The sequence below is a fragment of the Ciceribacter ferrooxidans genome (assembly GCF_004137355.1).
GTDB lineage: Bacteria > Pseudomonadota > Alphaproteobacteria > Rhizobiales > Rhizobiaceae > Allorhizobium > Allorhizobium ferrooxidans.
Genome location: NZ_SDVB01000311.1, coordinates 396561 through 438430, shown reverse-complemented (window position 1 = coordinate 438430; position 41870 = coordinate 396561). Strand labels below are relative to the sequence as shown.

Annotated in this window: 34 protein-coding genes (1 of these 34 only partly in view); 23 read left to right on the top strand and 11 right to left on the bottom strand. The window is 61.0% G+C overall.

Annotated features, from left to right (window positions below):
* The first annotated feature begins 301 nt into the window (after positions 1-301).
* From lhpI to EUU22_RS22145, 4 genes are all read left to right on the top strand, one after another.
* A complete protein-coding gene (lhpI, locus tag EUU22_RS22160; RefSeq protein ID WP_129334124.1) occupies positions 302-1252 on the top strand; it encodes a bifunctional Delta(1)-pyrroline-2-carboxylate/Delta(1)-piperideine-2-carboxylate reductase in 951 nt (316 codons plus the stop codon).
* Positions 1253-1376: 124 nt separating this feature from the next.
* Positions 1377-3836 (top strand): ATP-dependent helicase HrpB, encoded by a 2460-nt coding sequence (gene hrpB, locus EUU22_RS22155; RefSeq protein ID WP_129334123.1) that lies wholly within the window; start codon positions 1377-1379, stop codon positions 3834-3836.
* Between the two features lie 39 nt (positions 3837-3875).
* A complete protein-coding gene (locus EUU22_RS22150) occupies positions 3876-5177 on the top strand; it encodes an ActS/PrrB/RegB family redox-sensitive histidine kinase (protein WP_129334163.1) in 1302 nt (433 codons plus the stop codon).
* Positions 5178-5253: 76 nt separating this feature from the next.
* Complete coding sequence (locus tag EUU22_RS22145) at positions 5254-5844, top strand: ActR/PrrA/RegA family redox response regulator transcription factor (RefSeq protein WP_129334122.1); 591 nt, start codon at positions 5254-5256, stop codon at positions 5842-5844.
* Between the two features lie 7 nt (positions 5845-5851).
* On the opposite strand, the gene EUU22_RS22140 is transcribed toward EUU22_RS22145, so the two are convergent.
* Positions 5852-6340 carry an MmcB family DNA repair protein gene (locus EUU22_RS22140; RefSeq protein WP_129334121.1) on the bottom strand — a complete coding sequence of 163 codons (489 nt, stop codon included), beginning with the start codon at positions 6338-6340 and terminating at the stop codon, positions 5852-5854.
* Between the two features lie 174 nt (positions 6341-6514).
* Between EUU22_RS22140 and EUU22_RS22135 the strand changes: the two genes are divergently transcribed.
* Positions 6515-7180, top strand: a complete 666-nt coding sequence (locus tag EUU22_RS22135) for a L,D-transpeptidase (protein ID WP_129334162.1) — start codon at positions 6515-6517, stop codon at positions 7178-7180.
* Positions 7181-7261: 81 nt separating this feature from the next.
* Here EUU22_RS22135 and EUU22_RS22130 read toward each other — a convergent pair whose 3' ends face one another.
* The 5 genes from EUU22_RS22130 to hslV form a co-directional block, all read right to left on the bottom strand.
* Positions 7262-9433 (bottom strand): malate synthase G, encoded by a 2172-nt coding sequence (locus tag EUU22_RS22130; protein WP_129334120.1) that lies wholly within the window; start codon positions 9431-9433, stop codon positions 7262-7264.
* A 110-nt stretch (positions 9434-9543) separates the two neighbouring features.
* A complete protein-coding gene (locus EUU22_RS22125) occupies positions 9544-11547 on the bottom strand; it encodes a hydantoinase/oxoprolinase N-terminal domain-containing protein (protein WP_129334119.1) in 2004 nt (667 codons plus the stop codon).
* Positions 11548-11674: 127 nt separating this feature from the next.
* Positions 11675-12589 carry a DUF1402 family protein gene (locus tag EUU22_RS22120; protein ID WP_129334161.1) on the bottom strand — a complete coding sequence of 305 codons (915 nt, stop codon included), beginning with the start codon at positions 12587-12589 and terminating at the stop codon, positions 11675-11677.
* 180 nt (positions 12590-12769) lie between these two features.
* A complete protein-coding gene (gene hslU, locus EUU22_RS22115) occupies positions 12770-14068 on the bottom strand; it encodes an ATP-dependent protease ATPase subunit HslU (RefSeq protein WP_129334118.1) in 1299 nt (432 codons plus the stop codon).
* Positions 14069-14106: 38 nt separating this feature from the next.
* A complete protein-coding gene (gene hslV, locus EUU22_RS22110; RefSeq protein WP_129334117.1) occupies positions 14107-14667 on the bottom strand; it encodes an ATP-dependent protease subunit HslV in 561 nt (186 codons plus the stop codon).
* 204 nt (positions 14668-14871) lie between these two features.
* On the opposite strand from hslV, the gene hisB reads away from it, so the two are divergent.
* The 6 genes from hisB (at position 14872) to coaA (ending at position 19106) form a co-directional block, all read left to right on the top strand.
* On the top strand, positions 14872-15480 hold the full coding sequence (gene hisB, locus EUU22_RS22105; protein WP_129334116.1) for an imidazoleglycerol-phosphate dehydratase HisB: 609 nt from the start codon (positions 14872-14874) through the stop codon (positions 15478-15480).
* Between the two features lie 101 nt (positions 15481-15581).
* Positions 15582-16232: an imidazole glycerol phosphate synthase subunit HisH gene (gene hisH / locus EUU22_RS22100; RefSeq protein WP_129334115.1), complete on the top strand. Its 651-nt coding sequence runs from the start codon at positions 15582-15584 to the stop codon at positions 16230-16232.
* 17 nt (positions 16233-16249) lie between these two features.
* The gene (gene hisA, locus EUU22_RS22095) at positions 16250-16999 is read left to right on the top strand and encodes a 1-(5-phosphoribosyl)-5-[(5-phosphoribosylamino)methylideneamino]imidazole-4-carboxamide isomerase (protein ID WP_129334114.1); all 750 of its coding nucleotides are present in this window, start codon (positions 16250-16252) and stop codon (positions 16997-16999) included.
* Positions 16996-17772 carry an imidazole glycerol phosphate synthase subunit HisF gene (gene hisF / locus EUU22_RS22090; protein ID WP_129334113.1) on the top strand — a complete coding sequence of 259 codons (777 nt, stop codon included), beginning with the start codon at positions 16996-16998 and terminating at the stop codon, positions 17770-17772. The genes hisA and hisF overlap by 4 nt, the downstream gene beginning before the upstream one ends.
* An 18-nt stretch (positions 17773-17790) precedes the next feature.
* A complete protein-coding gene (locus tag EUU22_RS22085) occupies positions 17791-18114 on the top strand; it encodes a phosphoribosyl-ATP diphosphatase (protein ID WP_112690543.1) in 324 nt (107 codons plus the stop codon).
* Positions 18111-19106, top strand: a complete 996-nt coding sequence (coaA, locus tag EUU22_RS22080; protein WP_129334112.1) for a type I pantothenate kinase — start codon at positions 18111-18113, stop codon at positions 19104-19106. The genes EUU22_RS22085 and coaA overlap by 4 nt, the downstream gene beginning before the upstream one ends.
* Positions 19107-19123: 17 nt before the next feature.
* Here coaA and EUU22_RS22075 read toward each other — a convergent pair whose 3' ends face one another.
* The 3 genes from EUU22_RS22075 to EUU22_RS22065 form a co-directional block, all read right to left on the bottom strand.
* Positions 19124-19756, bottom strand: coding sequence for an alpha-ketoglutarate-dependent dioxygenase AlkB family protein (locus EUU22_RS22075; protein ID WP_129334111.1), 633 nt, complete (start codon positions 19754-19756; stop codon positions 19124-19126).
* A gap of 45 nt (positions 19757-19801) precedes the next feature.
* Positions 19802-20236: an alternative ribosome rescue aminoacyl-tRNA hydrolase ArfB gene (gene arfB / locus EUU22_RS22070; protein WP_129334110.1), complete on the bottom strand. Its 435-nt coding sequence runs from the start codon at positions 20234-20236 to the stop codon at positions 19802-19804.
* Positions 20237-20350: 114 nt separating this feature from the next.
* Positions 20351-21961 carry a phosphoenolpyruvate carboxykinase gene (locus EUU22_RS22065; protein ID WP_129334109.1) on the bottom strand — a complete coding sequence of 537 codons (1611 nt, stop codon included), beginning with the start codon at positions 21959-21961 and terminating at the stop codon, positions 20351-20353.
* Positions 21962-22299: 338 nt separating this feature from the next.
* On the opposite strand from EUU22_RS22065, the gene EUU22_RS22060 reads away from it, so the two are divergent.
* From EUU22_RS22060 to trxA, 12 genes are all read left to right on the top strand, one after another.
* Positions 22300-23022: a response regulator transcription factor gene (locus tag EUU22_RS22060; protein WP_205687951.1), complete on the top strand. Its 723-nt coding sequence runs from the start codon at positions 22300-22302 to the stop codon at positions 23020-23022.
* 92 nt (positions 23023-23114) lie between these two features.
* Complete coding sequence (locus EUU22_RS22055; protein ID WP_129334107.1) at positions 23115-24860, top strand: sensor histidine kinase; 1746 nt, start codon at positions 23115-23117, stop codon at positions 24858-24860.
* Entirely contained in the window at positions 24857-25318 is a 462-nt protein-coding gene (locus tag EUU22_RS22050) for an HPr kinase/phosphorylase (protein ID WP_129334106.1), read from the top strand. Before EUU22_RS22055 ends, EUU22_RS22050 begins: the two co-directional genes overlap by 4 nt.
* Before the next feature lie 127 nt (positions 25319-25445).
* Positions 25446-25847 carry a PTS sugar transporter subunit IIA gene (locus EUU22_RS22045; RefSeq protein WP_112690550.1) on the top strand — a complete coding sequence of 134 codons (402 nt, stop codon included), beginning with the start codon at positions 25446-25448 and terminating at the stop codon, positions 25845-25847.
* Positions 25848-25866: 19 nt separating this feature from the next.
* Positions 25867-26142, top strand: coding sequence for an HPr family phosphocarrier protein (locus EUU22_RS22040; protein WP_129334105.1), 276 nt, complete (start codon positions 25867-25869; stop codon positions 26140-26142).
* A gap of 168 nt (positions 26143-26310) precedes the next feature.
* The gene (ahcY, locus tag EUU22_RS22035) at positions 26311-27711 is read left to right on the top strand and encodes an adenosylhomocysteinase (RefSeq protein WP_129334104.1); all 1401 of its coding nucleotides are present in this window, start codon (positions 26311-26313) and stop codon (positions 27709-27711) included.
* 252 nt (positions 27712-27963) lie between these two features.
* Positions 27964-30486 carry a PAS domain-containing sensor histidine kinase gene (locus EUU22_RS22030; protein ID WP_245485241.1) on the top strand — a complete coding sequence of 841 codons (2523 nt, stop codon included), beginning with the start codon at positions 27964-27966 and terminating at the stop codon, positions 30484-30486.
* Positions 30483-32000, top strand: a complete 1518-nt coding sequence (gene tsaE / locus EUU22_RS22025) for a tRNA (adenosine(37)-N6)-threonylcarbamoyltransferase complex ATPase subunit type 1 TsaE (protein WP_129334102.1) — start codon at positions 30483-30485, stop codon at positions 31998-32000. Before EUU22_RS22030 ends, tsaE begins: the two co-directional genes overlap by 4 nt.
* 5 nt (positions 32001-32005) lie before the next feature.
* On the top strand, positions 32006-32731 hold the full coding sequence (locus tag EUU22_RS22020; protein ID WP_129334101.1) for a nucleotidyltransferase family protein: 726 nt from the start codon (positions 32006-32008) through the stop codon (positions 32729-32731).
* Positions 32732-32741: 10 nt separating this feature from the next.
* The gene (gene addB / locus EUU22_RS22015) at positions 32742-35930 is read left to right on the top strand and encodes a double-strand break repair protein AddB (protein ID WP_129334100.1); all 3189 of its coding nucleotides are present in this window, start codon (positions 32742-32744) and stop codon (positions 35928-35930) included.
* A complete protein-coding gene (gene addA / locus EUU22_RS22010) occupies positions 35920-39471 on the top strand; it encodes a double-strand break repair helicase AddA (RefSeq protein ID WP_245485226.1) in 3552 nt (1183 codons plus the stop codon). Before addB ends, addA begins: the two co-directional genes overlap by 11 nt.
* 72 nt (positions 39472-39543) lie before the next feature.
* The gene (gene trxA / locus EUU22_RS22005) at positions 39544-39864 is read left to right on the top strand and encodes a thioredoxin (RefSeq protein ID WP_112690558.1); all 321 of its coding nucleotides are present in this window, start codon (positions 39544-39546) and stop codon (positions 39862-39864) included.
* Between the two features lie 54 nt (positions 39865-39918).
* Here trxA and EUU22_RS22000 read toward each other — a convergent pair whose 3' ends face one another.
* A complete protein-coding gene (locus EUU22_RS22000; RefSeq protein WP_129334098.1) occupies positions 39919-41214 on the bottom strand; it encodes a bifunctional folylpolyglutamate synthase/dihydrofolate synthase in 1296 nt (431 codons plus the stop codon).
* Between the two features lie 122 nt (positions 41215-41336).
* A protein-coding gene (gene accD / locus EUU22_RS21995) for an acetyl-CoA carboxylase, carboxyltransferase subunit beta (RefSeq protein ID WP_129334097.1) crosses the window boundary here: on the bottom strand, positions 41337-41870 show its 3' portion. Its footprint extends 327 nt past the window's final position; 534 of the gene's 861 nt are visible here — the last part of the coding sequence; its start codon lies off the right edge, out of view; the stop codon is at positions 41337-41339.

Sequence of the window (41870 nt, the reverse complement as noted above, 5' to 3'; positions counted from 1 at the left end):
AGTGATTTCTACAGAACGAAGGACATCGTCGCCAGCAGCGCCGCCGCCCTCGTCAGTGAGCGGATGTATAATCCTACCCCCTCAAACAAGTCAACAACCCCCTTCCCATTTTTTTGAAGAATTTTCCAAGCGCTTGAAAAACAACAGAATTTTCGATTTCACCAAGCCAAACACGCAAAACCATACCCAGACAGACAACACAACCAACCAAACCAACCCAAACAACCACGCCCAGACTTTTCCCTTCCTCACACAAGAACCCATTGATAGTGTCCCGCCAGCTATCGAACGGAGTGAAATCATGCTGGTTCTGGACGAACAACAGACAAGCCGCGCCCTGCCCTGGCCCGAACTGATCGGCGCAATCGAGCGGATCTTCGCAGGCGGGTGCGTGGTCCCGGTCCGCCATCACCTGGATGTCGCTGTGCCCGGAGAACGCGATGCGACCCTCCTCATGATGCCGGCCTGGATCCCCGGTGAATATATAGGAGTGAAGCTGCTGTCCGTTTTTCCGGACAACCATCTGCGATCCCTGCCGGCGATCTTCGGTACCTATCTCCTCTCGTCCGGCAAAACCGGGGAGATGCTCGCGGTCATCGAGGGCGGCGAGTTGACGGCACGCCGGACGGCAGCGACCTCGGCGCTTGCTGCCCGCTACCTCGCGCGCGAGGACGCGGAGGAGATGCTCGTCGTCGGCACGGGACGGCTTTCGCTCAATCTCATTCAGGCGCATGCCGTGACCCGTCCGCTCAAGCGCTTCCGGGTCTGGGGCCGTAACGGCGAAAAAGCCGCGGCGATCGTAGCCGAGGCGCGTGCACTGGGTTACGACGCATCTGTTGCGGCCGACCTCGAGGCCGCCAGCCGAAGGGCTGACCTCATCTCATGTTGCACCTTGTCCAATGAACCTCTCATTCGGGGTGCCTGGCTGAAGCCCGGCGCTCACCTCGATCTCGTCGGGGCTTTCAAGCCGTCAATGCGGGAAACCGACGACGAAGCGGTCAGCCGGGCCGAAATCTTCGTCGATACGCGCGCCGGGGCACTCAGCGAAGGCGGCGATCTCGTGCAACCGCTCAATGCGGGCGTCATCGGCGAGAGCGATATACGGGCCGAGCTGGCCGAACTCGTACGCGGTGACGCGAAAGGCCGTAGCAACGCATCGGCGATCACGCTCTTCAAGTCCGTCGGGGCGGCGCTCGAAGACCTCGCCGGCGCCGTGCTCGCCTATGAATACGCCTCTCGCGGCAAGACTTGACAGAGAGCCAGGCGTTTCACGTGAATCTCATTACGTCCGGAAAAAACTGGAGTCTGGAAAAAACGTCATCTAGAGCAGAGGCGACACATCGGCCGAACGGGTGCGCTCTCATCCGAACAGACATATGACCTCAAGACTGCCTTCACTGCCGATCTGCAATGTACTCGCCGAGGTCGACGCGGCTCTCTCCTCGGCCGGACGTGCCGTGCTTTCGGCTCCCCCCGGCGCCGGCAAGACGACGGTCGTTCCGTTGCATCTCCTCGAAAGCTCCTGGCGAGCCGACGGACGCATCATCCTCCTCGAACCACGGCGACTAGCCGCCAGAGCCGCCGCCGGGCGCATGGCCGAGCTGCTCGGTGAAACCGTCGGCGAGACCGTCGGCTATCGCATGCGACTCGACAATCGTGTCTCCGTACACACGAAGATCGAGGTGGTGACGGAAGGTGTGTTCGCCCGGATGATCCTCGACGATCCGGAGCTCGAAGGTGTGGCGGCCGTCCTCTTCGACGAGTTTCACGAACGTTCTCTCGATGCCGATTTCGGGCTGGCGCTGGCGCTCGACACGCGATCGGCGCTGCGGCCGGATCTGCGAATCCTGGTGATGTCGGCAACGCTCGACACGGCACGGATCGCCGATCTGCTCGACAATCCCCCTGTGATCGTCAGCGAGGGACGCAGCTTTCCAGTCGATATACGTTATCGCGACCGTCCGGGCGGCGTACGCGTCGAAGATGCGGTCACGGACGCGATCTTCGACGCGTACGCCTCAGAGGCAGGCTCGATCCTCGCCTTCCTCCCCGGACAAGCGGAGATTCATCGCGTTGCGGAGCGGCTCAAGGGGCGCTTGGGAGCGGGCGTCTTCGTGACGCCTCTTTACGGCAACATGACGCAGAAGGAACAGGATGAGGCGATACGGCCGGCCCGTCCGGGCACCCGGAAGGTCGTCCTTGCCACGTCGATCGCCGAAACCTCGATTACCATTGATGGCGTGCGCATCGTGATCGACAGCGGGCTGCAGCGGCTTCCCGTCTTCGAGGCCGCAACGGGAATCACCCGGCTCGAAACCGTTCGCGTCTCCCGCGCGTCGGCGGACCAGAGAGCAGGACGCGCCGGCCGAACAGAGCCCGGAATCGCAATCCGTCTCTGGCATGCCGGACAGACAGCCGCCCTTCCCGCCTTCACTCCGCCGGAAATTCTGGCAAGCGATCTCTCTGGCTTCCTTCTCGACATGATACACTGGGGCGTCCAAGACCCCGCCATGCTGTCCTTCCTCGACCCTCCTCCGACTGCCGCTCTCCAGGAAGCACGCACGATGCTGACCCTGCTCGAAGCGCTTGATCAGCAGGGACGATTGACGGCGAAGGGGCGGACGATGCGTGAAATCGGTCTGCCACCGCGCCTCGCGGCAATGGTGATTGCGGCCGCCGCCAGCGGGCGCGCCCTTCAGGCGGCTATGCTTGCGGTTCTTCTCACCGAACAGGGACTCGGCGGAGCCGGCATCGACCTCGATGAACGTTTGCGCGGGTTTGCCGCGGATGGTGGAACACGTGCCACGGCAGCACGAAAGCTCGCAACCCGGATCGCGGGGAACATCGGTGGCAAAGCGCGCGCCGATACTCCCGCGACCGCCGGTCAGCTGTTACTCCACGCCTTTCCTGACCGCGTGGCCCTGCAGCGTGGCGGGCGTGGCCGCTTCGTCATGACGAACGGGCGCGGGGCGGAAATCCCGGATACCGAAGGACTTGCGGGCGCGCAAATGCTGGTCATCGCCGATCTTACGGGACGGGCGGCACAGGGACGAGTTCTCGCCGCGGCACAGGTCAGCCGTGCCGACGTCGAGGAGCAACTCGCGGACACAATCAGACGCAGCCAGGAATGCTTCTTCGATGCTGGGAGCGGCAAGGTTCGCGCCCGACGGGTCGTTCGACTTGGCGCGATCCTCCTGGAGGAGTCACCCTTACCGAAGCCTTCGGGCGAAGCGGCGGCCGATGCCCTCGCCGCCGGCGTGCGGCAAACCGGAATCAACGCCCTTCCCTTCTCGAAGGAAGGCGCGCAGTTGCGCCAAAGGATCGGCTTTCTGCATCGGACATTAGGGGAGCCGTGGCCGGATGTCGGCGATGACGCGCTGGCGGCGCGGCTCGATGAATGGTTCACGCCTTTCCAGCGCGGCGTGCTCGGTCTCGATCAGATCGATCCCGGCGGCCTGACCGAGGGCCTGCGTACATTGGTCCCGCATGGCATGCTGCGTGACCTCGATCGACTGGCGCCGACGCATTTTCGCGCGCCGACCGGACAGAACCACCCGATTCATTACGACGGTGACGAACCGAAAGCATCGCTGCGCGTCCAGGAGCTTTTCGGGCTTCGCCAGCACCCCACGATCGGCGGCAAGCTGCCGTTATTGCTCGAGCTGACTTCTCCTGCACACAGACCGATCCAGACGACCCGCGACTTGCCGGGGTTCTGGGCCGGCTCATGGAAGGACGTGCGCGCCGATATGCGAGGCCGCTATCCAAAGCATCCTTGGCCGGAGAACCCCGAGGAGGCAGAGGCAACGACACGGGCAAAACCCCGTGGTACGTAGAGCATGAACGACAAAGACGAGAAACCGAGGGCGAAGAAAATGGTCGGGGCTGACATCGAAACCCTAATGGCGCCGTCCAGCCGACGGCTGCGGCTGCAAACGCTCGTGCGGCTGCGGTGGGTCGCCGTGCTGGGGCAGACCGTTACCGTGCTCATCGTCGCTTTCTGGCTGCAGTTTCCGTTACCTGTGCTCGCTTGCGTACTGCTGATCGGTGCACTCGCCGTGGCCAACGCCTTGCTGGCCGCCGCTTTCCCTTCGACCCACCGGTTGGAGCCGCTCTCTGCATTCGCGGTGCTCGGCCTCGACCTCCTGCAACTCGGCGCGCTTCTCTTCATCACCGGAGGTCTGGCAAACCCCTTCTCCCCCTTGATCTGTGTGCCTGTCATCATCTCATTCGCGTCGCAGCCGCCAAGGCACTCTCTCGCGCTTTTGACGCTCGCCATGGCGACCATTACCGCTCTCGCCTTTTCGCCCTATCCGCTTCCGTGGTACCCGGGCGAGACACTGAAAATCCTGCCGGTGATGCAGGTCGGAACCTGGTTCGGCATCGTCTCGATGATGGGCTTTGCGGCCTTTTACGCCTATCGTGTTTCCCAGGAAGCCTCCTTGCTCGCCGATGCGCTTTCCGCGACGGAGCTCGTCCTGCAATGGGAAAAGCACCTTTCCCAGCTGGACGGTCTGGCCGCCGCCGCTGCGCACGAACTCGGCACACCGCTTGCGACCATAAGCGTCGTTGCGCGAGAGATGGAAAAAGAGCTCGGCGAAGACGAACGATTTGGCGAGGATGTCCATCTGCTCCGGAGCCAGAGCGAACGCTGCCGCGATATCCTGCGACGCCTGACGACGCTGCCCTCGGCAAACGAGGCGCACATGAGCCGCCTTCCCCTGTCCTCCATGATCGAAGAGGTCCTGGCGCCTCACCGCGAGTTCGGAATCAAGCTCGAACTCGTCGAAAAAGCCGAACGCGCAACAGAGCCGGTCGGCTTACGCAATGCCGGAATTCTCTACGGTCTCGGCAATCTGGTCGAGAACGCCCTCGATTTCGCTCGAAGCAAGGTCACGGTGACCGTCGGTCACGACAGCGACAAGGTGACGATCGTGATCGAGGACGACGGTCAAGGCTTCTCACAGGACATTCTGCAGCGGATCGGAGAACCATATGTCAGCAGCCGAGCGCGGGAAAATCGCGCCGGCGGCCTCGGCCTCGGCCTCTTCATCGCCAAAACGCTGCTGGAGCGCTCCGGCGCGAAATTACGCTTCGAAAATCGAAGCGACCAGCCGGGTGCCCGGATTTCGATCGTCTGGCCGCGGCGCCTGATGGACACCGCAGCCACAAAATGACTTTACCGTCCATGCATAAGTGTCCATAACGCAAGGGCAAGTTTCGACCAGAACACCCCTGCAGGGATGTCAGCTCATGACTGAGAATGCTCCATCCAACGCTCAGAGCCCCTCGGGCAAGGCAGCAAGCGACACGCTCGGACCCGATCCCAGCCTCTTGATCGTCGACGACGACGTACCGTTTCTGCGTCGCCTTGCGCGCGCGATGGAGTCGCGTGGGTTTGCCGTTGACATCGCAGCGTCGGTTGCCGAGGGCATCGCCAAGTCCAAGGCTGCACCGCCGAAATATGCGGTCGTCGACCTTCGCCTCGGAGACGGTAATGGTCTCGACGTTATCCAGGCGATAAGGGAACGGCGCGACGACACCCGAATTGTGGTCCTGACCGGCTATGGTAACATCGCCACCGCTGTGACAGCGGTGAAGCTCGGCGCGCTGGACTATCTGGCCAAGCCTGCCGACGCCGACGACATATACCACTCGCTCACCCAGCGCCCTGGCGAGAAAGCCGAAGTGCCGGAAAATCCGATGTCTGCCGATCGTGTCCGGTGGGAACATATTCAGCGGGTTTATGAGAACTGCGATCGCAACGTCTCTGAAACAGCACGGCGACTGAACATGCACCGCCGCACACTGCAGCGCATTCTCGCGAAGCGGGCGCCGAAATAGCGACTGATCAGGATTCGATGCTCTGTCGAGAGGCGGCCCACTCCGCCATCATAAGGCGCTGTGCGGCCGTCCTGGAGAAATTGAGCATCATTGCCTTGCGGGTCGCGGGAGCCAGACGGTGTTCGGGCGCATCGCGGACGATATGCGCGCCGTAACCGTCGGAAAGCAGGAGCCCACAATCCTCCGGAAAGATGTCGAGCGGCACTTCGCCATGTGTGGCGAAGAACAGGCGATCGCAATGCGCCCTGTAATCCGGCCATTTCCGGTCGACGCGGAAATCCTCGATCGACGACTTGATTTCGATAATCCAGAGCTCCCCCTTTTCCGACAGGCTCACCAGATCTGCACGCCGGCCGCTCGACAGTGAAAGTTCGGGCAACACGGCCTGGCGCATGTCACTCAGAAGTACCTGCACGCCACGGCGGACGAGCAGTGCCCGCTCCGACTGGCGCCCGTCGATTAACGGGTTGTTAACGGCAATCGAAAGAATGGTCATTGATACTGCCGATTGGGAACAAAGGCATGTTGCAAAAAAGCAATGCCGCGTCATTTTGCAACGCCAAACAGATTTGGCGCCGACGGCACTCTTGCCAACACCAGCTTAATTCAAAATAAACCATATTCAAAGATGGTTGGGCTGACCATCATCCCCGCAAAACACGAGTTCTCCATGCGCCTCCGCAATGCTCTCACTGTGTTCGGTCTCGTGGCCACGATGGCCCTCACCGGCTGCTCCACAACGTCCGAATCCGGCAAGCCCGGAACCGAAACGGCAACGGCAAAGATCTTCAGCGATTCCTATGGCAAAGTGACCGACGCGGGCTATGCCCTCCCGGCGATCCCGATCGAGAAGGTGAACAAGAAATTCCACCGTCAGATCGTTTCCTATCAGACGAAGGAAAAAGCGGGCACGATCGTCGTCGATACCCGCGAACGCTTCCTCTACTACGTCCTGCCGAATGGCAAGGCGATCCGCTACGGCATCGGTGTCGGTAAACAGGGCTTTGCGTGGCAGGGCGAGGCCTATATCGCTTGGAAACAGGCCTGGCCTACATGGCATCCCCCGAAGGAGATGGCCGCACGCAAGCCGGAAGTCGCCAAGTATGTCGAGGATGGCATGGAGCCCGGCGTCCGCAACCCACTCGGTGCACGCGCCCTCTACCTCTTCAACGACAAGGGACAGGATACGCTGTTCCGTCTCCACGGCACCCCAGAATGGGCCTCGATCGGAACCGCCGCATCCTCCGGCTGCATTCGCCTGATGAACCAGGACATCATGGATCTTTATGATCGTGTGCGTCCCGGCAAGTCTGCACGGGTCGTGGTTCTCCAGTAGGGTCACGCGAGAACCGTTACCACACAGGCGAAAAAGCCGCCGGCATATGCCGGCGGCTTTATTTTTGTTCGGCGTGTCGATTCAGGCGGTAAGTCTCGCCTTGAGTTCCCGCCGCCGTCGGTGCAACACCGGCTCCGTATAGCCATTTGGCTGCTGGCGCCCCTTGAGAACGAGATCAAGCGCAGCCTGAAAGGCGATGGACTCGTCGAAGTGACCAGCCATCGGCCGATAAGCCGGATCGTCCGCATTCTGGGCATCTACGACAGCGGCCATCCTTTTCATCGTCTCGACGATCTGCTCGCGGGTGGCAACGCCGTGGTGGAACCAGTTCGCCATGTGTTGTGCCGAGATGCGAAGTGTCGCGCGGTCTTCCATGAGACCGATGTTGTTGATGTCCGGCACCTTTGAGCAGCCGACGCCCTGGTCGATCCAGCGGACGACATAACCCAAAATACCCTGCGCATTGTTGTCCAGTTCGCGCTGAATTTCTTCCGGCGTCCAATTCGGACGGACAGCAACGGGAACGGATAGAATGTCGGAAAGCTTGGCGTGCGGTCGATCTTTCAGCACGGCCTGCACATTGGCAACATTGACCTGGTGATAGTGCGTCGCATGCAGCGTCGCTGCTGTCGGCGAGGGAACCCAGGCGGTATTGGCGCCGGCCTTCGGATGCGCAATCTTCTGCTCGAGCATCGCCGCCATCATGTCGGGCATGGCCCACATGCCCTTGCCGATCTGTGCATGGCCCGAAAGGCCGCAGGCGAGGCCGACGTCGACGTTCCAATTCTCGTAGGCGGAGATCCACGTCGCCTGCTTCATGTCCCCCTTGCGGATCATCGGCCCGGCTTCCATCGAAGTGTGGATCTCGTCACCGGTGCGATCGAGGAAACCTGTATTGATGAAGACGACCCGATCCTTGGCGGCGCGGATGCATTCCTTGAGGTTGATCGTCGTGCGACGCTCCTCGTCCATGATGCCCATCTTCATCGTGTTCGGCGACATGCCGAGCACTTCTTCGACGCGCCCGAAGATCTCGCAGGCGAAGGCAACCTCTTCAGGCCCATGCATCTTGGGTTTTACGACGTACATGGAACCCTTGCGGGAATTCATCCGCCGGCCGCCGGGGCCGATATCGTGAAGCGCGATCAGCCCGGTAATCATCGCATCTATGATGCCTTCCGGAACCTCGTCGCCGTTCCGGTCAAGGATCGCCGGATTCGTCATCAGGTGACCGACGTTGCGTACAAGCATCAGAGAGCGTCCGGCGACCGACACCGGATTACCGTCAGGTGACGTGAACTCGACATCCGGATTGAGCCTGCGCGTGAAGGTGCTGCTCCCCTTCGTAACCTCCTCGGTCAGATCGCCCTTCATCAGGCCAAGCCAATTGGAATAGACGACGACCTTATCCTCCGCGTCGACCGCAGCGACCGAATCCTCGCAGTCCATGATCGTGGTGATCGCCGATTCGAGGCGTACATCATTGATGCCGGCCGGATCGCTCTTGCCGATCATCCCTGAGCGGTCGATGACGATCTCGACATGAAGACCGTTCTTGCGCAGGAAGACACTCGTCGGCGAATCCGGCGCCCCGGTATATCCGACGAATTGCTTCGGCTCGTTCAGAGCGGTCTGGCGACCATCACCCAGCCCGACGGCCAGGCTTCCGTTCGTGGAAGCAACGGATGTGACCTCCGACCACTTCCCGTCCAAGAGCGGCGCCGAGACGTCGAGAAGGTTGCGCGCCCATGCGATGACCTTCTCGCCGCGAACGGCATTATAGCCTTTGCCTTTCTCAGCCCCACCGTCCTCCGGAATCGCGTCGGTTCCGTAGAGCGCGTCATAGAGCGAACCCCAACGCGCGTTGGCGGCATTCAGGGCATAGCGGGCGTTCATGACCGGCACGACAAGCTGTGGGCCGGCGATTTCGGCAATTTCCGGATCGACATCGGCCGTCGTCACCGAGAAGTCTTCTCCCTCCGGGAGAAGGTAGCCGATCTCGCGAAGAAATTGCTCGTAGGCGCCCATGTCAGTCGGCGCACCGTTTTCGCGGTACCAGGCGTCCAGCTTCTCCTGGAGCTCGTCGCGTCGGGCGAGAAGCAGGCGGTTCTTTGGTCCGAGCTCATGCACGAGCGCCGAAAATCCGGTGAAAAACCGCTCCGGATCAGTCTCGGTCCCCGGAAGAGCCTGTTTTATCAGGAAGTCATAAAGACTCTGATCGATGGACAATCCGTGGCTCTCGACGCGGCCCATTGCATTCTCCTTAATGCGTTTGCTGCTCAGGCATGGCGCACAGGATCGCGTATTCGCACCCCTTGTCAATTGTGCATAAGTGACAAATATTCTTTCCAGTAGAGAAATAGTCAGTCGCCCGCGACGGGCGGCCGCCCGACCGCACGCGCAATCATACGGGCCTCAATCAGGCGTCGCCTGCCCTCGATCTCGGGAGCCTCGACGCTTTCTTCCACGACAACCAGCGTTGCGCTGGCTCCATTGGCGGCAACGCGTTCGCGAACGACCGTGTCGGCCCGGCGCCTCGCCTCGGCAAACGCCTCCTCCTGTTCGGTCAGTCGCAAGCTGTCGCCGCAACCGGACAATATGAAGAGACCCTCTTGCGGCGATGTAACGACGACCTCCGCCGACATCTGAACCTGCCCCACCACCGCGCCGACGGCATTTGCCACATCGGAATCCACTGGGATCGAAACAGCGGATGAGAGAATTTCGGCGATCTCCGGGTAGTAGACCCGTGCCGATGCCCCGAGTCCCACAAGGGGGCGGTCGAGCGCGAGACCAAAGCGGACGATACCATCCTTACCGGAGAGAGCGCGGTCGATCAGAACCGACCTCGCGGGATCAACTTCAGCCAGATCGTCCTCGGCAAGGCAGGTGCCGAGGACGATCTCCGCCGACCGCCGATGCAACCTCGCGACAATACGCCCAGCAAGCTCCTCCGTGGATTCCGCAATCGGACGTCCCGTGCCGTCCTTCATCCGCAGTGCAAGCCTCAGGCCGAGCTCGGCCGCCTTCCGCTCCCACTGTTCCTGCCGGCCCAAGACATGCATGGCATCCGAAGGCGTTATTCCGCAGAGATGAACGAGCCCCCTCGCTATCAGCCGATCGAGAACGGCGCCTTGTGCAGTCGACGTCAGCAGCTGATCGAGCGGGACCGGCTTGTCATCGATGCGGGCAAACAGGTTGGCCTCCTGCGGCTGGAGGCCGGCGGCCAAACTCTCCGGAACGCCAGTACGCACGGCAAACCGGCCATCGTGACGGCCCGGATGAATAGTCCGAAGCTGCCGCTCGAGCGCATCGAGCACGACATCGCCGTGAAGTGCGGCGGCGAGGCTGAGCGGTACGAGGCGTCGCGGCCCGAGTTCGATCTTCGCGCTGAGGCCGCGCTCATCGATTCGCACCTCGGAATCCCCGCCGAGGCCGTAGGTGCGCATAGCGACCGCTTCCACCATCGTACGGTGACCGCCAACGACGGCGCCATCCATATCAAGGCGCGGCTTTCCCCCGTCGAGGATGGCGACGTCGGTCGTCGTGCCTCCGATGTCGGAGATGACGGCGTCGTCCAAACCCGTGAGATAACGCGCGCCGACCAGGCTAGCCGCCGGACCCGAGAGGATCGTTTCGATCGGACGCAGCCGGGCCTCCGCCGCGGAAATCAGTGCACCATCGCCGCGCACGACCATCATAGGTGCGGAAATTCCGCGCTGCTTCGTAAACGTTTCGCAGCTCCCGATCAGGCGATCGATCATGGCGACGAGGCGCGCGTTGAGCAGGGTCGTCAGCGCACGCCGCGGGCCGCCCAGTTTTGACGACAGTTCGTGGCTGCAGGTGACCGGCAGGTCTGTAACGGCGCGGATGCGGTCTCGGACCCGGATCTCGTGGGCGGGATTGCGAACCGCGAAATAGCCGGCGACAGCGAACGAGGACACGGTCTGTCCAAGGTGCGGCAACGCATCCTCGAGCGGGCTCATGTCGAGCAGGTTCTCGTTGCCGTGTGTATCGTGTCCTCCGGAGAGAAAAATCACGGGGTCGGTCCTCAGCGCCTCCGAAAGTCCGTCTCGCTTTATGTCTGCAGGCTGGAAGCCGATCATTACAAGGCAAGTTCTGCCACCCTGCCCTTCGACCAGAGCGTTCGTCGCAAGAGTCGTCGACAGCGAGACGAGACCGATGGCATTGGCCGCAACGCCGGAAGAGCGCAGAACTTCATCGACGGAGGCCGAAATCCCGACGGCAAGATCATGACGGGTGGTCAGTGCCTTCGCCTTCGCCAGAAGTCCATCCGCCTCGCTGAAAAGAACCGCGTCGGTGTACGTTCCGCCGGTGTCGATGCCGAGCAATACTGACCTGGTCAACCGGCGCTCCAATGTCTACCGAAAGGGATCGGCGCCCGGATCCACCGGGCCCGGGTGCAGGTTCGCCTTACAAATGGCAAGTTTTGACTGGAAAGCCAAGGGGCTGCCGCCGGCTGGACCGAAGGGCTCAAAGCAGGGCCTTGAGCTCCGCCAGTCGATCGTTCACCAGCCAGCCATAATAGTTCTCCTCGGGCAGCACGGCTGCACCGCCCGCGGCATTCTTGCGGGCCAGGGCCTGTGCTCGCCCGAGCGAGTTGCCGACATTGAACAACGTTGCCGTGATGCCGGGATTGCGAGAAATGTCCATGCCCGCGATCGAGCGGTAGTCGTCGATGGACTTGCGAAGAATTGCTGCCATGAAGGCAAGCGAAATATCCGGATCCATGATGGCCTTGTAGACTCCGGCGGCGTCGCTCGCATTCAGTCGCGGGTAGCCGGACCTCTGCGCGACGAAGTCCGTGAGCATCAATGCCGTCAGCGGATTGATCTGGCCGAGCCCAAACGTCTGCCCCGCATAGAACGGCTGGAAAAAGACCGCGCTGAACCGGTTGTTCGGATAGCTTATGCCGTCGACGGAATGCCCGCGGAAGGTTTTCTCCCAGACGAGCTCGCGGCACGACCACAGGCGATAGGAGTCTGAAAGACCATCGCATTCCGAGAACTCGGGACGGCCCACGAAATCCTCGATCGACTCGTCTTCATAGCTGAAGCGGAAGCTGCTGCCTGCGTAGGACGCCGCCTTTACGTAGTAGCTCTGGAGGCGATCATAGGCATCGACGTTGTAGGTGTGTTCCCCGACAATGGCTCCGACAATATGGATCGGATCGATGCCGTAGTTGGCCGCCGTAGACTTGATCTTCGCGATCAGCTGCCGATCGGAAGCCAGAAGATCCCGTACCTTCTCGTACTTAAGATCGAAGGTCGTCTTACCGGCTTTCGTGCGCCTCACGGAAGCGCCCGGGATCGATGGTTGTTCGGCGTGGCGATTCCCTGCCGGAACGAGGACGACACCGGCACGCGCCGATGTCGGCGCCACCAGCATCAGAGCCACGACCACTGCCAGAAAGAACCGCACCACGATCCGCCTGCCCCATTGTTGTTCCATAGATCGGAACTCGACCTATGCGGCTGCTCCTCTATAAGGTGCAGCCTTCCTTGTCGACCACTGCGTTAACCATCTCTGGTTCACCACATCCGGAAATACCACAGAGATGCACAAACATCACAGGATATAGCGGGAGAGATCAGCGTCGGCGGCTATATCACCCACATGTTCGCGCACATAGCCGGAGTCGATCATGATGGACTGCCCGCCACGATCGGGCGCGTTGAAGGAGATATCGTCCAACACCCGTTCCATGACGGTCTGCAGGCGCCGGGCGCCGATGTTCTCCACAGAAGTGTTCAGGTGAACAGCGACATCCGCCAGGGCGTCGATTGCGTCCTCCGTGAAGTCGAGGTTCAACTCCTCCGTAGCCATCAGTGCCCGGTACTGGCGGATGAGACTTGCCTCCGTCTCTGTCAGGATCCGTCGGAAGTCCTCCTTCGTCAGCGGCTTCAACTCGACACGGATCGGCAGACGTCCCTGCAGTTCGGGCAAAAGATCGGATGGCTTCGCGACGTGGAAGGCACCGGACGCGATGAACAGAATATGATCCGTCTTGACCGGCCCGTACTTGGTGGACACGGTCGTACCTTCAACCAGCGGCAGCAAGTCTCGCTGGACCCCCTCACGGGAGACGCCTGCGCCGATCCCACCGTCGCGCGCGGCAATCTTGTCGATCTCGTCGAGGAACACGATCCCGTCGTTCTCGACCGACTTTACGGCTTCGCGCTGGATCAGCTCATTGTCGATCAACTTGTCGGATTCGTCGCGGATCAATTCCGGATAGGAGTTCTTGACCGTGGTGCGGACTTTCTTGGTTCGGCCCCCCATGGCCTTGCCGAACATCTCCGACAGATTGAGGATGCCCACGTTTGCTCCGGGAATTTCGAAGCCGGGCATGCCGCTGCCGGTGTCGGCGACCTCGATCTCGATCTCCTTGTCATCGAGAAGGCCGTCACGCAGCTTCTTACGGAAGCTGTCGCGCGTCGCAGGGGACGCAGTAGAGCCGACCAGCGCGTCAAGGACGCGCTCTTCTGCACTTGCATGGGCCTTCGCCTGGACCTCGGCGCGCTTCTTTTCTCGCACCAGTCCAATGCCGACTTCGACGAGATCGCGAATGATCTGCTCCACGTCGCGGCCGACATAGCCCACCTCGGTAAACTTCGTAGCTTCGACCTTGATGAAGGGGGCACCGGCAAGTTTCGCAAGTCGCCGGGAGATCTCGGTCTTGCCGACGCCGGTCGGTCCGATCATCAGGATGTTCTTCGGCATGACCTCATCACGGAGGCTCTCGTCGAGCTGCTGGCGGCGCCAGCGGTTGCGCAGTGCGATCGCGACAGCGCGCTTCGCCTCATGCTGTCCGATGATGTAACGGTCGAGTTCGGAAACGATCTCGCGGGGAGAAAATGTCGTCATAGCCCTTTTCCGTGAAATGGTGGCTTGAATGGGTGAGATCAGGTGTCGCTTGCAATCGTTTCCACGACAACATTGCCGTTCGTGTAGACGCAGATCTCCGCGGCGATCGCCATCGCGCGGCGGGCGATATCCTCAGCAGACAGTTCGGTCTCCATGAGCGCACGCGCGGCCGCGTAGGCGTAGTTGCCGCCTGAACCGATGGCGATCGCGCCGTGCTCCGGCTCGAGGACATCTCCATTCCCGGTAATTGCCAGGGTTACCGATTTGTCCGCAACCAGCATCATTGCTTCGAGGTTACGTAGATATTTGTCCGTTCGCCAGTCTTTAGCGAGCTCCACTGCGGCACGCATCAACTGCCCGGGATATTGCTCCAGCTTCTTTTCAAGTCGCTCCAGCAAGGTGAAGGCGTCTGCCGTGGCGCCAGCGAAGCCGGCGATGACATCGCCCTTGCCGATCCGCCGCACCTTTCGGGCGTTACCCTTCATGACGGTCTGGCCGAGGCTGACCTGGCCGTCGCCGGCCATCACAGCAACGCCATTCTTGCGCACGGTGATGATGGTCGTGCCATGCATGGTGCCGTATGGATTATGTTCGCTCATCTTGGAAACCGACCTGAAAGAATGAATTCATACCGGAGGGATTGCCGCCAGTGTTTGCTCTTATTTAAGTTTCCGCAGACGGATTGCAAACCGGACACGTCACCCGACCGCCAAATGCCTGTCACCGCGCTGTTTTGACGCTCTCTTCTGGATATTTGCCACAGCGCCTGATAAGGAGCACGCAGAACTTTCCGGAGTAGAACCATGTCGACTGCCGCATCGGGCCGCACTAGCACCGTCTCTCGCAAGACCAACGAGACTTCGGTTGCCGTTTCCGTTAATGTCGACGGTAGCGGCCAGTCCCGGATATCGACGGGTGTCGGTTTCTTCGACCATATGCTCGACCAGCTCTCCCGACATTCTCTCATCGACATGGATATCGAAGTCAAAGGCGATCTGCACATAGACGATCACCATACGGTCGAGGACACAGGTATCGCGCTCGGGCAGGCGATCTCGAAGGCGCTCGGCGACCGCCGCGGCATCAGCCGCTATGCGTCTATCGATCTGGCGATGGACGAAACCATGACGAAGGCGGCGATCGACGTATCGGGGCGGCCGTTCCTCGTATGGAACGTCGCCTTCAGTGCACCCAAGATCGGCACGTTCGATACGGAACTGGTCCGCGAATTCTTCCAGGCGCTTGCGCAGAACGCCGGCATCACCTTGCACGTCATGAACCATTACGGCGCCAACAATCACCATATAGCGGAAACCTGCTTCAAGGCGGTCGCCCGCGTGCTTCGCAGCGCAACGGAAATCGATCCGCGGCAGGCGAGCCGCGTCCCGTCGACCAAGGGTTCCCTGGTCTGAAAAGACAGCGTAATTGCGGTCCTGCCTTGATGTCCTCATGACCCCGCCGGATGGCCGGAGCGAAGGATGCGGTGGTGGCCACGAACAGAAGGACTAAGCCCATGCGTGTGGCGATCATCGATTACGGCTCGGGTAACCTCCGTTCAGCCACCAAGGCATTCGAGCGGGCGGCACGGGAGAGCGGAGTCGTCGCGGATGTCGAGTTGACCGACCAGCCCGAACGTGTCGCATCTGCCGACCGTATCGTCCTACCAGGCGTCGGTGCCTACGCCGACTGCCGTCGAGGGCTTGACGCGGTTGTCGGCATGACGGAAGCCCTTACCGTCGCCGTGGAAAAGAATGGGCGACCCTTTCTCGGTATCTGCGTCGGCATGCAGCTGATGTCCAGCCGCGGTCTTGAGAAAACCGTCACTCCGGGCTTTGGCTGGATCAAAGGTGACGTCATCGAGATGACACCTGGCGATCCCGCTCTGAAAATACCGCAGATCGGCTGGAACACTCTCGATCTTCGTCGACCTCACCCGCTCTTTAAGGACATTCCGACCGGTCCGGACGGCTTACATGCCTATTTCGTCCACTCGTATCATCTGGCGGCTGACAATCCCGAGGACATCGTGGCCACGACCGACTACGGCGCGCCGGTCACCGCCTTCGTCGCCCGTGACAACATGGCCGGTGCCCAGTTCCATCCGGAAAAGAGTCAAACGCTCGGCCTCAAGCTGATCGCAAACTTCCTGACCTGGGCCCCGTAAAACAGCTGGACGAAACTATGATCCTTTTTCCCGCGATAGACCTCAAGGACGGCCAATGTGTCCGACTGAAGCTCGGCGACATGGCTCAGGCGACGGTCTACAATCCTGATCCGGCCGCACAGGCAAGAGCCTTTGAGGAGCAGGGTTTTGAATGGCTGCATGTCGTTGACCTCAATGGTGCCTTTGCCGGCGAGAGCGTCAACGGCGCAGCCGTCGACGCCATCCTCAAGGCGACGAAGAACCCGGTTCAGCTCGGAGGCGGCATCCGTACGCTCGCACATATCGAATCCTGGTTGGCACGCGGTCTCACCCGCGTGATCCTCGGCACCGTGGCGGTGCGTGATCCGGCTTTGGTCATCGAGGCCTGCAGGGCGTTTCCCGGACGAGTTGCCGTCGGCATCGATGCCAAGGGCGGCAAGGTGGCAGTGGAAGGTTGGGCGGAGGCCTCTGAACTCGGCGTAATCGAGCTTGCACGCAAGTTCGAAGGCGCCGGAGTTGCGGCCATCATCTACACCGACATCGACCGCGACGGGATTCTGATCGGCATCAACTGGGAATCGACACTGGCGCTCGCGGATGCGGTCTCTATTCCGGTCATTGCGTCCGGTGGTCTCGCCTCGATCGAAGACATACGTCGCATGTTGCGACCGGATGCCAGAAAGCTCGAAGGTGCAATATCCGGTCGGGCCCTCTACGACGGCCGCATTGATCCGGGCGAGGCTCTTGCGCTTATCAAGTCCGCCCGCCAAGCCGAGGTGCAACAATGACGTTGAAAGCTCGTGTAATTCCCTGTCTCGACGTCAAGGATGGCCGTGTCGTCAAGGGCATTAATTTCGTCGATCTCATTGATGCAGGCGACCCGGTGGAGGCGGCCAAGGCTTACGACGCGGCCGGCGCCGATGAACTCACCTTCCTCGACATCACGGCCTCATCTGAGGATCGTCACACCATCTTCGACGTGGTCGCACGAACGGCGGAACACTGCTTCATGCCGCTCACGGTCGGCGGAGGGGTTCGCACCATTGCCGACATCCGGAAACTCCTCCTCTGTGGGGCCGACAAGGTCTCCATCAATTCGGCCGCGGTGAAGAATCCCGACTTTGTGGCCGAGGCCGCAGACAAGTTCGGCGATCAATGCATCGTCGTCTCCATCGATGCCAAGAAGGTATCCGGGCCCGGAGAAACCGACCGATGGGAGATCTTCACCCATGGCGGTCGTCAGCCGACGGGCATCGACGCGGTCGAATTCGCGGGCAAGATGGCAGCGCGCGGCGCCGGAGAGCTCCTCGTTACATCCATGGACAGGGACGGCACGAAAAGTGGCTATGACATCGCGCTGACGCGGACCATTGCCGACTCCGTGCGTGTTCCGGTCATCGCCTCGGGCGGCGTCGGCAATCTGGATGATCTCGTTGCAGGGATCAAGGAAGGTCATGCGACTGCCGTCCTTGCGGCATCGATCTTCCACTTCGGAACATACAGCATCGGCGAGGCGAAGCGCTACATGGCGGACCACGGCATCCCCATGCGGCTCGACTGAAGAAGACGGAGAGGCGGAATGACCATGTTCTCCCTGACGGACCTTGAAAAGATCGTCGCCACGCGCGCGATGGCTGAGCCGGATCAATCCTGGACGGCGAAACTCGTCCGCGGCGGACAACGCAAAGCAGCCAAGAAGCTCGGTGAGGAGGCGGTGGAGACCGTGATCGCCGCGATTGCTGAAGACCGGCAGAATCTCGTCTGCGAGAGTGCCGATCTGCTCTATCATCTCTTGGTCGTATTGAAAATCGCCGACGTACCGCTAGAAGCTGTCATGCAGGAGCTTCAGCGGCGAACAGCCCAGACAGGCCTCAGCGAAAAGGCCAACCGGCGGGATCCATGACAACAGCTACACGGCCAGCCGACGTGCCCGAAACGCTCGATCACTTCCAAGCCAACGATTATTCGCCCTATCACTTCTATTCTTCGGAAGAATGGGCGCGATTTCGTGCCGACACCCCGCTGACGCTGACCGCGGACGAAGTACACCGCCTACGGTCGATCGACGACCCGATCGATCTGGAGGAAGTTCGGCGAATCTACCTGTCGCTGTCGCGCCTGCTTTCCTCCCACGTGGAATCCTCGCAGTTACTCTTCGAGCAGCGCAACCGATTCCTCAGCATGTCGGACGTGGCGAAAACCCCCTTCGTCATCGGTATCGCCGGGTCGGTGGCGGTCGGCAAATCGACGACCGCCCGCATCCTGAAGGAGTTGCTCGCCCGTTGGCCGTCGAGTCCGAAGGTCGACCTCATTACCACGGACGGCTTTCTCTACCCGAATTCGGTTCTCATCCGTGAGAACTTGTTGAATCGCAAAGGCTTCCCCGAGAGTTACGACATTGGCGCACTTCTGCGCTTCCTGTCGGCGATAAAGGCCGGTCTGCCGAACGTGAAGGCGCCCTGCTACTCGCACCTGACCTACGACGTGCTGCCGAACGAGTACAAAGTCATCGACCGGCCAGACATTCTGATTTTCGAAGGGATCAACGTTCTTCAGTCACGCGACCTGCCCGCAGACGGGAAGATCGTGCCGATGGTCTCGGACTTCTTCGACTTCTCGATCTACATCGACGCCGACGAGACCTTGATCCATCGCTGGTACGTGCACCGCTTCATGAAGTTGCGGCAGACGGCCTTCCGCGATCCGAACTCGTATTTCCACCGCTATGCCACCATCAGCGAGCAGGAAGCGCTGGATATCGCCGAAGATCTCTGGACCAACATCAACTTGAAGAACCTCAGGGAGAACATTCTTCCGACACGACCGCGCGCCGACCTCATCCTTCAGAAGGGTGAAAACCACCTCGTCGAAAAGGTAGCCCTACGGAAGCTCTGACTGGCCATCGCCGGTCGTCAGGGGTTGACGCGCCGAAGCGTGAGGTTGATCCGTCCACCGTTCTTCAGCAATGTCGAAGTTCCGGGATAAACCCGATCCACCCCGTGAAAAGCCAAGCGTCCTTCGCCTCCGAGAACGAGCACGTCACCGCTTGCAAGCCGGAATGAGCGGGTCCTGTCGTTGCGTTGCTTGCCACCAAGGCGAAAGAGGCAGGACTCTCCGAGAGAGACCGACACCACCGGCGCTTCAAGATCCTGCTCGTCCTTGTCCTGATGCAGTCCCATTCGTGCATCGCCGGCGTAGAAATTCACGAGGCAAGCCTCCGGAAGTTTCGGATAGCATGCAACCTGCTCCCAGATATGGATGAGGGTGTCAGGGATCGGTGGCCAGGCCGATTGGGTAACGGGATGAACGCCTTGGTAGCGGTAACCCCGATCTTTGTCCGTCACCCACCCGAGCGGGCCGCAGTTGGTCATACGAACCGATAGTGGTGTGCCGGTGCCGGGCATCACCGGGACATAGAGAGGGGCGGCGGCGACAACCTCGCGTACTTCTTCCAGCAGCATCTTCTGCTGCTCACGCGTCAGATAACCGGGATAGAACTTTACCCCTTCTGGAAACGTCCAGCCTGTACCGGTATTATTTGCCATCACGTCTCGCTTGTCAGGCCGCGCATCCGCACCGGGCAACTCCTGTCAATCGCCGGCAGGCCGGCCGCGCATTTTCTTCACCTCCGAACGACCGGCCTTTTCCTTCAGCCGTCGCTCAACGGAGCCTTTGGTGGGTTTGGTCTTTCGCCGCGACGGCGGTGGTGGCTCAGCCGCCTTGAGGATCAGTTCCCTCAGTCGCTCTCTCGCATCCGCGCGATTTCGCTCTTGGCTGCGGTAACGGCTCGACTCGATCATCAGGACACCGTCCTTGGAAACTCGCCGACCGCCGAGTTTCAAGGCATTTGTCTTGACCCGCTCGGGAAGAGAAGGTGATCCGGCGATGTCAAAGAAGAGCTGTACGGCAGTTGAAACCTTGTTGACGTTCTGGCCTCCCGGCCCGCCTGCCAGAACAAACTGCTCCGTCAGTTCCCAACCCGCAATCGTGATCCGGTCGTCTATGTAAAGTGCGTCGCTGGCCATCGGCTGTCTCCAACCGTTCTATTCCCACATTTGGGCACCGACGGGAACCACCAATGACAAAGAAGCCCGGAGGGCATCGACCACCGGGCTTCTGACAGGTTCAAGCAGCCGGGATTACTCGGCGGCAATGCTCGCGCTCGGAGCCGCAGCCCGGACAGTGTGATCGACGTGATCTTCGAACTTCGCGAAGTTGGTGATGAACATCGCGACCAGCTTCTTGGCCTGTGCGTCGTACTCTTCGCCGTCCGCCCAGGTCGAGCGCGGATCGAGAATTGCGCTATCCACCGCTTCGACAGCAACCGGAACAGCAAAGCCGAAGTTCGGATCGACACGCGTTTCGATCTTCTTCAGTTCGCCGTTGAGCGCAGCGGTCAGAAGCGCACGCGTTGCCTTGATCGGCATGCGATGGCCCACGCCGTAAGCACCTCCGGTCCAGCCGGTGTTTACCAGCCAGCAATCGACGTTGTGGCGCGCGATCAGATCACGAAGCAGGTTCCCGTACTCAGCCGGGTGCCGCGGCATGAACGGCGCACCGAAGCAGGTCGAGAACGTCGCTTCGGGCTCCGTGACACCCTTTTCGGTGCCGGCGACCTTCGCCGTGTAGCCGGAGAGGAAGTGATACATCGCCTGCTCGGGCGTGAGGCGCGCGATCGGCGGCAGGACACCGAAGGCGTCGGCCGTCAGCATGATGATCGTCTTCGGATGTCCGGAACGGCCCGTGTCGGAGGCGTTCGGGATAAAGTGCAGCGGGTAGGCGCAACGGGTGTTTTCCGTCAGCGAACCATCATGGAAGTCGGGCAGACGACGCTCGTCCAGCACGACATTCTCGAGCACGGTACCGAAGCGCTTGGTGGTTGCGTAGATTTCCGGCTCGGCTTCCGCCGACAGCCGGATGGTTTTCGCATAGCAACCGCCTTCGAAGTTGAACACGCCATGCTCGCCCCAGCCGTGCTCGTCATCTCCAATCAGAGTCCGGCTCGGATCGGCCGAGAGCGTCGTTTTGCCGGTGCCCGAAAGGCCGAAGAAGACCGCCGTGTCACCTGCCGGGCCCACGTTGGCCGAGCAGTGCATCGGCATGACGCCCTTCGGCGGCAGCATGTAGTTGAGGGCCGTGAAGACCGACTTCTTGATCTCGCCGGCGTAGGAGGTCCCACCAATCAGTACGATGCCGTTGGTGAAATCACACGCGATCACCGTCTCGGAACGGCAGCCGTGGCGAGCCGGGTCGGCGCGGAACGTCGGCAGGTTGATGATGGTCAACTTCGGCTGGAACTCGCCGAGGGTCGACCGGTCCGGGCGAATCAAAAGGTTGCGTATGAAAAGCGAGTGCCACGCAAGTTCCGTCACCACGCGCGTAGGCAGCGCGTTTTCGGCGTCGGCGCCACCAACGAGGTCCTGGACGAAGATGTCCTTGCCTGCGGCGTGCGCAAGCATGTCCTTGTGAAGCAGGCCAAAGTGTTCGGGCGACATGGGCCTGTTGTTGTCCCACCAGATTTCGCCGTCGGTGTGGCTGTCGCGAACGATGAACTTGTCCTTGGCGGATCGGCCGGTGTGCTGGCCGGTCACGGCGCAAAGCGCGCCATCGGCGGTCAGGACGGCTTCCTTGCGGCGAATGGCCTCTTCGTAGAGTTCGCTCTCAAGGAAGTTGTAGTAGATGCGTGCTGCATCCCCCAACCCGATAGACGCTACCCCGATGAGGGGATTATTTACACCAAGCTCCTCCATGGACACTCTTCCTTTGCTGTGGGGGATTGCCGTTGAATTTTTCGCGAACCTAGTGTTCGCCTTTCTAAAAGGCAAGACGACGATAGAAGAAAATATCAATGATATCAAATAATTAATCGATTTAAATTTGAGTACGCATTTTTAAATCGGTTTGAATGGCGCGTTTAACGCCTTTTCCCCTTCGTATTGGGGGCTCCCGCGGCGGCGACGGATCGACGCGCCCCTTTATCTCTGCCACAATTTGTTCCACCTTTGCCCCCAATGAAGCGCGCAAGAGGAACCCGGATTGATAGGGATCGATACCAGGAGCCGCGCTTATGATGACGGAGACGAACAACATGCAAACGATCGCGCTCGTTGACGACGACCGGAACATCCTGACCTCCGTGTCCATTGCCCTGGAGGCGGAGGGTTACAAAGTGGAAACCTACACGGACGGTGCCTCGGCGCTGGACGGCTTGCTCGCCCGCCCGCCCCACCTCGCCATCTTCGACATCAAGATGCCGCGAATGGACGGGATGGAACTGCTGCGACGCCTTCGGCAGAAGTCGGATATTCCCGTCATTTTCCTCACGTCGAAGGATGAAGAGATCGACGAACTCTTCGGCCTGAAGATGGGCGCCGACGACTTCATCACCAAGCCCTTTTCGCAGCGGCTTCTCGTCGAACGCGTGAAGGCAATCCTGCGTCGCGCCGGCAACCGCGAGGTCGTGGCCGGTTCGGGCGGTGCAAAAGCAGGCAGCGAGTCGCAAGCCCGCACGCTGGAGCGCGGGCAATTGGTGATGGACCAGGAGCGCCATACCTGCACCTGGAAGGGTGACCCGGTGACCCTCACCGTTACCGAGTTTCTGATCCTTCAATCGCTGGCCCAACGCCCGGGTGTGGTGAAGAGCCGCGACGCCCTTATGGACGCGGCTTACGACGAACAGGTATACGTTGACGACCGTACCATCGATAGCCACATCAAGCGCCTGCGCAAGAAGTTCAAGATGGTCGACATTGAATTCGACATGATCGAAACGCTTTACGGCGTCGGATATCGGTTCCGCGAAGCGGCCTGACGACGTCCTTCGTTTCGGCTCCTACCGGCTCGGCGCCGCGCAGATGAGGTTGACGTTTGGAACAACAGGTTTCCAGTTCCGGTCCGGAAGAGATGGATAGCCCCGCCGAGGGCCGCCGTTTCCTGTCACACCCGTTCACCCTCGTCCGCCGCATTTTCGGTCATGCGCTGTTTTCCAGCCTTACGCGACGGATTGTCTTCTTTAATCTTGCCGCCCTTTTTGTCCTGGTCGGCGGCATCCTCTATCTGAACCAGTTCCGCGAAGGCCTGATCGACGCGCGCGTCGAAAGCCTTCTCACGCAAGGCGAGATCATGGCCGGGGCGATCTCTGCCTCGGCTTCCGTCGACACCAACTCAATCACCATCGATCCGCAGAAGCTACTCGAACTTCAAGCGGGCCAGAGCATCACCCCGGTGCCGAATGACGAGGATCTCGAGTTTCCGATAAACCCGGAGAGGGTCGCTCCGGTGCTGAGACGGCTGATCTCGCCGACGCGTACCCGCGCCCGCCTCTTCGATGCGGACGCCAACCTGCTTCTCGACTCTCGCCATCTTTATTCGCGCGGTCAGGTTCTCCGGTTCGATCTCCCGCCGATCGAGAATGAGACACCGGGTGTCATCGAGTGGCTCGCGCGGATATTCAATCGCATGCTGCAGCCGAGCGGCCTGCCCCTTTACAAGGAGGCGCCCGGCGGAGATGGCTCAATCTACCCAGAGGTCATGAACGCGCTTACCGGCGTGCGAGGAGCGGTTGTTCGTGTAACCGATTCGGGCGCTCTTATCGTCTCGGTGGCCGTGCCTGTTCAACGGTTTCGGGCTGTTCTGGGCGTGCTGCTCCTTTCTACGCAGGCGGGCGATATCGACAAGATCGTCCACGCCGAACGCTTGGCAATCCTGCGTGTTTTCGGAGTCGCCGCGCTCGTTAACATCGTCGTTTCCTTGCTTCTGTCCTCTACGATAGCGACTCCGCTACGCCGCCTCTCGGCCGCGGCGATCCGTGTTCGACGCGGAGCGAAGGAACGTGAGGAGATTCCGGATTTCTCCGCTCGGCAGGATGAGATCGGCAACCTGTCGGTGGCGCTGCGCGAGATGACCACCGCCCTTTACGACCGGATCGACGCGATCGAGAGCTTTGCCGCCGACGTCAGCCATGAATTGAAGAACCCGCTGACGTCGCTGCGGAGCGCTGTGGAAACCCTGCCTCTTGCCCGCACAGACACGTCCCGGCAGCGGTTGATGGACATCATCCAACACGATGTGAGACGGCTGGATCGACTGATCAGTGATATCTCGGACGCCTCGCGCCTGGACGCCGAACTGGCGCGCAGCGATGCGAAGCCCGTCGATCTCGAACAACTTCTCACCAGCATGGTGGAAATCTCCCGGCAGATCCGCAGCACGAAGAAGCCGGTGGACATCACCCTCGTCGTCGACCGCAAGCCCGGCGTCAGGGCGCCCTTCGTGGTCAATGGCCATGATCTGCGGCTCGGGCAAGTCGTCACCAACCTCATCGAAAACGCCCGTTCATTCGTGCCGGAAAAAGAAGGGCGCATCACCGTTCGGCTCTTCCGTACCAAGGGCCGGTGCGTCGTACAGGTGGATGACAATGGCCCCGGTATCCAGATCGAGAACGTCGACCGTGTCTTCGAGCGGTTCTATACGGACCGTCCGGAGGGAGAGAGTTTCGGCCAGAATTCCGGTCTGGGTCTTTCGATCAGCCGCCAAATCGCCGAAGCACACGGCGGAACGCTGAAGGCGGAGAACATCATCGACACGGCAACCGGTCAGACGCTCGGCGCACGCTTCACGCTGTCATTACCTGTCGAGTCCGCACAATGAGCGGCGGAGAAATCAACATTCACGCTACGGCGATCGTCGTCGGCACCACCGGCCTGCTTTTTGTCGGGCCTTCAGGGGCAGGAAAGTCCGCTCTCGCCTTCGCGTGCATGAACGAAGCGCGGGCTCTCGGCCGGTTCGCGGCCCTCGTCGCGGACGACCGCGTCCTCGTCAGCAGGTTCGGCGAGCATCTGCTGGCGCGCTGCCCTCCCCCGATTGCCGGTCTTATCGAATTGCGGCACGGCGGAATTGCCAAGGTCGAGCGTCTGCCGTCCGCACTGATGCACGTTGCGATATCGCCCGTCGACGGCGCGACAGCGGAGCGCCTGCCGCCGGAAGGCGAACAGTTCTCTGCAGCGCACGGCCTAGCACTTCCCCTTGTTCGGCTACCCCTCGGTATGCCGGCCCCGTTTTCCTTTATTGAAGCGGTGATGACTGCGGCGCAGAAGACAGCACCCTAGTTATATCGTCGCATTTTTGGCTTGCACTTCGGATTTACATCGCCAAGATGACCAGCCACCGATGGACGAATTTGCTGCATTGCACTATTTGGCCATCTGAGTGCATGTGCAAAGGGGCAGAAAGAGAATGATCGGACTTGTGCTTGTCACCCATGGCAAGCTGGCTGAAGAGTTCCATCACGCGGTAGAGCACGTGGTTGGACCGCAGAAATTCATCGAGACGGTATCGATCGGCCCGGAAGACGACATGGACCAACGCCGTCAGGACATCCTGGACGCGGTCCAGCGTGCGGATGATGGCCACGGAGTGGTCATACTGACCGACATGTTCGGTGGCACTCCCTCCAATCTCGCAATTTCGGTCATGAACGCCGGGCGCATCGAAGTGATCGCCGGCGTCAACCTCCCCATGTTGATCAAGCTTGCCGGCATCCGTGGCGAGGACAACATGGAGAAGGCGCTGGTTGAAGCCTCCGAGGCCGGCCGCAAATACATCAACGTCGCCAGCCGCGTCCTCAGTGGCAAGTAAACGCCTTGAAAGAAACCCCATGACATCGGCGTCCCGTGAACTTGTGATTACCAACAAGCGTGGCCTGCACGCACGTGCCTCGGCAAAATTCGTGCAGACCGTCACTGGTTTTGACGCGAGGGTGACGGTCGCAAAGGACGGCACTGCCGTCGGTGGCACCTCGATCATGGGCCTCATGATGCTGGCTGCCAGCCCTGGCTGCACGATTTTGGTATCGGCCAGCGGCAACGAGGCGAAGGAAGTCCTCGACGCGCTTGAGACGCTCGTCTCTGACAAGTTCGGCGAAGAAGCCTGATACCCGCCATATAAAGACATAAAGACTTCTTTATGTCTCAGTTGCCAACCGCTCGTAAGCCTGCTAAACGCTACCGCATGGACACGGCTCCACGGAGCCGGACGATCCCTCGCGTGCATACTCGCGTCAGGGGCGCATTATCCCCCAGACTTCCAGCCGGAGAGCTTCATGAGCACAAACAAAGATTACATCGTCGCGGATATCGGCCTTGCGGACTTCGGTCGCAAGGAGATCGAGATTGCCGAAACCGAAATGCCCGGCCTCATGGCCTGCCGCTCGGAGTTCGGCGAGCAGAAGCCGCTCAAGGGCGCACGTATCACCGGCTCGCTGCACATGACCATTCAGACGGCAGTCCTGATCGAGACCCTTATTGCCCTTGGCGCCGAGGTGCGCTGGGCCTCGTGCAATATCTTCTCCACTCAGGACCATGCAGCGGCTGCCATCGCCGCTGCCGGAATCCCGGTATTTGCCGTCAAGGGCGAGTCGTTGCAGGATTACTGGACCTACACCGACCGGATCTTCCAGTGGAGCGACGGCGGCCTCTCGAACATGATTCTCGACGACGGCGGCGACGCCACCATGTACATTCTGCTTGGAGCGCGAGCAGAGGCCGGTGAAGACGTATTGAGTCACCCGCATTCCGAGGAAGAGGAAATCCTCTTCGCTCAGATCAAGAAGCGGCTGGCTGCATCTCCGGGCTGGTTCACCAGGCAGCGTGACGCGATCCGCGGCGTGACGGAAGAAACGACGACCGGCGTCAATCGCCTGTACCAGTTGAGCCAGAAGGGCCTCCTCCCCTTCCCTGCCATCAACGTCAACGACTCGGTCACCAAGTCGAAATTCGACAACAAGTACGGCTGCAAGGAGTCGCTCGTCGACGGCATCCGCCGCGCGACCGATGTCATGATGGCCGGTAAGGTGGCCGTGGTTTGCGGTTATGGCGATGTGGGCAAGGGCTCGGCCGCCTCGTTGCGTGGGGCGGGCGCCCGTGTGAAGGTGACCGAAGTCGATCCCATCTGCGCCTTGCAGGCGGCGATGGACGGCTATGAAGTCGTCCAGTTGGAAGACGTCGCGTCGAGCGCCGATATCTTCATTACGACGACCGGCAACCGCGACGTGATCCGCATCGAGCACATGCGTGCAATGAAGGACATGGCGATCGTCGGCAACATCGGCCATTTCGATAACGAGATTCAGGTTGCCGCTCTGCGAAACCTCAAGTGGACGAACATCAAGCCACAGGTCGACATGATCGAGTTCCCCAAGGGCAACCGCATCATTCTGTTGTCCGAGGGTCGCCTGCTGAACCTGGGGAACGCGACGGGCCATCCGTCATTCGTGATGTCTGCGTCGTTTACCAATCAGGTTCTCGCGCAAATAGAGCTTTTTACGAAGCCTGATGCCTACGAAAACCGGGTCTACGTCCTCCCCAAGCACCTGGACGAGAAGGTGGCGCGCCTGCACCTCGAAAAGCTCGGCGTGCGTCTGACCGAGCTCTCGGAAGAACAGGCTTCTTATATCGGCGTCACGCCGCTGGGTCCCTTCAAGTCTGACCACTATCGCTATTAAAGCGAACACACATATCCACAAAATGTAGTGGTCGCGGCCTTGACAGAGGCCGCGGCTTCTTTTTTGGGGCCAATACTTCCCGCCGATTCCCTTAGGCAGTATTGTTTTAAGACTTGATTCGCGCTTCGCGCTTCGGCGCGCCACGCGAAGTGGGATGTCTTGTCGAGATGCGGCACATAGGACGGAGACAGACCGAATATGTCGGTGAATAGAGATGATCCGTGCAGGCGGGGCACGGCGCGCAGCGGTCGTATGGGGCGGTTGCTCACACGCAGTTCAAAGCTCGCGAACGACGGGGAGACGGTCGCTTTTGCCCTCCTGAGATGGCGCAGAGCTTGTCTCGCAGGCACGATGCTTGCCGGCATGCTTCTGCCGGCGATTGCAAAGGCCGAAGCCGTTCCCGGCGAGGCGCAACGGCTCTTCACCTCGGTCGAGATGGTCGGATTTTCGCTTGTGATCGGTATCCTCTCCGCAGCGCTGCTGTCGGCGGTGTGGCTCATCCGCCAGCGCGGCGCCCTCGAGGCGGAAAGTCACGAGATGCGTTCGGCGCTCTCCGACGCCAAGCAACGAATTTCGCGCTATCAGGCGATTATCGCTGATAAGAACAGGCGTATTGTCATCTGGGACGGCAACGATCGCAAGCCTGAGTTCCTCGGCCAGCTGCCCGGCGAAACGGGCGCTCCGCAAGCCGACAATGAATTTCTGGCTTTCGGACGCTGGCTCAAACCATCCTCCGCCGGCGAATTGGACAAGGCGATAGAGCGGCTGCGTTTCGATGCCCAGTCCTTCGACCTGATCGTCGAAACCACGCGACAGGAAGTGATAGAAGTGCAGGGACGGCTGTCAGGCGGTCGGGCCTTTGCGCGGTTTGTAGCCCTCAACAATCTCCGCGCAGAACTGGCGGAGTTGAAGATTGAACGGTCGCGGCTGAAAGCGTCCATCGCGACCTTCGAAGCGCTTCTCGACGCGATCGAGCAGCCGGTCTGGCGGCGCGACGCCGAAGGACGCCTGGTCTGGGTCAACCAAGCCTATTCCGAGGCGGTGGAAGCCACTTCCGCAGCCCAGGCAGTCGACGAGGCCCGCGAAATCCTGGGGACTGTCTCTCGGGAAAGGATTCAAGCGACGTCGACACCCGAGTCGCCTTTCCACGAGAAGGTCTCTACCGTCGTGCGGGGCAATCGGACCTTCTTCGACGTCGTTGATGCAAGGAGCCCGTCAGGATCCGGCGGCATCGCAATCGACATCTCGCAAGCAGAAGCGCTGCGCGAAGAGCTTGCGCGTACCCTCAAAAGCCACGCCGACACGCTGGACCATCTGGCCACTCCGGTGGCGATCTTCGATCGGGACCGCCGGCTCCAGTTCTACAACCAGGCCTTCGCCCAACTGTGGCAGCTCGACACACCGTTCCTCGAAGCGCGGCCGGACAACAGCGAATTTCTCGATCGACTGAGAGCGGCGAAGAAACTGCCTGAACAACTCAACTGGAAGAACTGGAAGGAAAACGCGCTTTCCGTCTACCGATCCTTCGAAACACAGACCGATCTTTGGCACCTTCCGAACGGTCAAATCCTGCGCGTCATCGCCTCGGCCCATCCGCAAGGCGGTGCAACCTGGGTTTTCGAAAACCTTACGGAACAGGTGGACCTCGAAACCCGCTACAACACGCTCGTGCGCGTGCAGGGCGAGACAATCGATCACCTCTCCGAAGGCGTCGCGGTCTTTGGACCCGACGGCCGCATTCAGCTCTCCAACCCGGCCTTCCGAGCCATCTGGGGTATCACCGAGGCGGAAGCCACGCCGGGAACCCATATCCGCAGCATCGAGGCAGCCTGCGTGCCATCCTACGACAAGCCGGACGGATGGAAGGCGTTCAGCAAGATGATCACCAGCTTCGATGACGAGCGCCCGTCGAGTCAGGGAACCCTTGAGCTCTATTCCGGCCTCGTGCTCGATTTCGCGGTGACGCCGCTTCCGAACGCCCAGACCATGTTGACCTTCGTCAACATGACCGACAGCGTGCGCGCAGAACGCGCGCTGAAGGAGAAGAACGAAGCCCTCTTGAAGGCGGACGAACTCAAGAACGAATTCGTGCAGCACGTCTCCTACGAGCTGCGCTCGCCCCTTACGAACATCATCGGCTTCACCGACCTCCTCAAGACTCCGGTCGTCGGACCTCTGAACGAGCGGCAAGCGGAGTATATCGACCATATCTCGACCTCCTCCGCCGTACTGTTGACGATCGTCAACGACATCCTAGACCTCGCGACGGTCGACGCGGGTATCATGCGTCTCGAGTATGCCGAAATCGATCTGAACGACCTTCTCGACGACGTCTCGATGCAGATGACGGATCGACTGCAGGAGAACAACGTCGCCCTGGACATCAACGCGCCCAGTCATCTCGGCCAGATCATCGCCGATCCGCAGCGACTGAAACAGATCCTCGTCAAGCTTCTGACCAATGCGGTCAACTTCTCGCCGGAAGGCTCCGCCGTCGATCTCAAATGCTGGCGCGAGGGCACCGACTTCGTCTTCGACGTCACCGACCACGGTTGCGGCATTCCTCAGGACATCCTTGCCACCGTCTTCGACCGCTTCTCATCGAACGGCAAGGGCGGCAAGCGCACCGGTGCAGGGCTCGGACTTTCGATCGTTGAAAGCTTCGTCAGCTTGCACAGCGGCACTGTCTCGATCGACAGCGACCCCGGTCGTGGCACGACGGTTCACTGCCGAATCCCGTCGGCTGTCGTCCCGCAATCCGTTGCCGCCGAATGAGCTCGAACAGCCTCACGCTCTTCCTTGCTGCAGAGGACGAGACGCGTCGTCTCGGCGAAGATCTGGCGCTTGCCGTAACGACCGGAGATTGCCTCGCACTCTCTGGCGATCTGGGCGCAGGCAAGTCCACACTGGCGCGTGCGCTCTTGCGTGCAATGGCCGACGACGATGACCTCGATGTGCCAAGCCCGACGTTCACCCTCGTCCAGAATTACGACCTTCGACTCCCGGTTGCTCACTTCGATCTCTACCGCTTGGGCGACGAACGGGAACTGGAGGAGATCGGCTTCAGTGATGCGCTCGACACCGGCGTCTGCCTCGTCGAGTGGCCGGAGAAAGCCGGACAGGCACTGCCAGCAGACCGGATCGATATCCAGCTCGACTTCGAGCGAGGCGGGCGCCGTGTGACCATTTCCGCCTTGCCTGAGCGACTCCAACGCATAGAGCGTAAGCTTGCCATTCGCCGCTTCCTGGATGGACACGGCTATCACGGGTCCATCCGGCGCCACCTGACCGGCGATGCCTCCACAAGGGCGTATGAGTATGTCTATACGACGGCGGGCAATCGCCTGGTGCTCATGGACGCGCCGCGACGACCCAACGGCCCGCCCATCCGCGACGGCAAGCCTTACTCGCAGATTGTCCACCTTGCCGAGGATGTATATCCCTTCGTCGCGATCGCGTTGAGCCTGCGCGAACGCGGCTTCAGCGCACCACGGATTTTCGAGAGCGACTGCGAGGCGGGGATCCTGCTTCTGGAAGACCTTGGCGCGGAAACCATTCTCGACGAGAATGGAAAGCCGCTTCCCGAACGGTACCGCGCCGCCCTCGCCTGCCTTGCACAAATGCACGACACCGCCTTCGACCGCGATATTTCGCTGCCGTGCGGCCAGGTCCATCACGTGCCGGACTATGACAGGACGGCGATGAAGATGGAGGTCGAACTCCTGATCGATTGGCATCTCCCCTGGAAGCGGAACGGCGCCCCTGCCACGGCTTCGGAGCGTACCGAATATCTGGCGATCTGGGACAGTCTGATCGACGAACTCGAGGGCACGGAAAAGACGCTGGTTCTCCGGGACTTCCATTCACCCAATATTCTATGGCGTGCCAGCGAAGGGGGTATACGACGCATCGGACTCATCGATTTCCAGGATGCCATGATCGGACCTTCGGCCTATGACGTCGTCTCCATCGTGCAGGATGCACGCGTCACCGTCGAACGCGATCTCGCTGATCAGCTGATGACAGAATATCTGACGCTACGGCGAGCACAGGGCGCGTTCGATGAAGGCACCTTCTTCAAGACATGGTCGATCATGTCGGCGCAGAGGGCCTGCAAGCTTGCGGGTCTCTGGGTGCGCCTGCTTCAACGTGACAAGAAGCCCGGCTACATGAAGCATATGCCACGCACGCTGTGGCACCTAGGCGTCGCGCTCGAACATCCGGTCCTTGCTCCTTTACGAGAATGGTGCGTAAAGGCTGGGATCGAAACCGCCGAATCAGCTCTGTAGGACGAATGAAGATCACCGACGCAATGGTGCTTGCTGCCGGACTCGGGACCCGGCTGCGGCCGATCACCGACAGCATCCCCAAACCACTCGTGAAGGTCGGCGGGAAGGCAATGATCGAGTACGCGCTCGATTTGCTTGCAGATGCCGGTGTGGAGCGCGTGGTGGTGAATGTCCATCATCACGCCGAGCAGATGATTGGTTATCTGGAGAGTTATCCACGGCTGCAGGTCATCATCTCCGACGAACAGGCCGGGCTGATGAATTCGGGCGGCGGGCTCGCCAAGGGATTACGTCTCCTCGGTGACGCGACAGTCTTCGTCATGAACGCGGATCTTTTCTGGATCGGCGACAAACACGACCGCGAAAGCAATCTCGATCGGCTCGCCAACTTCTTTGATCCTACGCGCATGGATATGGCGCTTCTCTGCGTTGATCCCGGTCACACGACCGGCCACAGTGGCAAGAACGACTTCAATCTCGACGAGCAGGGACGCCTGACGCGCCACCGTCCGGGAGATCTCCACCCCGTCGTCTATGCAGGCGCGATCATCATGAACACGTCTCTCCTGAACGATGCGCCACCCGACGCCTTCAACCTCAACATCTATTTCGACCGTGCCATCGCCAAAGGTCGCCTCTTCGGGCTAACATTGGATGGACACTGGATAACAGTAGGAACGCCGGAGGCGATCGGCGAAGCTGAGAGCGCGATCCGACGCTTGCAAGATTGAGGCTCACGTAATGGCGAGGGCTCCTGAGCCGCGCGTTCTGACGATCCCGCCGGGCCTGCCTTTCCTCAAGGTGCTCGCACGAAAGCTCATCGATGGAGAGCTTGCACCCGGTTACAAATTCGACCCCGCCGATCCGCTGTCGCTTGCAAAGGTCACGATCCTCGTCCCGACGCGACGCGCAGCACGAGTGTTGCGGTCGGAATTCGTCGATCTTCTCGGTGGACGATCGGCGATTCTTCCCATGATTCGCCCACTGGGCGAGACGGACGAAGACGGTGGCTTCTTCGAATTGGACACTCCTGCCGCCTTCGATCTCGCGCCGCCGGTCAGCGGAACGGTCATGCTGCTGGAGCTCTCGCGGCTCGTTCTCGCCTGGCGTAACCAGTTGCCAGAGATCGTCCGCAACATTCACTCCGATACACCCCTGGTGGCGCCCGCGAGTCCGGCCGATGCGATCTGGCTCGCCCGCGCCCTCACCGAACTCATCGAGTCCGTCGAGACCGAGGAACGGGATTGGTCCGAGCTCAAGAAGCTCGACAAGGAAGATTTCGCATCCTGGTGGCAGCTCACACTTGCCTTTCTCCAGATTGCCACGAGCTTCTGGCCGGTACGCCTGGAGGAGCTCAAACGCTCGTCCCCACACGGACACCGCAACGCTCTTCTCCGCAGCGAGGCCGCACGCTTGGCAGGCGCCGCGGAAGGGCCGATCATCGTCGCCGGCTCGACCGGCTCGATTCCCGCCGCCGCCGATCTCATCGCCACCATCGCCCGTCTGCCGCAGGGTGTGATCATACTGCCTGGGCTGGATCTCTCTATGCCGGAGGCGGGCTGGAAAGACGTTGGAACAGAAAACGCCACTCGCACTCAGCAGGATCCCGCTGGCCGGAGCCACCCCCAGTACGGCCTGAGCAGATTGCTTCGGCATTTGCACATCACCCGCTCCGACGTGACCGAGCTCGCGGCTGCCCCGGCTGAGCTTGCAGATCGTGCGGAAGTCCTTTCGCGCGCCATGGCACCTGCCTCGGCAACCAACGAGTGGAACGCGTGGCGTTCCGGCTTCGGTCTCGACCGCATCCGCAAGGCCTTCGGCGACGTTGCACTTATTGAAGCGGCAAATGAACGAGAGGAGGCGACGGCCATTGCCATCGCTCTTCGGCTCGCCTTGGAGAAGCCGGGCGCCAATGGGGACAGCAGAGCCGCTCTTATTACGCCCGATCGCAATCTCGCCCGGCGGGTTGCGGCGGAACTCGTCCGCTTCGGAATCACGGCCGATGACTCGGCCGGAACACCGCTGAGTGCGACGCCACAAGGTACGCTGACGCAGCTACTGCTGGAGGCGACGTTACGCCCGGGCGATCCGGTCTCGGTAGGCTCGCTACTCAAACATCCCCTCGCCCGCTTTGGCTTCGAACAGGGCGACTACGACGAAGCGGTCCAGGCGCTCGAGATGATAGCGTTGCGTGGGGGAACGCGTAGCGTCGATGTCGCGGGCCTGCAGCCGCTCTTCGACACGCGTTACGAGGAACAGAGGATAGACCGCCACCCGCCACAGTGGCGACTCGCATTGGCGGATACGGCGGTCGCCGCCGCCCGGAAACTCGCTACCGCAATCGGCACCGCGGTCGAGCCGCTCGCGAGCATGTTGGTGCGTCGGGATGGACATCACAGTCTCTCGACCAAAGCCGGTCTCGCGGAATGGGCTCGAAGGACGGGACAATCTCTCGAAGCCGTCTGCCACGGACCGAATGGCAACCTTGCCCCGCTCTGGAGCGACGAAGCAGGTGACAAGCTGGCGAGCCTTCTCGGAGAGATCATGGAAGCCGACGGCCAGATCGAGGCAGACGGACCGCAGTGGGTCGACATCATGGCCGCGCTTGCCGCGGGCGAGGCCGTCAAGCCGAAGGCTCTGAGGCACCCACGTGTCTTCATATTCGGCACGCTTGAGGCTCGCCTCCAGAGCGTCGACACGCTGGTGCTCGGGAGTCTCAACGAAGGCTCATGGCCGGGGCAGACCACAAACAATCCGTTTCTTTCCCGCACGATGAAAGCGGAGATGGGACTCGAACCACCGGAACGGCGTATTGGCCAGCTCGCCCACGATTTTGAAATGGCGAACGGAACGCGCAGCATCGTCTATTCGCGCTCCCTGCGTCAGGGATCAGCCCCGACCGTCGCCTCCCGCTGGCTGCAACGGCTTTTGGCGCTCGGCGGACCTGCCTTGGCGCGTGACCTGAAAGAACGCGGTGACCAGTATCGATGCTTCACGGAGTTGATAGATCGCGGCAATGAGCAGCAGCCGGCGCAAAGGCCTGCTCCCAAGCCACCGGCAGAACTCCAACCGAGGAGTTTCTCCTTCTCCGAAGTCGGACGTCTGCGGCGTGATCCATACGCTATCTACGGTCGACGGGTCTTGAAGCTCGATCCGTTACAGCCGTTCAACACTGACCCCGGCGCCGCCGAAAGAGGAACGCTCTACCACAGAATCTTGGAATGTTTCGTTCGCGAGGGGCCTCCACCGAACACCGGGGAAGCGCTATCGGCCCTGCTGTCGATCGCTGACAGGTGTTTCGACGCTGAAAATCTGCCAGTCCACGTCGACATCGTCTGGCGACAACGTTTCAAGGAGATCGCACGTTCATATCTCGCCTGGGATGCGGCGCGGCGTCCTTCGGTTCGCCGCATTCTCACGGAGGTTCCGGCGGGAGTCGAACTTCCGGCTGCAGGTATACGTCTGACCGGTATCGCCGACCGCCTGGACCTGAAGACGACCGGCAGTGTCGACATCATCGATTACAAGACGGGACTCAGTCCCAGCGTGCAGCAAGCCCGCAGCCTGCTTGATCCCCAGCTTGCACTCGAGGCGGCGGCGCTGATGGCCGGCGGCTTCCGGCAGGCAGGCCCACTCTCCCCCGACAATCTTGTCTACGTTCGGTTGCGGCCCGGCGAACGTTTCCGTGCAGACATCGTCAACAACGAGGAGAACGGGCGAGAAGACAAGAAGAGGTCTGCTGCAGAACTCGCGGAAGAAGCGCTGGGCGAGCTTACCCGGCTGGTGAGCTTGTTGCGATCAGGCGAGCGTGGCTTCATTTCCCGCCTCATCCCCGCCCAGCAGAATGATTTTGGCGGAGAGTACGACCACCTGGCGCGCGTGGCGGAATGGTCGACGGCAGAGGGCGAGGAGTCGTCCAGTGACGAATGAGCTGACCAATCTGCCTGCCAGCGATGATCCGCTCGTCTGGATCAACTGGACGACGGCCCAGCAGGCACTCGCGTCCGATCCTGCCCGCTCGGCCTGGGTCTCGGCCAATGCCGGATCGGGGAAGACGCATGTACTGACCCAGAGAGTCGTCCGACTTCTGCTGGCCGGCGCGAGACCTGCGTCCATCCTCTGCCTCACTTATACAAAGGCGGCCGCATCCGAGATGTCGAACCGTGTGTTCGAAAGACTCGCTGAATGGGCAACACTCCCCGAAGAAAAGCTTGCCTTACGTATCGCGGAGATCGAAGGCGAGACACCTGGCCAAACGAAGCTGTCGCAGGCGCGTCAACTCTTCGCGCGCGCCCTGGAAACCCCGGGTGGGCTGAAGATTCAGACGATTCACGCCTTCTGCGAAGCCCTGCTGCACCAATTCCCTCTCGAAGCAAACGTGGCCGGACATTTCTCTGTCCTTGATGACAGGGCAGCGGCAGCGGTTCTAGCAGACGCCCGGCGGACATTGCTGACCGCGACTTCGACGGAGAGCGACCTGGAGCTTGCCGATGCATTCTCGCGCGTCCTCAGCATTTCCGACGAGAGCGGGTTGGAGGCCTTGCTCGGCGATATCGTTGCGAACCGTCACGCGATCCGCCGCTTCCTCTCAGCCTCGCACCGGTTGGGCGGGCCGGATCTCGCTCTGCGCCGTGGACTTGGACTGGAGCCGGAGGTGACGGAGGCCACACTTACTTCCCGCTTCTGGCCGCTCCCTGAGCTTTCAGGTGCGACACTCTCCGAATACCTGTTGCTTGCAAGAGAGATAGGCGGCGAACGTGCCCGCGAAATTGCCGATGCTCTCGCCGCTGCCTCTCAGGAATCGGACGACATCCTCCGTATCGAACATCTCGAAAAGGCATTCTACACCGCAACGGGCAGCGAACGTGCCGACAGCACGCTCTGCACCGCAGCCATGACGAAAGCGATGCCTGGTCTTCGCGACCGCCTCGTTGCCGCACGCGATCATGTCGCCGCCTGCAATGCTCGGCTCTCCACCTTCCGGATGTACGAAGCGACCAAAGCCGCCCTGACGCTCGCGAAACGGCTTGATCGCGACTACGAAGATCTCAAGAAGACCCGCAGTCAGCTCGATTTCGAAGATCTGATCGAACGCACGGCCAGCCTGCTCACGCGTGGAGATGTAGGCCCATGGGTTCATTACAAGCTCGATCAGGGAATTGACCATATCCTCGTCGACGAAGCGCAGGACACAAGCCCTATCCAGTGGGCGGTAATCCGCTCGCTACGCGAGGATTTCTTCTCCGGTCTTGGAGCGAGAGCACTGACCCGTACCTTCTTTGCCGTCGGAGACGAAAAACAGTCCATCTATTCGTTTCAGGGCGCGCGTCCTGAACGCTTCTCCGAAGAGGCAACCATCGCCGCGCAGCTCGTGTCCTCCAGCGGCGAGTGCTTCAGTGCTGTCCGGCTCCCTCTTTCATTCCGTTCAACGTCTGCGGTGCTCTCGGCGGTGGACCAAGTGTTTTCTGTCGACGAGAACGCCCGCGGCCTCAGCGCCTCGAACGAGTCGGTCGTCCACATGTCCAGCCGCGCCGGCCACCCCGGCGCCGTCGACCTCTGGGACATGATTGCTCCGGAAACCAGCGAAACGAGCAACGACTGGACGGCGCCCTTCGACGCGACACCCGAGAGTGCGCCCTCTGCCATCCTGGCCCGTCGCATCGCCTGCCGAATCGAACAGATGGTCGGCAGGGAGACGATCGTGGAAAAGGACGTCGAACGACCAATCAGGCCCGGCGATATCTTGGTCCTCGTTCGCAAGCGCGACTCCTTTGTCAATGCCCTTACACGCGCACTCAAGCGGCGGAACAACATCCCCGTCGCCGGTGCCGACCGGTTGCGCCTGACGTTGCATATCGCCGTGCAGGATCTGCTTGCGCTCGGCCGCTTTGTGCTCCTGCCGTCAGACGACCTCTCGCTTGCGGCACTTTTGAAAAGCCCGCTCTTCGACCTGAGTGAAGAAGATCTCTTCGAGCTCGCCGCGATGCGCGCCCCCGAAAGCAGCGTCTGGTCTGCTTTGCAAAGGCACGCGGAAGAGAAAGCCGGAAAGTGGCGCTCGGCCGCCGACCGGCTTGCGAGGTGTATTTCGCTCTCCCGGAGCCTGTCTGTCCATGATTTCTACGCGCGTATCCTTGGACCCGAGGGTGGCAGACGCGCCTTTCTTGCCCGTCTCGGAAGCGAGGTCACGGATATCCTGGACGAATTCCTGAACTTCGCGCTGTCGTTCGAGACCACGGGGCTTCCGGGCCTGCAGTCGTTCGTCACGGCACTCGAAACGGAGGCGCCGGAGGTCAAACGCGAGCATGACAAGGATCGAGACGAGGTGCGGATCATGACGGTTCACGCTTCAAAGGGACTCGAAGCGCCCGTTGTCTTCCTTGTGGACGGCGGATCGAAGGCATTCAACCACACGCACCTGCCGAAGCTCCGTCTCATCGAGGCAGGCATCGAAACACCCGTTCCGGCCTGGATCCCGATCAAGTCACTGGGAAATCCGCTGGTTGCTGCCGACACCGAGCGCCTGAGACGGCTGGCTGAAGATGAGTATCGTCGACTCCTATACGTAGCCATGACGCGCGCCGCGGATCGACTGATCATTTGCGGTTACCGCGGCAAGCAGGAGCCGAAGGTTATCTGGCACCAGATGATCTCCGAGGCGCTACGGCGCTCAGCAGACTGCTGCACAGAGGCCCGGTTCGAAGGCCCCGAAGGAGAATGGAGTGGGCTAGAATGGCGCGTGCCGGCGATACCCAGAGCGTTCGAGCTTCATCACCAGAGCGAGAGCGGGCGCGCCGACGATCGACTTCCCGACGCATTGTTTCGGCCGTTGCCGCCGGGACCTCATCTTCCCCGGCCGTTAAGCCCCTCCGGCGCCGGCGCCTTCATCGACGACGCCGGGGACGATGTCGCGGTATGGAGTCCGCTGTTCGGCGAGAAGATGGACAACGGCATAGCGCTGCAGAAGGGCAAGCTCACTCACCGGATGCTGCAGGTTCTGCCTTCCCTTCCCGTCGACCAACGCGACGCCGCCGCACGACGCTACGCCGAACGCGCAGCGCGGTTCTGGCCAACTGGTGAGCGCGAGCGGCTGGTGACGACAGTGCTGGCGATCCTCGACCATCCCGATCTCGCACCTGTGTTTTCGCCCCACGCCCAGGCGGAGGTCTCCATAATGGGAACGGTCACCGTCGATGGGCAGCCGCGAGCTGTTTCGGGCCGTATCGATCGTCTGGCCGTCACGGATGACCGGGTGATCCTTCTCGATTTCAAGACGAACCGCTCGCCACCGAGAACCATAAGCGCGACACCCTTCAGCCACCGCGCGCAGCTCGCGATCTACCGAGAGCTTCTGAAGCCTCTCTATCCGCATAAGGAAATCGAATGTCTGCTGGCTTACACCGAAGCCGGTACAGTCATCGCGGTACCTGCCGCGGAGCTGATGCAGACGCTTGCTGACCTCAAGAGTTCGTGAAATACCATGTCTTGAAAAACAGGCGCGAGGGCATCAGATAACCCTCCAATACGACCGGAAAAGGAGCAGCCCATGGCTACGGTAAAAGTCGACAATTCCAACTTCCAGACGGAAGTCCTCGAATCCGCACAGCCGGTGGTCGTCGACTTCTGGGCCGAGTGGTGCGGCCCGTGCAAAATGATTGCGCCAAGCCTGGAAGAGATCTCCAACGAAATGGCAGGCAAGGTAAAGGTTGCCAAAATCAACATCGACGAGAATCCGGAGCTTGCGGCCAAGTTCGGCGTCCGCTCTATTCCGACCCTGGCCATCTTCAAAGGCGGAGAAGTAGCCGATATCAAGGTCGGCGCCTCGCCCAAGACAGCGCTGGCGAGCTGGATCTCCAGCGCCGCCTGATTTCAGCCCGTTCCGGCTGAAAAACGAATGAAGCCCGGCCTTGGCCGGGCTTTCTCATTTGGGCGGGGTTCCATTGTCCGCAAGCACGTTCCCGACAAGGTAAAGCGAGCCACCGATCAGGATTCGCGGCGACGTCTCGCCGGGCAACACACGGTCCCGAATAGCCCTCAGCGCCTCCGCGACCGCCGACACTGGCGATGCCGACAGGCCCGCGTCCGACGCGGCCTGGGCAAGGGCGACTGGATCCAATGCGGCATCGGTTCCTCTGATGGGAACCGTGAAAACCTCCTGAGCGAGCCCGGCAAAGGCATGGAAATAGCCGACGGGATCTTTTGTGTTGATCATTCCTGTAATCAGATAGAGCGGACGCGGCTGCTTCTCCTCGAAGCCCGCCATGGCCTCTGCGATGACTTCACCTGCGCCGGGATTATGTCCCCCGTCGACCCAGATCTCGGCCCCGGTCGGGGCGTATGCCATCAACTTGCCTGCGACAAGCCGCTGCAGGCGGCCCGGCCATTCGACAGATATCATCGCCTTCTCGGCCATGGCCTCCGTTACATCGACGCCTGCGGCCTTCACTGCACGGATCGCCGCCGCTGCATTGGCGTACTGATGGCGCCCGGGCAGTCGTGGCAACGGCAGATCGGAGAGACCGAACTCGTCCTGATAGATCAGGCGCCCCTGTTCCTCATAGGCGAGGAAATCCTGTCCGTAGATCGAAACCGGACAGCCGATTCGCTCTGCTGTCGATATGAGAACGTCGCGGGCGTCGGAGTACTCCTGATGTCCGATCACCACCGGATGCCCGCGCTTCATAATCCCCGCTTTCTCGGCTGCAATCAGTTCAACACGATCTCCAAGGTACGATTGATGATCCAGCGAGATCGGCATGATCACCGACACGGCGGGATGTTCGATGACATTGGTCGCGTCGAAACGACCGCCCAGACCGACCTCAACGATCGCGACATCCGCCGGCTGTTCCGAGAACAGAATGAACATGACGGCCGTCAAAATCTCGAAAACAGTGATCGCCTGTCCGCCGTTGGCTTCCGCAACCCGACGAAGCGCGTCTGCGAACACCGTGTCATCAACCAACTCTCCTCTGCCGCCTTTCCGACCGATGCGATAGCGTTCATGCCAGCGGACAAGATGCGGTGAGGTATGAACGTGGACGCCGAGCCCGCCGGCCTCGAGGAGCGCGCGGCAGAACGCGGTGACCGAGCCCTTGCCGTTGGTGCCGGCGACATGGATCACCGGCGGCATCCGCAAATGCGGATTACCGAGCGCTTCGAGCAGACGACGGATGCGGCTGAGAGAGAGATCAAAGCCCTTGGGATGCAGGCCCATGAGCTTGTCGATCTCGTGCTCCGCCTCACTGAATGCAGGCTTGTTCATAACGGATTCCGCACTCCGGACTTCCCGGAGAGAGTTCAGGGTGTGCTGCGCTTCTTTCTCTCCGAGGCGGAGCGTCAGGCCGCTGCCGGCTGCCTCATCATGATACGGAGCAGCCGGGCAAGAAGGGCCGGGATGTCGTGACGCCTGGCGACCATGTCCACCATGCCGTGCTCGAGCAGGTACTCCGAGGTCTGGAAGCCTTCCGGAAGCTTCTCGCGAATCGTCTGCTCAATCACGCGCTTGCCAGCAAAGCAGATCTCGGCACCGGGCTCGGCGACGTGGAGGTCACCCAGCATCGCGTAGGACGCCGTCACGCCACCGGTCGTGGGATTGGTCAGCACAACGATATAGGGAAGACCGGCTTCCTTCAGCATTTCCACCGCAACAGTCGTTCGCGGAAGCTGCATCAGCGAGAGGATACCCTCCTGCATTCGTGCCCCACCCGAGGCCGGGAACATGACGAGCGGGCACTTCTCGGCGATGGCTCGCTCGAATGCCTTTACGATGGCTTCGCCGGCGGCGATGCCGAGCGAACCGCCCATGAAATTGAATTCGTGGACTACGGCGACGAGCTTCACCCCTTCGACCGTCCCGAGGCCAGCCAGGAT

Bases quoted from the DNA above. Each gene is read 5' to 3' on its own strand.
- lhpI (WP_129334124.1), top strand. From the start codon at position 302: ATGCTGGTTCTGGACGAACAACAGACAAGCCGCGCCCTGCCCTGGCCC.
- hrpB (WP_129334123.1), top strand. From the start codon at position 1,377: ATGACCTCAAGACTGCCTTCACTGCCGATCTGCAATGTACTCGCCGAG.
- EUU22_RS22150 (WP_129334163.1), top strand. From the start codon at position 3,876: ATGGTCGGGGCTGACATCGAAACCCTAATGGCGCCGTCCAGCCGACGG.
- EUU22_RS22145 (WP_129334122.1), top strand. From the start codon at position 5,254: ATGACTGAGAATGCTCCATCCAACGCTCAGAGCCCCTCGGGCAAGGCA.
- EUU22_RS22140 (WP_129334121.1), bottom strand. From the start codon at position 6,340: ATGACCATTCTTTCGATTGCCGTTAACAACCCGTTAATCGACGGGCGC.
- EUU22_RS22135 (WP_129334162.1), top strand. From the start codon at position 6,515: ATGCGCCTCCGCAATGCTCTCACTGTGTTCGGTCTCGTGGCCACGATG.
- EUU22_RS22130 (WP_129334120.1), bottom strand. From the start codon at position 9,433: ATGGGCCGCGTCGAGAGCCACGGATTGTCCATCGATCAGAGTCTTTAT.
- EUU22_RS22120 (WP_129334161.1), bottom strand. From the start codon at position 12,589: ATGCTGGTGGCGCCGACATCGGCGCGTGCCGGTGTCGTCCTCGTTCCG.
- hslU (WP_129334118.1), bottom strand. From the start codon at position 14,068: ATGACGACATTTTCTCCCCGCGAGATCGTTTCCGAACTCGACCGTTAC.
- hslV (WP_129334117.1), bottom strand. From the start codon at position 14,667: ATGAGCGAACATAATCCATACGGCACCATGCATGGCACGACCATCATC.
- hisB (WP_129334116.1), top strand. From the start codon at position 14,872: ATGTCGACTGCCGCATCGGGCCGCACTAGCACCGTCTCTCGCAAGACC.
- hisH (WP_129334115.1), top strand. From the start codon at position 15,582: ATGCGTGTGGCGATCATCGATTACGGCTCGGGTAACCTCCGTTCAGCC.
- hisA (WP_129334114.1), top strand. From the start codon at position 16,250: ATGATCCTTTTTCCCGCGATAGACCTCAAGGACGGCCAATGTGTCCGA.
- hisF (WP_129334113.1), top strand. From the start codon at position 16,996: ATGACGTTGAAAGCTCGTGTAATTCCCTGTCTCGACGTCAAGGATGGC.
- EUU22_RS22085 (WP_112690543.1), top strand. From the start codon at position 17,791: ATGACCATGTTCTCCCTGACGGACCTTGAAAAGATCGTCGCCACGCGC.
- coaA (WP_129334112.1), top strand. From the start codon at position 18,111: ATGACAACAGCTACACGGCCAGCCGACGTGCCCGAAACGCTCGATCAC.
- EUU22_RS22075 (WP_129334111.1), bottom strand. From the start codon at position 19,756: ATGGCAAATAATACCGGTACAGGCTGGACGTTTCCAGAAGGGGTAAAG.
- arfB (WP_129334110.1), bottom strand. From the start codon at position 20,236: ATGGCCAGCGACGCACTTTACATAGACGACCGGATCACGATTGCGGGT.
- EUU22_RS22065 (WP_129334109.1), bottom strand. From the start codon at position 21,961: ATGGAGGAGCTTGGTGTAAATAATCCCCTCATCGGGGTAGCGTCTATC.
- EUU22_RS22060 (WP_205687951.1), top strand. From the start codon at position 22,300: ATGCAAACGATCGCGCTCGTTGACGACGACCGGAACATCCTGACCTCC.
- EUU22_RS22055 (WP_129334107.1), top strand. From the start codon at position 23,115: ATGGATAGCCCCGCCGAGGGCCGCCGTTTCCTGTCACACCCGTTCACC.
- EUU22_RS22050 (WP_129334106.1), top strand. From the start codon at position 24,857: ATGAGCGGCGGAGAAATCAACATTCACGCTACGGCGATCGTCGTCGGC.
- EUU22_RS22045 (WP_112690550.1), top strand. From the start codon at position 25,446: ATGATCGGACTTGTGCTTGTCACCCATGGCAAGCTGGCTGAAGAGTTC.
- EUU22_RS22040 (WP_129334105.1), top strand. From the start codon at position 25,867: ATGACATCGGCGTCCCGTGAACTTGTGATTACCAACAAGCGTGGCCTG.
- ahcY (WP_129334104.1), top strand. From the start codon at position 26,311: ATGAGCACAAACAAAGATTACATCGTCGCGGATATCGGCCTTGCGGAC.
- EUU22_RS22030 (WP_245485241.1), top strand. From the start codon at position 27,964: ATGGGGCGGTTGCTCACACGCAGTTCAAAGCTCGCGAACGACGGGGAG.
- tsaE (WP_129334102.1), top strand. From the start codon at position 30,483: ATGAGCTCGAACAGCCTCACGCTCTTCCTTGCTGCAGAGGACGAGACG.
- EUU22_RS22020 (WP_129334101.1), top strand. From the start codon at position 32,006: ATGAAGATCACCGACGCAATGGTGCTTGCTGCCGGACTCGGGACCCGG.
- addB (WP_129334100.1), top strand. From the start codon at position 32,742: ATGGCGAGGGCTCCTGAGCCGCGCGTTCTGACGATCCCGCCGGGCCTG.
- trxA (WP_112690558.1), top strand. From the start codon at position 39,544: ATGGCTACGGTAAAAGTCGACAATTCCAACTTCCAGACGGAAGTCCTC.
- EUU22_RS22000 (WP_129334098.1), bottom strand. From the start codon at position 41,214: ATGGGCCTGCATCCCAAGGGCTTTGATCTCTCTCTCAGCCGCATCCGT.